Origin of the sequence: Paenibacillus sp. FSL P4-0127 (genome assembly GCF_038007325.1) — a bacterium.
Lineage (GTDB): Bacteria > Bacillota > Bacilli > Paenibacillales > Paenibacillaceae > Fontibacillus > Fontibacillus macerans.
In genome coordinates, this window is record NZ_JBBOWY010000001.1 from 1,670,420 (window position 1) to 1,728,090 (window position 57,671).

At 47.2% G+C, this 57,671-nt stretch carries 47 protein-coding genes (2 of these 47 running past the window's edge); 40 read left to right on the top strand and 7 right to left on the bottom strand.

All coding sequences use genetic code 11. The annotated features are described in order from the left end of the window. The 5 genes from NYE74_RS07295 to NYE74_RS33285 all read left to right on the top strand — a co-directional run. Window positions 1-2,736: the 3' portion of a DUF5704 domain-containing protein gene (locus NYE74_RS07295; protein ID WP_341004696.1), read on the top strand. The gene continues 75 nt to the left of window position 1, outside the view; only the last 2,736 of its 2,811 coding nucleotides appear in the window; the start codon falls outside the window, past its left edge; the stop codon is at window positions 2,734-2,736. 130 nt (window positions 2,737-2,866) lie between these two features. Further along, the gene (locus NYE74_RS07300) at window positions 2,867-3,487 is read left to right on the top strand and encodes a deoxynucleoside kinase (RefSeq protein ID WP_036619416.1); all 621 of its coding nucleotides are present in this window, start codon (window positions 2,867-2,869) and stop codon (window positions 3,485-3,487) included. Between the two features lie 3 nt (window positions 3,488-3,490). Next, the gene (locus NYE74_RS07305; RefSeq protein WP_036619417.1) at window positions 3,491-4,153 is read left to right on the top strand and encodes a deoxynucleoside kinase; all 663 of its coding nucleotides are present in this window, start codon (window positions 3,491-3,493) and stop codon (window positions 4,151-4,153) included. A gap of 599 nt (window positions 4,154-4,752) precedes the next feature. Then, window positions 4,753-7,287 carry a U32 family peptidase gene (locus NYE74_RS07310; protein WP_213509747.1) on the top strand — a complete coding sequence of 845 codons (2,535 nt, stop codon included), beginning with the start codon at window positions 4,753-4,755 and terminating at the stop codon, window positions 7,285-7,287. 261 nt (window positions 7,288-7,548) lie between these two features. Beyond that, window positions 7,549-7,632 carry a putative holin-like toxin gene (locus NYE74_RS33285; RefSeq protein ID WP_221928479.1) on the top strand — a complete coding sequence of 28 codons (84 nt, stop codon included), beginning with the start codon at window positions 7,549-7,551 and terminating at the stop codon, window positions 7,630-7,632. Window positions 7,633-7,889: 257 nt separating this feature from the next. Here NYE74_RS33285 and fucO read toward each other — a convergent pair whose 3' ends face one another. From fucO to NYE74_RS07325, 3 genes are all read right to left on the bottom strand, one after another. Next, window positions 7,890-9,041 (bottom strand): lactaldehyde reductase, encoded by a 1,152-nt coding sequence (fucO, locus tag NYE74_RS07315; RefSeq protein WP_341004697.1) that lies wholly within the window; start codon window positions 9,039-9,041, stop codon window positions 7,890-7,892. Window positions 9,042-9,604: 563 nt separating this feature from the next. Continuing rightward, on the bottom strand, window positions 9,605-9,895 hold the full coding sequence (locus NYE74_RS07320; protein WP_124333368.1) for a DUF6809 family protein: 291 nt from the start codon (window positions 9,893-9,895) through the stop codon (window positions 9,605-9,607). 347 nt (window positions 9,896-10,242) lie between these two features. Then, window positions 10,243-10,392, bottom strand: a complete 150-nt coding sequence (locus NYE74_RS07325; protein ID WP_227872948.1) for a CopG family transcriptional regulator — start codon at window positions 10,390-10,392, stop codon at window positions 10,243-10,245. 226 nt (window positions 10,393-10,618) lie between these two features. On the opposite strand from NYE74_RS07325, the gene NYE74_RS07330 reads away from it, so the two are divergent. The 10 genes from NYE74_RS07330 to galU all read left to right on the top strand — a co-directional run bounded on the left by NYE74_RS07330 (window position 10,619) and on the right by galU (window position 20,307). Then, the gene (locus NYE74_RS07330; RefSeq protein WP_036619420.1) at window positions 10,619-10,930 is read left to right on the top strand and encodes an ArsR/SmtB family transcription factor; all 312 of its coding nucleotides are present in this window, start codon (window positions 10,619-10,621) and stop codon (window positions 10,928-10,930) included. Window positions 10,931-10,943: 13 nt separating this feature from the next. After that, window positions 10,944-11,462 (top strand): SRPBCC family protein, encoded by a 519-nt coding sequence (locus NYE74_RS07335; RefSeq protein ID WP_170180046.1) that lies wholly within the window; start codon window positions 10,944-10,946, stop codon window positions 11,460-11,462. Between the two features lie 828 nt (window positions 11,463-12,290). Next, window positions 12,291-12,485, top strand: a complete 195-nt coding sequence (locus tag NYE74_RS07340) for a hypothetical protein (RefSeq protein ID WP_036619421.1) — start codon at window positions 12,291-12,293, stop codon at window positions 12,483-12,485. A gap of 338 nt (window positions 12,486-12,823) precedes the next feature. After that, window positions 12,824-13,957 (top strand): ROK family transcriptional regulator, encoded by a 1,134-nt coding sequence (locus NYE74_RS07345; RefSeq protein ID WP_036619422.1) that lies wholly within the window; start codon window positions 12,824-12,826, stop codon window positions 13,955-13,957. A 172-nt stretch (window positions 13,958-14,129) separates the two neighbouring features. Beyond that, window positions 14,130-15,413, top strand: a complete 1,284-nt coding sequence (locus NYE74_RS07350; RefSeq protein WP_341004698.1) for an extracellular solute-binding protein — start codon at window positions 14,130-14,132, stop codon at window positions 15,411-15,413. Window positions 15,414-15,480: 67 nt separating this feature from the next. Beyond that, complete coding sequence (locus tag NYE74_RS07355; protein WP_170180045.1) at window positions 15,481-16,365, top strand: carbohydrate ABC transporter permease; 885 nt, start codon at window positions 15,481-15,483, stop codon at window positions 16,363-16,365. A 3-nt stretch (window positions 16,366-16,368) separates the two neighbouring features. After that, on the top strand, window positions 16,369-17,220 hold the full coding sequence (locus NYE74_RS07360) for a carbohydrate ABC transporter permease (RefSeq protein ID WP_036619424.1): 852 nt from the start codon (window positions 16,369-16,371) through the stop codon (window positions 17,218-17,220). Window positions 17,221-17,225: 5 nt separating this feature from the next. Then, the gene (locus tag NYE74_RS07365; protein WP_341004699.1) at window positions 17,226-18,218 is read left to right on the top strand and encodes an SIS domain-containing protein; all 993 of its coding nucleotides are present in this window, start codon (window positions 17,226-17,228) and stop codon (window positions 18,216-18,218) included. Window positions 18,219-18,223: 5 nt separating this feature from the next. Further along, window positions 18,224-19,150 (top strand): carbohydrate kinase family protein, encoded by a 927-nt coding sequence (locus NYE74_RS07370; RefSeq protein ID WP_341004700.1) that lies wholly within the window; start codon window positions 18,224-18,226, stop codon window positions 19,148-19,150. Between the two features lie 266 nt (window positions 19,151-19,416). After that, on the top strand, window positions 19,417-20,307 hold the full coding sequence (galU, locus tag NYE74_RS07375; RefSeq protein ID WP_036619427.1) for a UTP--glucose-1-phosphate uridylyltransferase GalU: 891 nt from the start codon (window positions 19,417-19,419) through the stop codon (window positions 20,305-20,307). A gap of 21 nt (window positions 20,308-20,328) precedes the next feature. On the opposite strand, the gene NYE74_RS07380 is transcribed toward galU, so the two are convergent. Continuing rightward, window positions 20,329-22,785, bottom strand: coding sequence for an O-antigen ligase family protein (locus NYE74_RS07380; RefSeq protein WP_341004701.1), 2,457 nt, complete (start codon window positions 22,783-22,785; stop codon window positions 20,329-20,331). A gap of 129 nt (window positions 22,786-22,914) precedes the next feature. On the opposite strand from NYE74_RS07380, the gene rfbA reads away from it, so the two are divergent. From rfbA to rfbD, 13 genes are all read left to right on the top strand, one after another. Then, entirely contained in the window at window positions 22,915-23,781 is an 867-nt protein-coding gene (gene rfbA / locus NYE74_RS07385) for a glucose-1-phosphate thymidylyltransferase RfbA (RefSeq protein ID WP_240752114.1), read from the top strand. A gap of 70 nt (window positions 23,782-23,851) precedes the next feature. Next, complete coding sequence (locus tag NYE74_RS07390; RefSeq protein WP_240752113.1) at window positions 23,852-24,634, top strand: ABC transporter permease; 783 nt, start codon at window positions 23,852-23,854, stop codon at window positions 24,632-24,634. A gap of 10 nt (window positions 24,635-24,644) precedes the next feature. Continuing rightward, complete coding sequence (locus NYE74_RS07395) at window positions 24,645-26,294, top strand: ABC transporter ATP-binding protein (RefSeq protein ID WP_240752112.1); 1,650 nt, start codon at window positions 24,645-24,647, stop codon at window positions 26,292-26,294. Between the two features lie 31 nt (window positions 26,295-26,325). Beyond that, window positions 26,326-28,674 (top strand): class I SAM-dependent methyltransferase, encoded by a 2,349-nt coding sequence (locus NYE74_RS07400; RefSeq protein ID WP_240752111.1) that lies wholly within the window; start codon window positions 26,326-26,328, stop codon window positions 28,672-28,674. Then, window positions 28,667-29,509, top strand: a complete 843-nt coding sequence (locus NYE74_RS07405; RefSeq protein WP_240752110.1) for a glycosyltransferase — start codon at window positions 28,667-28,669, stop codon at window positions 29,507-29,509. The genes NYE74_RS07400 and NYE74_RS07405 overlap by 8 nt, the downstream gene beginning before the upstream one ends. A 13-nt stretch (window positions 29,510-29,522) precedes the next feature. Then, entirely contained in the window at window positions 29,523-30,620 is a 1,098-nt protein-coding gene (locus NYE74_RS07410) for a glycosyltransferase (protein ID WP_240752109.1), read from the top strand. Between the two features lie 34 nt (window positions 30,621-30,654). Beyond that, window positions 30,655-33,468 (top strand): DUF7657 domain-containing protein, encoded by a 2,814-nt coding sequence (locus NYE74_RS07415; protein WP_240752108.1) that lies wholly within the window; start codon window positions 30,655-30,657, stop codon window positions 33,466-33,468. 79 nt (window positions 33,469-33,547) lie between these two features. Then, on the top strand, window positions 33,548-34,258 hold the full coding sequence (locus NYE74_RS07420; protein WP_240752107.1) for a glycosyltransferase family 2 protein: 711 nt from the start codon (window positions 33,548-33,550) through the stop codon (window positions 34,256-34,258). After that, complete coding sequence (locus NYE74_RS33290) at window positions 34,255-34,638, top strand: DUF2304 domain-containing protein (protein ID WP_411831164.1); 384 nt, start codon at window positions 34,255-34,257, stop codon at window positions 34,636-34,638. The genes NYE74_RS07420 and NYE74_RS33290 overlap by 4 nt, the downstream gene beginning before the upstream one ends. 22 nt (window positions 34,639-34,660) lie before the next feature. Then, the gene (locus NYE74_RS33295) at window positions 34,661-35,092 is read left to right on the top strand and encodes a GtrA family protein (RefSeq protein WP_411831165.1); all 432 of its coding nucleotides are present in this window, start codon (window positions 34,661-34,663) and stop codon (window positions 35,090-35,092) included. Between the two features lie 92 nt (window positions 35,093-35,184). Then, window positions 35,185-35,733, top strand: coding sequence for a dTDP-4-dehydrorhamnose 3,5-epimerase (rfbC, locus tag NYE74_RS07425; RefSeq protein ID WP_240752106.1), 549 nt, complete (start codon window positions 35,185-35,187; stop codon window positions 35,731-35,733). 13 nt (window positions 35,734-35,746) lie between these two features. Further along, window positions 35,747-36,769, top strand: a complete 1,023-nt coding sequence (gene rfbB / locus NYE74_RS07430; RefSeq protein ID WP_341004704.1) for a dTDP-glucose 4,6-dehydratase — start codon at window positions 35,747-35,749, stop codon at window positions 36,767-36,769. Then, complete coding sequence (gene rfbD / locus NYE74_RS07435; RefSeq protein WP_036619440.1) at window positions 36,766-37,647, top strand: dTDP-4-dehydrorhamnose reductase; 882 nt, start codon at window positions 36,766-36,768, stop codon at window positions 37,645-37,647. The genes rfbB and rfbD overlap by 4 nt, the downstream gene beginning before the upstream one ends. Before the next feature lie 141 nt (window positions 37,648-37,788). Here rfbD and NYE74_RS07440 read toward each other — a convergent pair whose 3' ends face one another. Further along, window positions 37,789-38,913 carry an acyltransferase gene (locus tag NYE74_RS07440; RefSeq protein ID WP_326044643.1) on the bottom strand — a complete coding sequence of 375 codons (1,125 nt, stop codon included), beginning with the start codon at window positions 38,911-38,913 and terminating at the stop codon, window positions 37,789-37,791. A gap of 336 nt (window positions 38,914-39,249) precedes the next feature. Between NYE74_RS07440 and NYE74_RS07445 the strand changes: the two genes are divergently transcribed. From NYE74_RS07445 to NYE74_RS07460, 4 genes are all read left to right on the top strand, one after another. Beyond that, on the top strand, window positions 39,250-40,206 hold the full coding sequence (locus NYE74_RS07445) for a glycosyltransferase family 2 protein (RefSeq protein WP_213509776.1): 957 nt from the start codon (window positions 39,250-39,252) through the stop codon (window positions 40,204-40,206). 335 nt (window positions 40,207-40,541) lie between these two features. Beyond that, window positions 40,542-41,471: a glycosyltransferase family 2 protein gene (locus tag NYE74_RS07450; RefSeq protein WP_036619445.1), complete on the top strand. Its 930-nt coding sequence runs from the start codon at window positions 40,542-40,544 to the stop codon at window positions 41,469-41,471. A gap of 69 nt (window positions 41,472-41,540) precedes the next feature. Beyond that, window positions 41,541-43,052, top strand: coding sequence for a sugar transferase (locus NYE74_RS07455; protein WP_341004705.1), 1,512 nt, complete (start codon window positions 41,541-41,543; stop codon window positions 43,050-43,052). Window positions 43,053-43,119: 67 nt separating this feature from the next. Further along, window positions 43,120-43,998 (top strand): phosphatidylinositol-specific phospholipase C/glycerophosphodiester phosphodiesterase family protein, encoded by an 879-nt coding sequence (locus tag NYE74_RS07460; protein WP_051985237.1) that lies wholly within the window; start codon window positions 43,120-43,122, stop codon window positions 43,996-43,998. Between the two features lie 85 nt (window positions 43,999-44,083). Here NYE74_RS07460 and NYE74_RS07465 read toward each other — a convergent pair whose 3' ends face one another. Further along, window positions 44,084-44,740 (bottom strand): hypothetical protein, encoded by a 657-nt coding sequence (locus NYE74_RS07465; protein WP_213509779.1) that lies wholly within the window; start codon window positions 44,738-44,740, stop codon window positions 44,084-44,086. Window positions 44,741-44,757: 17 nt separating this feature from the next. Next, window positions 44,758-45,222: a DUF7689 domain-containing protein gene (locus NYE74_RS07470; protein WP_213509781.1), complete on the bottom strand. Its 465-nt coding sequence runs from the start codon at window positions 45,220-45,222 to the stop codon at window positions 44,758-44,760. 448 nt (window positions 45,223-45,670) lie between these two features. Here NYE74_RS07470 and NYE74_RS07475 point away from each other — a divergent pair, with 448 nt between their 5' ends. From NYE74_RS07475 to NYE74_RS07510, 8 genes are all read left to right on the top strand, one after another. Next, window positions 45,671-46,357: a heptaprenylglyceryl phosphate synthase gene (locus NYE74_RS07475; protein WP_213509801.1), complete on the top strand. Its 687-nt coding sequence runs from the start codon at window positions 45,671-45,673 to the stop codon at window positions 46,355-46,357. Between the two features lie 237 nt (window positions 46,358-46,594). Beyond that, window positions 46,595-48,976 (top strand): DNA helicase PcrA, encoded by a 2,382-nt coding sequence (pcrA, locus tag NYE74_RS07480; protein WP_270619467.1) that lies wholly within the window; start codon window positions 46,595-46,597, stop codon window positions 48,974-48,976. Between the two features lie 1,320 nt (window positions 48,977-50,296). Next, complete coding sequence (gene ligA, locus NYE74_RS07485; RefSeq protein WP_278739493.1) at window positions 50,297-52,318, top strand: NAD-dependent DNA ligase LigA; 2,022 nt, start codon at window positions 50,297-50,299, stop codon at window positions 52,316-52,318. 345 nt (window positions 52,319-52,663) lie between these two features. Then, window positions 52,664-53,317 carry an HlyD family secretion protein gene (locus NYE74_RS07490; RefSeq protein ID WP_124333383.1) on the top strand — a complete coding sequence of 218 codons (654 nt, stop codon included), beginning with the start codon at window positions 52,664-52,666 and terminating at the stop codon, window positions 53,315-53,317. 12 nt (window positions 53,318-53,329) lie between these two features. Next, window positions 53,330-54,868 carry a DHA2 family efflux MFS transporter permease subunit gene (locus NYE74_RS07495; protein ID WP_036619452.1) on the top strand — a complete coding sequence of 513 codons (1,539 nt, stop codon included), beginning with the start codon at window positions 53,330-53,332 and terminating at the stop codon, window positions 54,866-54,868. Window positions 54,869-54,896: 28 nt separating this feature from the next. Beyond that, a complete protein-coding gene (locus NYE74_RS07500; RefSeq protein ID WP_124333384.1) occupies window positions 54,897-56,402 on the top strand; it encodes an efflux RND transporter periplasmic adaptor subunit in 1,506 nt (501 codons plus the stop codon). Window positions 56,403-56,549: 147 nt separating this feature from the next. Then, entirely contained in the window at window positions 56,550-57,095 is a 546-nt protein-coding gene (locus NYE74_RS07505) for a PadR family transcriptional regulator (protein ID WP_155620333.1), read from the top strand. Window positions 57,096-57,207: 112 nt separating this feature from the next. Further along, on the top strand, window positions 57,208-57,671 hold the 5' portion of the coding sequence (locus NYE74_RS07510) for a radical SAM/SPASM domain-containing protein (protein WP_341004706.1). Its footprint extends 889 nt past the window's final position; the window shows 464 of its 1,353 coding nt (coding positions 1-464); the start codon lies at window positions 57,208-57,210; its stop codon lies beyond the right edge, outside the window.

A 57,671-nucleotide genomic window follows, 5' to 3' on the forward strand; every position in this document is an offset into this window, starting at 1 on the left:
CCGATGCTTGTCAATTACAAAGGGTACGTGGTCGAGAAAAAGAAAATGCGCGTGCTGGACAACGCCACGCTGGCGGTGGGTCAGACCAAGGAGATGAAAGCTCAGGTAGCGACACTCGAATATAATATGTCGGATTGGAACGACAATTGGTATGATGTCACAACGGCTTCCGAAACGGTATGGACGTCTGACAATAGTGCGGTGGCTACTGTAGATGCTTCAGGGAAAGTGACCGCCAAGTCCAAAGGAACGGCCACGATCACCGCCCAGTGGAAAAAAGGACCGTACTGGCTGTATGGAGCGGCCGCAATTACGGTCGGAACTGGCGGGGACCCCGAGGGTCCCGAAGACCCGGATGGGCCGCCAGGCGTAAAATGTACGAAACCATCACCTGAGCGATCTATGGCCGGCGAGGATTTTAATCCTAACGCGAGCGCAGTCATTAAAGCAGACAGCCGGGGAAGTGAACGATTCAATGTAGCGGATGGCATACCGACCTCGGAAAGTTTGTATGGTAATGTCACAGCGAAAGAATATTTGTATAACTACAAATACAATAAAATGGCAGGGACTTGCACCTTTACTGTGCCTGTAACAAGAGATTTTAATCTGCGTTGGGTAGAATACGTATTTGGTGTCGGCTATAAGCACAGGTCTGAAAATGTAACGTTGACTTATGACGTTAAGGTTACGAAGCCCTATGCTTACTGGGCAGTAGCTGAATTTCAGTTGTATGAGATAGTCAGGGCGACGCTTTTGAACTATGCCTTTGAGGGTGGTGGAATCTCGATTTTGCCAGCGGGATATGATCCGCCCGATTTTGTATTAGCGGCTTACTCTACCCATATCCAACCCCCGCCACAGATTAAAACCATTGTACTGAGGGATAAGGATATCGATGGCGGAACTAAAAGGCCGGATATTGAAAACGATACACGCGAGCGGGGGGAAATGGAAGCAGAAGGCAGTAAACGTGCGCCCAAGCTGTATGTCCGAAATGATTTACTGGAATTTGCAGGTCAAACAATTATGAATGACGGCTGGGTAGAAGGACAAACTGAAATGCCGGGTGAAATTCCGGAAGCGAGAATCATTAATGACAACGTACTATATAGCCCAGACCATATTATACCAACTAGCAAAACGAACAAGGCGGACCAAGCGAGCAGCGGGAGGATTTACTACGAAATCATGAACGGGAGTACCGATGCGGACGCCAATAAAGACTTTCCAATCTACGGGATCAATTCGGTAACGGTACATACGCCGGTTGTCATCTATCCCAGCGTTTCGGATGATCGGGCCCACAATCAAAAAACGAATCCAGCCCAGGGGCGTTCCGCGATTATTCTTGACCGGCCTTTTACCGTGGAAATGCCAAACAGCGGACAGCATGCGAATTATCTCGGTTATGGGAACCGGAACTACCTCAAATACATAGGCAGCAAGCAGGTGCGTTTCCCGTTTGACGTGTACGATGGAACGAAATCGGCTTTTTACTCGAAAAATACCTGGATCGAAGTGGACAAAAGCAAGGAGTCGTTTGCGTTTTTCTTACCGGTGTGGGTGGATGAAGGCTTTTACGATGTCGAGTTTCGCACGATCGCGCATAATGCGCCGTCCGGGGCCACGGATCAAACCAATGCCAATCTGGATCTTAAGCATCATATCGCCTATGATACCGTGCCGGTGGATGCGATCGGGCGCGTGTACGATTTTCGAGTGACGGATATTGCCGATTATAACTGGGAAAGTGTGTTCCGGACCGAAAAAGGCGGGCGAACGCCGACCGGTGCGTCTTATTGGGTAGGCTTGAACGGGATTGACGGGGCGGCGCGCGGCAACACGAGCAGGTTCACGCTGCCGATCCGCCCGGGCAGCCATCCGCTGTACAATAACGCTGTGATCAAGACGGGCTACCATTTCAAGTTTGACCTCAAAACGAAAGGGAATATGTTTGGGGCGCAGGATCAGATTGCAATTACGCCGGCGTTTTATTTTATCGATGCGAAAAAAGGCACACGGACGCCCGTTGATTTGTACTACCATACCGGCAGCAAAAGCTACGTCAAAATCGGCTCGCCTTCCGACAAGGTGCAGCGTTATGTCGTTTTGAACGAGCGGCTGCGGAATGTGCCGGCCGAGGAGTTGACCGATACGGCGCTATACAAATACGATCACGACTATACGTTTAATCAGGTGGCCGGGATCGGGCGAAGCCAGTTCGTGCAGAACTTTATTCGCAAAACGACGAAGCAGCGGACGGCCGTGGGCAGTTTCAGCCTGCTGCGGCTGCCGGAAGGCGTGCGGACGCTGATCGGACCCAAAACCGATCTGCCGCCCAGCGTCGATCCGGCCCGGGCCAATGCCGCGGTGCAAAAATGGTATGGCGAGTACAGCCTGCCGGCCGACCTGTACGCGGTGGCGGCGGGGACGAATGTGGCCGAATACGGGCGGACGCACGGCGGGCTAACGGATAAGTCGCCGATATTTTTGAAGGATGGATACATTGTCGTGAACTTCAACATCGAGACGGTGCGGGATGGGAACACGGACAAGCCCCATCTTCAGTATATCGACGCCCCGTTAATGAACCAGTGGTTCGGGCTGGAAGGGTTTAGGCGCAGCGCGGACGATCCGTACGGACGGACCTTTGCGCTGCTGGACGGGGACGTCGTGTTCTATCACGCGGACCAATCGAGCCGGGGCGATTTTCGTTCCATGGTTACGCATTAAGAAAGTTTGGGAAGACTCCTTCTCCGTTTTTTGGGGAAGGAGTTCTTTTTTGCTCACGGATTTGCTAGTTCTATGCTACAATGTTCTAGTCTATTAACGAGCAAGTGAGATGCGGGAGGACCCTAGAGTTATGAAACCAAGTCCGTTTATTGCAGTGGAAGGCGCGATTGGGGCCGGCAAAACAACGCTGGCGGCGATGCTCGCTGAGCGGTTTGATTTTCCGCTCCTGAAGGAGATTGTGGAGGAAAATCCGTTCCTGGACAAGTTTTACCAGAACAGCGGGGATTGGAGCTTTCAACTGGAGATGTTCTTTTTGTGCAACCGGTACAAGCAACTGGAGGATACGGCGCTGAAGTTTGTGTCCCGCCGCCGGCCGGTCGTGTCCGATTATCATATTTATAAAAATTTGATTTTTGCCCAGCGCACGCTGAAAGGGGGCCAGCTTGACAAATACCGGCAAATTTATCATCTGCTGACCGACGATTTGCCGAAGCCTAACCTGATCGTGTATATCCGGGCGGATCTGGCGACCCTGCAGCAAAGAATCAAAAAACGCGGCCGGAGCTTTGAGCAGGACATCGATCCCGGTTATCTGGAGCGGTTAATCGAGGATTACGATGAGGCGATGGCCCGCATTAAAGCGAATGAACCTGAAACGGTTGTCATCGCGGTGGACGGCAATGCGATGGATTTTGTCGAGCATCCGGAGCATTTTGAACAAATCGTTGCCGAGATAAAGGAGCGTATGTAAACGATGAGCCATGATTTTCATATTCCCCAAGACGCTTTGATCACGGTCGCGGGCACCGTAGGCGTAGGCAAATCCACGCTGACTTCAGCCCTGGCGGCCCGGCTCGGCTTCCGCACTTCGATGGAGAAGGTCGATCAGAACCCCTATCTGGAGAAGTTTTACCACGATTTTGAAAGATGGAGCTTTCATCTGCAAATTTATTTTTTGGCCGAACGTTTTAAGGAGCAAAAAGCGATTTTCGAAGCGGGCGGCGGATTTGTGCAGGACCGTTCGATTTACGAGGACACCGGTATTTTTGCCAAAATGCATGCCGACCAGGGCACAATGTCCAAAACCGATTACGAAACATACAGCAGCCTGTTTGAGGCGATGGTGATGACGCCGTATTTTCCGCATCCGGATGTGCTGATCTATTTGGAAGGCGAGCTGTCTTCGATTTTGAAGCGGATCCGGCTGCGGGGCCGGGAAATGGAAATCCAAACCGACGTATCCTATTGGGAGCAGATGTATAAGCGCTATGCCAAATGGATCGAGGAGTTTGACGCGTGCCCGGTGCTGCGGCTGAATATCGACGAATACGATGCCACGGATGAGGCCTCGCTGGACGAGATCATCCGCCAGGCAGCGGAGATCATTCAAGCGTCGCGGGCGCGGCGAAACAAATAGCATGGTAAAACCTCCGTAATCCCGTTATTATCGGGAGCGGGGGTTTTTTGGCTGAGGGGCGAGGCCTTTTTTCGAGGGTGGAGGATAATGGGGATTATAACTGAATATGTGATTGGCTTTACTATAACGATATTGCAAATCATACACTTAATTTTATATCAAAATGCCCTAACATTCGTTTCAATTGCATTTCATGCACTTACATTCCCGTTTCATTACCTTTCCTTAAAAAGAAAACGAGGTAATTGCAGGATTTGCACTTCATCAAGCGCTGTGGCAGCCTTTCCGGATAACTAACTGTACATTTTGCAACAACTGCCGGAATTGATTCGCGAAGCGCTGCCAAAGCCAGGAAAAAGCTTTCCGCTCTGATTAAGCGTCAGCTTCAGCAGGACGGTGAAATTAATTTCAAAACGCCTGAAGGTCCCCGAAATCAAATAAGTGCTTTTTTCCTTGTGAATGGATGGAAAAGCTAGAGTACGCCGGCAATGTCTGCTAGAATATATAGGTTGACGGATGATTAAATTTTGAACTTTTATCAGGTATGGATATAGATTTAAGACTTTGTGCCGGCTTAAGCCGGTTTTAGGAGGATATACATGAGCAAGGCAGGATTGACGAGGCAGGATGTAGAGCTGCTGGCGCCGGCGGGTGACTGGGACTGCATGCGGGCGGCGGTGGCGAACGGGGCGGACGCGATTTTTTTTGGCGTGGAGAAGTTTAATGCCCGGGCGCGGGCGAACAATTTTCGTATGGACGAACTGCCGGAGATCATGGCGTTTTTGCACAGCTATGGGGTCAAAGGGTTTCTGACGTTCAACATTCTCGTGTTCGAGGATGAGCTGAAAGAGGCGCGGGAACTGGTGGAGGCGTGCATCGAAAGCGGCGTGGACGCGGTGATCGTGCAGGACCTCGGGCTGGTGAAGCTGATCCGCGAAATATCGCCGGATTTTCCGATTCACGGATCGACGCAGATGACGATTACTTCGCCGGAGGCGGTGGAGTTCGTCAAGCCGTGGAACATGGAGCGGGTCGTTTTGGGACGGGAAAACAACCTGAAGCAGATCAAGGTGATCGGGGAGCAGGCCAAGCTGCCGATGGAGGTGTTTGTGCACGGGGCGCTGTGCGTGTCGTATTCCGGTCAGTGCCTGACGTCGGAAATGTGGGGCGGGCGTTCGGCCAACCGCGGCGAGTGCGCGCAGGCGTGCCGGCTGCCGTACGACCTCATGGTCGACGGGGAAAAGAAACCGATGGGCGATGTGGCCTATCTGCTGTCGCCGAAGGATTTGGCGGCGATCGACATCATGCCGGAGCTGATCGAGGCGGGCGTGACTTCGTTTAAAATCGAAGGGCGGCTGAAAAGTCCGGAGTACGTGGCGAACGTAGTAAGCAAATACCGCAAGGCGATCGACCGCTATTTTGACGGGGATGATACGAAGCCTTCCAAGGAGGAGATCCGCGAGCTGCAGCAGAGTTTTTCGCGCGGCTTTACGCACGGGTTCCTGGAAGGGACGAACAATAAAAAGCTGGTTGACGGGACGTTCCCGAAAAGCCGGGGCGTATACCTGGGCCGGGTCGAAAAGGTGCTGCGCGACGGCGTTGTCTGCAAGCTGGAAGCGCCGCTGAAGCGCGGCGACGGGATCGTGTTTGATGCCGGAGATCCGACGAAAAAAGAAGAAGGCGGACGCGTTTACGACCTGCGCCGCAAAGGCGTGAAGCAGGAGGGCGAGGCCGGCGAGGGCTGGATCGTGGACATTGTGCCGGGGCGTAACGACGTGGATTTGCGCCGGGTGCATGTCGGCGACCGCATTTGGAAAACGAGCGATCCGGCGCTCGACAAACGGCTGCGCCAAACGTTCGAGACGGACAAACCGTACCGCGTGTTTCCGGTGCATGTGCGGGCCGTCGGGCGCCCCGGCGGGCTGCTCACCACCTTCTGGACGGATGTGCAGAAGGGCACGATGGTGCGCGTCGACTCGGAGCTGGAGCTCGAGGTGGCGCAAAAACGGCCGATGGACGCAGCGCTGCTCGAAGAGCAGTTCGGGCGTCTCGGCGGCACGGTGTTTCAGCTCGAGCAGCTGGATGCGGAGCTGCATGGCGACGTCATCCTGCCGATTCGAGAGCTGAACGGCATCCGCCGGCGCGCGGTGGAGCTGCTCGCCGCCGAGCGGCCGAAGCCGCCCGTGTGGACGCGGGCGGCGGCGGGGGACGCCCCGCCTGCCGCGGCCGGCCTGGCCGGTGCCGGCCCGCGCCGCGCGCCGCATACGCACGGTGAAGCGCAGCTCACCGCGCTGTGCCGCAGCCTGCCGCAGGTGCAGGCTGCGCTCGAAGCCGGCGTTTCCTTTGTCTACGCCGACTTCGAGTTTATCAAGCAGTTCACGGCAGCGGTCGAAGCCGTTCATGCCGCCGGCAAGCAAATTGCGCTGGCCACGCCGCGCATCCATATGCCGGGCGAAAACGGCTACCACAACAACATCCTGCGCCTTCAGCCCGACGCGGTGCTGGTGCGCAACACCGGGGCGCTGTACTTTTACCTGCGCCACCGGATGGAGAATTCGTCGGCCGTGCACCCGCGGCTGATCGGCGATTTTTCGCTGAACATCGCCAACCACAAAACGGCCGAGCTGTTCCTGGAGGCCGGCTGCGATATCGTAACGCCGTCCTATGATTTGAACATCCAGCAGATGGTCGACCTGCTGCGGGTCAGTAGGGCGGCCGACATGGAAGTCGTCATCCATCAGCATTTGCCGATGTTCCACACAGAGCATTGCGTGTACTGCACCTTCCTAAGCGAAGGTACCGACTACACCAACTGCGGCCGTCCGTGCGAGCAGCACCGGGCATCGCTGCAGGACCGCATCGGCATGTCCCACCCGGTCCGGGTCGATGAAGGCTGCCGCAACACGGTGTACAACGCGATCGAACAGTCCGGCGCGGAGTATTTGAACCATTTCCTTGAGCTTGGCGTACCGCGCTACCGGGTTGAATTCCTAGAGGAAACCCCGGATCAGGTGCACAAGGTCATCGACCTGTACAACCGCGCCCTGCGCGGTGAAATCAGCGGTACCCAAGTCTGGAAAACGCTAAAAGCTACCAACCAGCTAGGCGTCACGCGCGGACAACTGGTGAAATAAAATATGAAAGGGAGCTTGCTGCGGTTTTACCGCCCTAGGCTCCCTTTTTTCATTAAAACCTCGCTGCAGACGAGGGGCATTTAGAAGAGATTTGCTCTTGTAACTTCCGTTTCCTTGTTATTGCACAGTTCTCACGATCGTCCGATTATTTCGATCTTCGAGGCCTGACTATTTACAAAATTATGGTATAATCCAACTAAGCAATAGAATAGGCTTGCAAGGGCGGTCGGGCTACCTCTCTATAGAAGGGAGGGATGCCAGGTGGAAGTTTATCAAGCGTTAACGCTAATGATCTCATTTGCGACTTTAATTGTCCTGATACTTTCCTTCCATAAACGCAAATAGACCGCCCCATGCCAAGGAATCGGTCTATTTGTGCCCATTCTTACAGCCTGCCGCCCTTAAAAGCGGCTATTGCCCGGGGCCGTGCCCTGCAAGCACGGCTCCTTAATAATAAAGGCTTTTAAATACTTTTAAAAGTACTTTTATTGTATCACAACTAAACTGAAATTTACACGATCACGAAGATTTTTTAGGGGGATCCTGCAGCCGTTCTATGGCTATGAGCTCCCCTTGCTTATTAACCTGTGAGATCTAGCGACCTAAAAAATCGCCCGATACAACTCCTCAATCTCGGCCACCGTTGTCTCCCGCGGATTGCCACCCGTACATACATCTTCGAACGCGGAGCGGGCGAGGGCGGGGATGTCCTCTTCCCGCACGCCGACTTCACGGAGACGGGACGGAATGCCGACGTCCTCCGACAGCTGGCGAACTGCGGCAACCGCAGCTTTGCGAGCTTCCTGGATGCTCATTTGTTCGATTCCCGGCACGCCCATCGCTTTGGCGATGTCGCGGTATTTTTCCCCGGTGTAATCGGCGTTGTATGCCATAATGGACGGCAGCAAAATAGCATTAGCCACTCCATGAGGCGTATCGTAAAAAGCTCCCAACGGATGAGCCATCCCGTGCACCAACCCCAGGCCCACATTAGAAAAGCCCATGCCGGCGATATACTGGCCCAGTGCCATCCCTTCGCGGCCTTGCGGATCATTGTTCACGGCGCCGCGCAGGGAGCGGGCGATGATTTCCACCGCTTTTAGATGCAGCGCATCGGTCAACTCCCAGGCTGCTTTGGTAATGTACCCTTCGATCGCATGGGTTAAAGCGTCCATGCCGGTGGCGGCGGTGAGTCCTTTGGGCATGGAGCTCATCATATCCGGGTCGACGATGGCGACGACGGGAATGTCATGGGGATCAACGCAGACAAATTTTCGTTTGTTTTGCGTATCCGTGATCACATAGTTAATCGTGACCTCCGCCGCTGTCCCGGCCGTTGTCGGAACGGCGATGATCGGCACCGATTTGTGGGCCGTCGCTACCGCTCCTTCCAAACTGCGAACGTCGGCGTATTCCGGGTTGTTGCTGATGATGCCGATCGCTTTGGCCGTATCCATCGGCGATCCGCCGCCGATCGCGATGATATAATCGGCCCCGGCCGCTTTAAAGGCGGCCAATCCTTGTTGCACGACTTCAATGGTAGGATTCGCTACCGTTTCATCGAAAACGGAATAAGGCAACTGGTGGAGGTCAAGCAGACCGGTTATTTTGGACACGACATTATGCTTCACAAGCTTCTTGTCGGTTACGACCAATGCCTTAACAAAACGGCGCTGCTTCACTTCATTGACGATATCGGCAATCGCCCCGGCCCCGAAATACGAGGTTTCGTTCAAAATCATACGTTGGCTCATGGCCAAACCCTCCTTTTTTGTGAAACTGTTCACTTGAATAAGTGCATAGAACTTTCAAGTCTTGCGCTATCTGACTCCATCATAAATACGATTTGTTGGAAAATCAACATAAAACAACATTAATTTGTGGTTTTTGTTTGAATTTTTCGGGCGTAAAAAAATCCGCTCCATTAAGAGCGGACTTTGATACCAGTAATACGTTCAAATTCCTCATCAGCTTCTATTCTTCGTTTATCATATGCCTCTTGGCCAATGGATTGAATTATTTTTGCCTAGCTCTCCGCATTAAAATCGAAGATTGTTCTCTTTGAGCACGAGTAGGAGGAATAATCATGACCCCATTTACAGGTGAAATTGCCCGCTTAGTCTTATGGGATTTGATTACCGAGGATTGGCTGACTCTAAGGACTTTGCGAAGCTTACCTTTGTCATAAGAGATCATCTCCTTTACTTATAAGGCCATTTTCGTAGCACTTCCGTGCCCTTAATACGAGTACCTTATAAGTAATATCATTGTCCCGCCTTCATCCTCTTTTATCTGTGCGGGAGATCACGCTTACGTTCTATATCGAACGGACAAGCTCCTCTTTTCCGGCCAGCACTTCCGCCAGGATAGCCGCTCCCAGCTTGAAGCCGTGCGTGAATGCCGCCTCATTATGCATGGCACTGGCCTCCGCATGAAGATCCAGCAAAGCTTCCAATTCGCCGAATTCCTTTTCGCCCAGTTTCTTGCGCCAGTTCTCCATCGCCGTGGAGATTTGTTGGCATAATGGACGATATTTCGGGTTCCTGGGCACGATCATTTCATCCGGCAAAATATTTCCGGCATAAAGCTCTTCCAAAATACTTGGCACGTTTATCCTCCCTTTCTATATAAGTACGTGTTCAAAAAGTCAGGTTTGGAGCATCGAGAAGGTTGGATGAAGCGTAAGTTTTGGGTACGTGAGCAACTGAAATGTTTCCGTAGGAAACATGCTTCGGAAGCATATGCTTAGGCCCGGCTGAATTCAAGATTCGACGCCGAATCCGCTTCTTGACCTGCTTCGTGATCAAAAGATGACTTTTTGAACTACCTCTATAAGTGGCCGCCTCCTTGAAAGGAAAGTTTGCACATGGTAGGATATTTATGCAACTTTCCTTTTTTGGGGGTTGCCTTGGGGGGAAGTGGCGTGATTCTTTAGCGAGTGTGCGCCGCTTCCTTTTATTTTTCTTCTTCGGACAAAAGCAGCTTCAACCCCAACCGGATCGCTTCGGTTCTGGTGATATTATGCTTGGTACAATAAGCAGTCAGGGCTTGGTTTGTATCTTCGTCGAAGCGAACTTTGATGCTAAAGGTTTTCGGGTTGTCCACTTTTGGCCGTCCTGTTCGTGGGCTCAGTCTGCTCACCTCACTTTCTGCACTCCACAAAATAATAATAAGTTTTTGCACCCCATAAAGTCAATTTAAAAGTTCCAATTTTTGACGTGAAAATACTCCTCTCAACAGAAAATTCTTCTTTTCGCCATATTCATTATATATGAACTTGCAGTTATATAACCAAAGGGTTATGATAATACTATCGAAAGGGGCGATAAGTATGCCGGATACCTTTGCCGTCATTGCCGAGCCTTCCCGCCGGCGGATTTTGGACCTGCTGCTCCAGTCGGAATCCAACGTAACGGATCTGGCCCAGGCGTTGGGGCTGTCGCAGCCCTTGGTATCCAAGCATTTGCGGACGCTGCGCCAAAGCGGTCTGGTCAAGGTCCGGATCAAGTCCCAGCAGCACATCTATTCGCTGGAAGCCGAGCCGCTGGCAGAGATCGACGAATGGCTGAAAGCCTATCGCAAGAAGTGGAATCGGCATGTTGACGCCTTGGAGAATTTTTTGGACCAGCAGAAAAAAGATTAGGAGGAAACGGAACATGAGATCGCCGATTGAGAATCCCAAGCTTATGCAAGAGCAGGAGGATTGGGTGCTAGTGCTGAAACGGGTATTGAACCATCCGCCTGAAAAAGTTTGGGACGCGCTGACCCGGGCCGATCAAGTCCCGAAGTGGGGGCCGTTTTCAGCAGACAAGGATCTGACCGAAGTGGGGGCCGTACGGCTGAAGCATATCAACACGCCTGAGGCAGAAGAGATGGAAGGATATGTTTTGGAGGTTAACGCTCCCCATCTGCTCGTGTTCCGCTGGGGTGCAGACATCCTGCGCTGGGAACTGGCCGCCCTTGGCAAAGGTAAGACGACCCTGGTGTTGCGGCATCGGTTTGCGGATCGCAAACAAGCGCCTTCCTATGCGGCAGGCTGGCACCTTTGCCTGGATGGCTTGGCCGGGACGTTGGCCGGCGAACAAATGCCCTCGATGGTCGGGGAAGAAGCGCTCAAATACGGTTGGCAGGAACTGCACGAGGCCTACGCGGAAAAGCTGGGCATCCGTACGTAATGAAGGCCACAACCCAGCTGAAAATCGGCTGATTAAAGCATAACGTCACCCGCTTAACTAACTCGATAATAAACAATGTAAAGTGGCTCAAAACCGAGATCAGTGCTTGACAAAATAAATTATGACTTTGGCTCTGAGGCGGCTGGGCTGTCTATAGCGTTTCGTGTCTTGGTATCCCTGCATGCTGCTTTGCACGATTATCCCTCTTGTTCAGGGGGGGAGGGTAGGGGCTAATCACGGGCCTTTCATTTTTCACGGTGTCGTGCCCCATTCCTTCCGTCAGGTCTGCTTCACTTCTCTAAACCTGCTTCTCACAAACCTGTCTAACGATCTGGAACTAACGATCTCGAACTAACGATCTCGAACATGTCTGCTGCTCCCAAACCTATTTTCTTCTCCTGAATTTATCTTCCTCTCTGCTTCCGGATCAAACGGGATAATCATGCAAAGCGTCCGGACAGCGGATATGGATCTGCCGATATTTCTTGCCACGATCGGTTACCGGCCTTCCCTGTCAAGCGCTGATTATTAAGTTGAGCTTGTAAAGTCATTGAATAAGTCTTGGACAAGGGCGTCCCATTAAAGGGGCGAGCGTTTTTTTACGCAAAAATTCAGAATTCTCCCCGTGCAGACAGTCGTTTTTCTAGGAAAGACAAGTTTTGGAAGTTTTGTGAACTGGGGCGCTGAAGACCCTGATAACCAATGTTTATCGGTGCTAAAAAAATCGTTGATTTGCTATAATGAAGGCGTAAATCAAAGCATCGCTCACAACGTCGGAAGGCCATGATTTTCAAAGTAAAGCTCATCAATTTAGGAGGGTGACTTAAGATGGTTGAAGGATTCCTTGAGATGCAAATCGCCGTACACCAAATTCAAGGACGGCTGGAAATCGACGGAGAGTCGGAATACCGCAAAATCGAATTCGGCACCGAACGTTTCCTGCATACTCCCGAACCCGGCCATCGGCTCTACAGCGAAGAAGAACTTCGGCAACATCCGCGGCGCAAATGGTGGTTCCACTAAGAAGTGAAGCTGCCAAAGAAGAAGTTTTGTACCTGAACTTGTTATCCCGATTCCGCTTGATCGGACGTTTGTCCGGTGAAGCGGTTTTTTGTTATCGAAGAGGGATGAAGGGATCAATCGTTATCATAATTTGATGTTAGTTTAGTTACACACAATATGTTATATTTATCTATTTTTTTGATCTTTTCCATACCATTTCGAACAACATTGTCAGTTTTCATAACATATTTTCAAAATGATATCGCTTACACTATTGACAGTAAATTTCGACATGTTATAATTACTTTAAATTTTAGTTTGTTTGTTCTCCGACGAAACTGAATGAAGGAGGGGAGAGGTTGTACAATCGAACCGGAAGTTTAGATCTGATCAAGAAGATCAACCGGAATTTGGTTCTGGAAATGATCCGCAGCGAGAAAAAAATCAGCAGAGCTTTAATAGCCAAAAAATTAGGTTTAAGCCGATCTACGGTCACCTCCATCGTCAATGAGCTGATCAAGAAAAAGTTTGTTGTGGAGACGGGGTTGGGCGACTCTACCAAGGATGGGGGCCGCAGGGGAATCGAACTGGGCTTTAACCCTAAATCGGGATACGGCATCGGCGTCGATATCGGGCGGACTCGAACCCTGATCGTATTGACCGACCTTGATGGTGAGATCGAGCATAAGGAAGAATGCAAAACAACGGCTACCGTAGAAGAGACTTTGGATCTGGTTCAATCGTTTATTCAAAAATCCGGGATTGAAAAAGATCGTATCCTCGGCATGGGGATCGGGCTTCCGGGGATTGTGGACAGCAGGGAAGGGATTCTCCTCGACGTGCCCGCTTTGAACTGGGGCAACATCAATCTGATTGAGAAGGCGAAAACCTATTTTCCGTTTCCGGTATATGTCAACAACGATGTCAATTTTGCCGCATTAGGCGAAAGATGGCTGGGCAGCGAGGGGTTAACGGACAATATGTTCTTCATAGCCATTGGAAGCGGGGTGGGCGGCGCTATTATCGCCAACGGCGAATTAATTGAAGGCCATCGTTACTCGGCGGGGGAAATCAACTGTTTTATCGATCGGGAGGACCTGGCCCAAAACAGACGGAACCGTCCCGGACAGACGGGAGCGTTCGAGCAGCAAATTTCGGCATTCGCTCTGGAGAAAAGCGGGGTATCTCCCGAAGAACTTTTTGTTCGCTACACCCGGGGAGAGCCTGAGGCGGCTCGCGTTATTAACGAATTTGTGCAATATTTGTCCATCACCATCGCGAATATCGCAAGCTTGCTGAATCCGCAGAGAGTGATTATCGGCGGGGGCGTATCCGGCTCCATGTCCGCCGTAATTGAGGATATCCGCCAGCAGGTGTCTGAACTCACGCCGATCCGCACGGAGATTAAGCTGGCCCGCCTGGGCAGGGATGCGGGCGGATTGGGAGCAGTCGCTTACGTATTCCAGCAGCTGCAGGATGCGGAGGATCTATAAGAAAAAGCTTTTATCGACGTACTTTCAAGGAAGCCAGAACACATATAGCGGTAGTTTCTATGGTCTTAAAAAAATTCAAGTTCAGTCAGCAAGAGGCTCTGAAATGAAGAGCCGCGCCGCTTTCAATTTGTTTGTACTTCGAACAAACTAACATATCAATGGGGGTTATTTCATGAAAAAGTCATTACTCGGTATCATGTCCCTTGTGCTAATTCCGTCCCTGCTCGCCGGGTGTTCCGGCGGAAAACCGGCAAGCGGCGCCAATGACGGCGGTGTTCAAACGATTCGCGTTTTGTCGAGCGATGACTTTGCGGGCTTCCGGGAGAAAGCGGTGGAGGAGTTCAATGCGAAAAACCCGGACATCAAGGTCGTTCTGGATCATGTAGCGTACGATCAGTTGCACGATAAGGAGTTGGCCTCCTTTAACGCCAGCGGCGACGCGGCTTACGACATTGTGGACGTCGATGAAATCTGGACCTCCGAGTATGCCAACGCCGGATTCATTCTTCCGGTGACCGACCGCTACACCGACGAGATGAAGCAAGGCATCCTGCCGGCGAGCCTGCAAATCGCCAGCCTGGGCGAAGAGATCTATGGCGTACCGATGTTTAACGATGTCGTGTTCTTTTACTATAACGAAGAACTGTTAAAGAAGGCCGGTTTCGATCACCCGCCGGCGACTTGGGACGAGTTCACTGCGATGTCGAAAGCTCTGCAGGAGAAAGGAATAACCCCCGGTTCGGCCAGCGCATGGGGATGGAGCGCCAATGAAGGCCTCGTTGCTTACTTTGCCGAATTCCTCGGCTCCTTCGGAGGAAAGTTTATGGATGAGGCGGGTAAGCCGGCGTTCAATGACGAGAAGGGAGTTCAGGCGCTCACGTTCATGGCCGATTCCATGAAAAACGGAGTGATCGACAAGGCGTCGATCAACTACAACGACCGTCAAGTGCTGGATGCTTTTAAAAACGGGAAAACGGCGTTTGTTGCCGGATGGTCTTTTTACTGGGGCGAATTGAACGGCAGCGATTCCAAAGTCAAAGGCAAGGTGAAGGTGGGGATGGTTCCGGCGGCCGAGGGAGCCCCGCATACGGCGGCTACCGGGTCGATGTACCTGGCGATTACTCCGCAATCGGAACATGAAGACGCCGCTTGGAAGTTTATCGAATACCTGGGCAGCAAGGAAGTCCAAAAACAGCAATCGCTCGCAGCCGGCTCTCTGCCGATTTGGAAAGAGCTCTACAGCGACGCCGATCTCAATCAGAACTTTACGGCACTGAAGGATATGGAGAAACAGCTGGAGCAGGTGATTTCCCGCCCGTCGCTGGATTCCTACAATGAATTTTCCAAAAATATGCAGATTGTTCTCCAGGCGGTATTAACCGGTCAAAAGGATGCGAAGACCGCGCTTGATGAGCTGGCGGCATCGACGGAACAGCTTGCGGCCAACGGCAATTAAACGGGTCCCGCTCCGGCGGGACTTCCCATCAAACCTGCGGAGTCTCATATGGATGTGGAGGTATCTAATGATCAAAAAACTTCGGCCTTTCGGATATTTGCTGCCCAGTTTTCTCGTTATTCTCGGCGTGACCCTGCTTCCTTTGATCTACGCGATTTTTATCAGCTTCATTAACTTGACCAAAAATGTGCACAAACTGGACAATCCGAAACTTTGGGATTACGTAGGTTTTGAGAATTTCGCCAAAGTGCTGTCCGACGCTTCCTTTTGGCAGGCCGTCGGCCGAACGATGTATTTTACGGTGACCTCGGTAGGTTTGGAGTTCATTCTCGGCATGGCGTTTGCCTTGATTCTGAATGAGAAATTTGCGGGACGAGGTTTTGTCAGAGGTTTTATGCTGATTCCTTGGGCCTTCCCCACGATTGTAAATGCGGTCCTATGGAAATGGCTTTACGACCCGGATCATGGAACGGTCACCGTGTTGCTGGCCGCCCTTGGCATTACGGATGGTTACTTTAATATTTTGGGCTCCTCTTTTTCGGCTATGAATGCCATCGTTATCGCCGATGTGTGGAAAAATACGGCTTTCGTGGCTCTGATTTTATTGGCGGCGATGCAGTCCCTCCCGGTTGAGGCCTATGAAGCAGGCAAAATCGATGGGGCCTCGGCGTTCCGGAGATTTTTCAGCATCACGCTTCCGCTTTTAAGTCCGGCCATATTGGTCGCGCTGATCATGCGGACGATGGAAGCTTTCAAAGTATTCGACATTATTTATATCATGACCGGGGGCGGCCCGGCCGGGGGAACGCAAGTGCTGTCCTTCCTGACCTATCAGTCCTCCATGATGTTCGGCAAATTCAGTTACGGCTCGTCCATAGCGTTTGTGATGTCGATCTTTATTCTGATATTCGCCTTTATCTACATCAAAATTCTATACAAAAAAGCGGAGTGACCTATGGAGAGAACAAGAGCTCAGAAGTTTTGGATATATGTCGGCGTGTCTCTTATCATGCTGTTTACGGCGCTGCCTCTGCTCCTGCTGGTGATCGCCACCTTCTCTTCCAGCGGGGATCTGAACGCGAAAACCCTTCACTTGTGGCCTGCGGAATGGACTTTTGACAATTACTCGAGAGTGTTCTCCGGTGAAGCAAGCGACGGCAGCCTGCCCCCCTTTCTAACGGCGATGAAAAATAGCGTGGTCGTCGCGCTCAGCTCCACCCTGCTGACGCTGTTCATCGGGATGTTTGCGGCGTATGCCTGCGCCAGGTTCCGTTTTCGCGGCAAGGACGCCTTGCTGGTCTCGATTCTTGGCTTCCGGATGGTGCCGGAAGTGGTGCTGCTGATCCCTCTGTACGTGATCTTCGCCCGAATGGGGATGATCAACCATAAGCCGGCGCTTATCGTGATCTATATGGCCTTTAACCTGCCGTACGTCATTTGGATGATGCAGACGTATTTCCGTTCGATTCCAAGGTCTATGGAAGAATCGGCGCAAATCGACGGCGTATCGCCGCTCGGCATTTTGTTCAAGTTTTTGCTGCCGCTATCGCTTCCGGGCTTGGTGGCCACCGGAATATTCGTGCTGCTGATCGCCTGGGACGAGTTTATGTTCGCCAGCATATTCACTTCGACTTATGACGCCAAGACCATTACGGTGGCGATCTCCGAGTTTTCGAAACGCGGCATGATCGACTTCGGCATGCAGATTACCGGCGGATTGCTGGCATCGCTGCCGCCGATTGCTTTGGCTTTGTTCTTACAAAAATACATCATCAGCGGCCTGTCGGAAGGCTCTGAGAAGGGATGAGGATTATGAGTCAATTTTTCAACGAGGTTAAACAACAACCGGAGGCGATCCGGGAGACGATTCGAAACAATATTTCCGTCAGCGCGGCCGGCGACAAGCCGCTGTTGTTGACGGGCATGGGCAGCTCCCTGGCCGCTTCCGAACTGCTTGTCTCTTATTTGAACCTGCACGGCATTCAAGCGTCGGCTATCGACAATTCCGAACTTTTATACTATTATCCCGATTCTTTCCTGGACAAGCATCAGCTTTACATCGTTTCGCAGAGCGGGGAGAGCTTCGAGGCCAAGGAACTGGCCAAGCGCTACCCCTTGGCCTCGGCCATCACCAACTCCCCGGACGGTTCTTTGGCCGGTTTGGCCCGGGAGGTTCTGCTCACGCATGCGGGAAAAGAAATAGCTATCGCTTCCTCGAAATCTTTTACGACGACGGCGGCTTTGATGCTGCTATTGGGCTCTAAAATGACGGGGAACGATCTGACGGATTCGCTTTATCGGACGGCTGACGTCATTGAAGAGCATTTGAATAGAGAAGAGGAGTACCGGAAGCGGATCGTCGATTTCATTAGCCCGGAGAAACCGCTCGTTCTGCTGGGCCGGGGGCCTTCGGTTTACACGGCGCGGCAGGGTTCCTTGACGCTGAAGGAAACGGCGCGGATTTTTGCCGAGGCCGCTTCGGCTCCGCAATTCCGGCATGGTCCATTCGAATTGATTAAAGAGAATTTGCAAGCCATCTTCTTTAATCCTAAAGGAGCAACTTACGAAACTAATAAAAAGTATGTTCTGGAAATGGCCGAATTGGGCGCGAAAGTGCTTTATGTCTCCGACGAAGAGCTTAGACATGAACGCGTCATGTCGTTCGCAATTCCATCCGTTCACGAATACGTGAGCCCTATTCCTTACTCGCTGGTCGTTCAGTTAGCCGCCATCGAGTTATCGGCGAAGCGGGGGTTGGTCGCTGGGGAAGCTGAAATCATCACGAAAGTTACAGGGAAGGAATAACCTCGATGATTAATTTGGTAGGTGTGATCACCGCAGATCTGATCCTCGCCCAAGTGAAAGAGCGGCCGGACTTTGGCGAAGAACATATGGTCGACACGATGATTTTGCGGCCCGGCGGCCTGGCCAACACGATTTTCCCGCTGGCCAAGCTCGGCGTCAAACAACGGGTCATCTCCCTTTTGGGCCAAGACGATTACGGAAGCAAAATTTACGACGAGATATCTCCACTCATAGAAAATGAGCTTGCCCGGACCGAAAAAGGGACGGTGCTGTCCGTATCCATCGTCAAAGAGGGCGGGGATCGCTACTTTGTTACTTATAAAGGGAACGCCTACGATTTAACCGCGGCTTCGGTTGAAAGGGAGCAAGATTTCGACCTTGCGCGTGCGACGCTGTTGTACGGTTATTTCCTGGCTCCGGGATTTGGTCCCGATGCGGCGCAAACCTGTTTGAAACGGGCTAAAGCCGCCGGTCAAATCACTTTCTTCGATGCCAACTCGGCCATCGATGGTTGGAGTTTAAAGAGCAGGCAGGAGATTATCTCCTTCCTGCCGTACATCGATTACTTTATGCCCAACGATGAAGAAATTTTGCATCTAACCGGGGCGAGCGAGGTGGATCAAGCCGCGAAGCACTTGATTTCTTTAGGCGCCAATACCATCATTGTCAAGCGGGGAAGCCGGGGAGCGAGCGCTTATACCCGCTCGGGAGCCGTGCATCATGCCGGATTTCCTGTAAAGGCTTACGACACGACGGGGGCCGGGGATAGCTTCAACGCCGGCTTCATTTACAGCGTGCTGGAGGAGAAACCGCTCGAAGAAGCGTTGAGATACGGGAATATGCTGGCCAGTATTGTCGTCTCCAAAAAAGAAGACCGGTACCCCACGCCCGATGAAATTGAGAGAAACATTATGGAAAAGGCGGGCAGGTAACCGGTTGAAATAACCGAATTTCACAAATAAGGGTTTATTCTAGGGTTTATTCCGCAGGACCGGAGCCGCGGAATAAACCCTTTTTCTTCAAGGGAGTAGCTAGATTTGAGAATTTTTAGCGGGGGGATTCAAAACCTAAATCAGAGACAATGGACAAAATGGGCGGATCGGGAGCATGTCTCTAGGTCCGTGTATCTATGTTTGTACAATGTATGTGGTATAATGTCAACATCTGCAATTTATTTTCCAATTAGGGAGAAATTTTAATGAAAATTCGTAAAGCAATTATTCCGGCGGCCGGATTAGGGACGCGTTTTCTGCCGGCGACCAAGGCCATGCCCAAGGAAATGCTGCCGATCGTCGACAAGCCCACGATCCAATATATCGTGGAGGAAGCGGTCGCTTCCGGGATTGAAGACATTATTATTGTAACGGGGAAGGGTAAGCGTGCGATCGAAGATCACTTTGATACATCATTTGAGCTAGAATACAATCTAAATGAAAAAGGAAAATTTCAGCTTCTTGAAGAGGTACGTAAATCTTCGGAGATGGCGGATATTCACTACATCCGGCAAAAGGAACCAAAAGGCCTGGGACATGCGATCTGGTGCGCACGGAAATTTATCGGCAACGAACCGTTTGCCGTGCTGCTTGGCGACGATATCGTCGAGTCGGAGGTACCTTGCCTAAAACAAATGATCAACGTGTTTGAGGAGCATAAAGCTTCGGTAGTTGGTGTGCAGCCGGTAGACTGGAATGAGGTGTCCCGTTACGGGATTGTGAATCCTACGGTGATTCAGGAGCGGGTTTACTTGGCCAATGAACTGGTGGAGAAACCAGAAACCGGTAAGGCCCCCTCTAATTTGGCGATCATGGGGCGTTACATTTTGACCCCGGCGATTTTTGGCATTCTTGAAGAACAACAAGTAGGCGTAAACGGAGAGATCCAGTTGACCGATGCGATCTCGCGCCTCGGTGAGACGGAACGAATTTTGGCCTATAACTTCGAAGGAACCCGGCATGATGTGGGCGAGAAGATGGGCTTCATTCAAACCACCATCCATTATGCGCTGGAAAATCCGGAATTGCGGGATGAATTACTTCGTTTTATGACGGAAATCGTTAGTGCAAATCAAAAAACGGCCTCTCCTGAGTGAGAGACCGTTTTTCTTTACGCTTTAAAAGTTTTGCTGAGTTATTTTGTCAATTTCCCCTTTTTCGTTCGGATCCATTTGCAGCAAGCGATCATATACCGCCTGGTCGGTGGTTCCGTTCTTCTGCAAGGCTGCCAAATACCAGCGGGCGATCTCACGGTTCGTACCATCATTCAAGTCATCCTTGATGCCAACTTTAAAAATCTCCGCAGCTTTTGCCGGATCGTTCAGCATATATTGCATTTTACCGGCGTTTAGCACCATCGGTTGCGTGATTTCAAACGGATTTCCTTGCAATTGACCTTTCGGCAGAGTTTTCAAATGTTCAACCCCGGCAACCACATGCTGATATGCGGCAAGTCCTGTTTTGAAGTAGTCGTCCTTCTTGGCAGTATCCTGTTGACCAAGCGCTTGGTAACCTAGCTCATAAGACTGCACAATCAACTGTTCGTACCAATTCATATCATAGGCGTAACGATCGGCATTATCGCGAAGAACGGCATATGCCTTATCGTTTTCGCTATTGGATTGATACAGCGTCATGAGCTGCTTGTACATATTTTTGTCGAACGGCTCTTTTTTCAGCGTATTTGTTAGTAAATTAAGCTCTTCGTTGTAAAAAGACTCATCTTTCGTCTGACTGTACACGGCTTGAAGAAGGCTGGACATATACAATACCGCATCGGGGTGATCTCCACGTTTGCTGAGAGCCTTATCCAGCGGTGTTTTAATTTCCTGGAAGTCATTACTTGTGGTGAACAAGTTTTTAGCTTTAACAACGTCTTGGCTCGCCCCAATATAACGGATCGACACAAAGATCAGCACGATCGAGGCAAGCACCATAACCGTGCTATACAAGCCTCGCATTGTGCCTGGCTTCAACTTGAGTTTGGCTACCGGGCGGTTGTCCATCACAGCCGCCATGCCGCCCAGACCCAGGAAAACAAGCATGCTGATAAAAACAAAACTCATATTGAAATCCATCAAGCTGTGAATCAGAATCGAAAAAACAAGAATGAAATAAGCAAAATAAGAGTCACGTTCCTGTTCACCGGCTTTGATGTAGCCGCGAATATATTTATAGAAAATAAAGATCAGAAATGCCACAAAAATAATGAATCCTAAAAGGCCGGTCTCGACCAGATACTGCATCACAAAGCTGTGCGCTTGACGGCTGGAGTACGGGTTGTTTTGATACTTCTCAAAAATCGACGCCCATGCACCGCCGCCTGCACCAATGATTGGATAATCTTTAAGAACTTTTACGGCGTCTTTATAGAATGTCATCCGTTCAAGGAAACTGTGCTGCTGCAGGTTAAGGTTTTCCAAACGATCCCCGATGTTGCCCGGCAAAATATGCTTGAGGTTCGTGCCCAGGAACAGCCAAGCCAGGATACCGACCACAACGACGGAAACGACCGGCAGCCACAGGGTGGACAGCTTTTTCTCGGCCCATTTGCTAAGACCGCTTTCCAAACGAGGAGCTGCATAACGCTGGATCAGCCATGCGATCACGGCCAACGCCAGCGAGGCGCCAAGTACATAAAACCAGCCTTTGGCCGGATCATTGATTTGCCCCAGGTGGAATTGCTGGCCGAGGTTTGTTACCGGTTTAGCGATCACCAGCGTGGCAACACCGGCCAGCACGCAATAAACAATCCACAGGATTTGTTTGGCCGGCTTCAGGAATAACAACAATACGACGAAGACGACAGGCAAGAATACCAAGCCGCCGCGCGATAACGTCAGCAAAATCGAAAGGACCATCGGTACCAGCATAAATGCGTGAACCGCTTGGCCGTACCACTTTTTAGAGCGGGTGATGCCGAACACGGCGATGAAGAAGAAGGCCATCAGGAACGCAGCATAAGTATTAGGATATTGGAAAACAGATGCGAGTCGCGGACCGTTTGCGTCAACCCAAACTGCCTGCGTGTATTGTCCATTAACGACAATTCCCGAGAACCAGCCGACAATGGCCGACACGGTTCTTCCCTGACCGAGCCAGTTGAATAAGCCGAACAGCACAATCACGTAAGCAACCGTAATCAAGGTCGTCTCAATCATCCGGTTGGCCTTGTGATTTTGCAGCAAATAAAGTCCCATAATGAACATAAACGCATAAAGCGATTGAATCAGCACCATATTGGATGCAAAGTACTGGCTTGCCGCTGAAATAAGTGCGATAATGTAAGTTATGGGAATTAAGAGAACAAATAGGGCTGTCCAGTCCCGTTGGTCTTCCAGCTTGATATTTTTGAAGAAAGCCGCAACCCACACCAGCAGCAAGATGCTGCCGACAAGAACCGACCAATAGATCGGCTGCTCAAAATTTAGCACAAGACCGTTAAACACACCGGCCTGGAATGGGGCCCAGACCAAAAACATAATTAAGCCAATTAACAACAACCATAACGCCGCAGGTAACTTTTCCCGAATTCTCGACTCTACGGCCATTTTCCCGTATACTGGATTCGACACGTATTTATCTCCTTTGCTAGTAGATACGTTAGTATTTTAGCATAGTGCGAAGTTTGGAGCTAGATTTCGATTTTGCGAAGGTTGCTATTCAACATATATTAATATTACGAAAAGTTAGGGTGAGCTATTTTGAAAGGTATAGTTTTAGCTGGCGGATCAGGAACCAGGTTATATCCATTAACAAAAGCTGTTTCTAAACAGATATTACCAATTTACGATAAGCCCATGATTTATTATCCGCTATCTGTGCTAATGCTTGCTGGAATTAGAGAGATTCTTATTATTTCTACTCCGCGTGATTTGCCACTATTTATGGATCTGCTAGGAGATGGAAGCCAATTGGGGATGAGATTTTCCTATCAAGCTCAACAGGAACCAAAGGGATTGGCTGAGGCATTTATTTTGGGAGAGGATTTTATCGGTTCGGACAACGTCTCATTAGTACTGGGGGATAATATATTTTATGGACAAAGATTTAGCGAAATACTAAAGAAAGGCTCATCTATACAGAATGGTGCTTTGATATTCGGTTATTATGTTAAAAATCCGGTTGATTACGGAGTAGTTGAATTCGATACGTTTAATAACGTTGTTTCTATTGAAGAAAAACCTAAAATGCCCAAGTCGAATTACGCTATCCCTGGACTTTATTTCTATGACAATAATGTGGTTGAAATTGCAAAAAATGTAACTCCATCTGCCAGAGGGGAACTTGAGATAACATCAATCAACCAGATGTATCTTGAAATGAAGCGTTTAAAAGTAGAGCTTTTTGGCAGAGGAATGGCATGGCTTGATACAGGAACGCACCAGGGATTATTAGAAGCGAGTAATTTTGTTGAAGCGATTCAAAAGAGACAGGGTCTATATATAGCTTGTATTGAGGAGATAGCGTTTAGGATGGGCTATATTACCGAGTCCGAATTAGAAAAACTCGCAGAGCCATTACTGAAAACTGAATATGGTGCTTATTTAATAGATGTAGTAAGAAGTTAGTTTATACCTTTTTTCAAAACGATTGAAGTTAAATTTAAAAGAAGGATTCCAATGATTGTGGGGTTAATTCATGTTCGTAAAAAGAGCTGTAAATTTGTATGGTAAATACGGTTTCCTGCTTTCTCAACTGGTTGAGAGGGATTTTAAAACAAAGTACAGAAGATCGGTTTTGGGTATTTTGTGGAGCCTGCTAAATCCATTACTGATAATGGTTGTACAATATATGGTTTTTTCTACAGTATTTCGATTTGATATACCCAACTATGCGGTTTATTTGTTAAGCGGTATTGTTATGTTTAACTATATGTCTGATGCAACAACGCAATCAATGACCTGCATTATTCAGAACGCATCACTTATTAATAAGGTTTATATTCCCAAATATATCTATCCATTTTCTCGTGTTGTTTCTTCTGGCGTTAATTTTTTGTTTTCTTTATTAGCCCTTTATGTCGTAATCATAGCTAGTGGAATGAAAATTACGTGGACACACTTCGCGATCCTGTACGGAATTTTATGTCTATTCATATTTATTTGCGGAGTGTCTTTTTTGCTTGCGTCGGTGATGGTGTTCTTCAGAGATACCCAGTTTTTATATAGTATTGTGCTGACGATTTGGACTTACTTAACCCCAATATTTTATCCTGAAAGCATACTTCCATCTTCAATGGCGACCGTGCTGAAATTAAACCCTATGTATCACTTTATAAGATTCATTAGATTTATAATTTTAGAAGGTGGTTTACCGGTTGCGAAAGCATGGATAAATTGTGGGCTTATAGCTGTATGTTCTTTGGTTATCGGAATAATAGTGTTTAAACGGACTCAAAATAAATTTATTCTTAATTTGTGAGGAGATCAATTTGATTTCAGTAGATAATGTTTCTATGAAGTTCCGGATGGCAAATGATCGTATTATGAGTCTTAAAGAATATGTTATTAAAAAGGTATCGGGTAAGATTGAATACAAAGAATTCGTCGCATTAAATGATGTTTCGTTTTCTATTAAAAAAGGAGAAGTCGTAGGGATTATTGGCAATAATGGTGCAGGGAAAAGCACCTTGCTTAAGATTATTTCGGGAATACTGGCCCCTACTGAGGGAAACGTAAAAGTCATGGGTAACATTGCACCAATGTTAGAACTTGGGGCCGGATTTGATATTGATCTAACTGCTAAAGAGAACGTTTTTCTTAATGGAGCCGTACTCGGCTATTCTAAAAAGTACTTAACAGAGAAATATGATGAGATTGTTGAATTTTCAGAATTACATGAGTTTATGAATGTTCCTGTCCGCAATTTTTCCTCTGGTATGACAATGCGGTTGGCATTTTCGATTGCAACACTAGTTGATCCAGATATTTTGATTGTAGATGAGATACTATCAGTCGGTGATGCTAGCTTTCAGAAGAAGAGTGCACGGAGGATGCGTGAGTTAATGAGCGGAGGCACAACCGTTATTATGGTTTCTCATAGCATAGAACAAATTAGACAAATGTGCTCTCGAGTTATATGGCTTGATCGTGGTGAGATCAAAATGATTGGTAACGCCAATGAAGTTTGCAAAGCATATCTGAGTTACACAAGGGAAGTTGTTGCTTCCCAATCAGGGATTACAAGTGATTTTAATAATTATAAATCTAAACTTTACTCACCGACGTTCATAACTAAAATTGACGAACGTTATTTTATTGTAGATTGCTGGCACCATCGTGTAGTTCACAATGATAATTTATTAGATGAAATCGAATATTGGGATAATTTACCTATAGATTTAAATAATCCTCATTCGATTGCATCAGATGGTTCGGTGATTTTAATTGAAGATACGGGGAATGATGCGGTAAAGGTATTAAAGATATTTGGATCTAGCAACTTTGTAGAAACGCAGACAATCTCAGGAATTGGTCGACAACCCAATAAAATTGTTTATGACAACAATACAAATCGATTTTACGGAATTTCCGCGTCATCCCAGCAGATATTCGTATTAAAGAATATTAATGATGTTGTTGAAGTTGAGAAAGTAGTTAAGTTGGATTTTCTAAAATCGGCTTATGTTAGATCTATTAGCTTAATAAATGATAGTCTTTATATTGTTTCGGGTCCGGGTAAGATAATGGTGGTTAATCATCAGGATTTATCATTTGATTTAGTTAATGAATACACTGTTCCTTTTAATTTTCAAGGAATGAATGAAATTATAAAAATTGGTTCGTATTTTTATATTAGTATTTATCAAAATGGTGCCGGCGATATTACGCCAGGATTAATCAGAGTCAAAGATCTATCCAATATAGAAGAATCATATGAGGATATAATGGGAGTATTGGACGTAAGGGGGGTCCCTTATGGTTTGGTTAGTGTAGATGATAGGATATTTTTAACAGAAATTGACTCGTATTCAATAATTAAATCTTTTAGAGTAATAGACGATGAAATTAACGATATTCAGGTGCATTTTGATATAGGTGGACCTGATATGTACTCATTAAATAGGCGAGATCTTAAGTGAAATTTTGAAAATGTGAGTTGGAGGGCATAGAATGGCAAAGTTAAATCTTGATTACTATAAATCGAGTAATGACGACCTCTACTCTGATGGGGATATTGAACAAGAATTATTTAAAATTTCTCAATCAATGGACGAATACGATTGGTATCAGGATGGGAGATGGCCGATTGTTTATCATTTTTCTCATCTCCGACACAACATATTGAATTGGTTTCCATTTAAGCAAAATTGCAGCATTTTGGAAATTGGAGCGGGCTGCGGGGCAATAACAGGGTTATTTTGTGAACGGGCTGAGAAGGTTGTTGCAGTCGAGTTAACAAAACGACGTGCCGAGATAAATTATCAACGCCACAAACACTATGAGAATTTAGAAATTGTAGTGGGTGACATTCAAAGTATTCCTTCAGATTGGAAGTTCGATTACGTTATCGTAAATGGTGTCTTAGAATATGCTGCTTATATGATTGATAGTGAGAATCCATATAAAAAATTTCTGGAAATATCCAGTTCTCATTTAAATGAAAAAGGCAGAATACTAGTTTCTATTGAGAACAGATTAGGACTTAAATATTTTTCAGGTGCTAAGGAAGATCATACTGGCGAGTATTTTTCTGGGATTAACGGTTACATGCATGGTGAGAAAGTAAGAACTTTTTCTAAGGTAGAACTTTGTGAATTAGTTGAACAGGCAAGTCTTCATGTTTTGAAGTACTATTACCCTTATCCTGATTATAAGTTCCCTGCGGAAATTTTTACGGATAAAACAATAAATACGATAGTGCCTTCGGTTCCGAATTATCCTATGGATATGTCCAGAGCAGCATTGTTTGAAGAACAAAAAATCTACCAATCCTTTATGAAGCAAAAGATTATGGATAACTTTGCTAATTCTTTTCTTGTTGAGATAGCTTCAGTGCCAAATGAAAAAGCAGCAAATATTTCTTATGCAAAATTAAGTGCAAATAGAAAAGAACAATTTCGCATTTGCACAATTTTCGATGATGCTATGAATTGTGTATATAAGAAGGCTTTAAATTCAAAAGCATTAATGCACTTAAGTAATATGGAACGTTACAGTGGATTTCAATATTCCTATGATGGATCTATGGAGAATATTGCTTGTAAAAAAGAAACCACAGGGCTTTCATATTCATTTCTGTCACAGGTAAGTTTAGAGGAACTTTTGATTGAAGCTTTAAGGAATGATCAAAATCTTTTCTACAAAGAAATTTCTCGTTTTAGAGATACTTTGTTTAATAATGTCCCTAAAGAACATCAACCGCATTCTTCGGAATTTAAAGAGATTTTTGGGGACTTGCGTTGTCAACAGGAACTTCATTGGGCTTCAGATCGAAACCTCGACATGATATCTGGTAATGTATTTGTAAATGAAAATAGTTATAGGGTAATTGATTACGAGTGGCATTTTCGCTGTGAACTACCGCTTGAATTTGTGATCTGGAGAATGCTTAGACAATTTATGACAGATCATTCTTTAGATTCGCTCCTTACCCCATCTATAATAAATGACTTAATTCATATTGATCAGCAAACTGAGGAGTGTTTTATTAGCTGGGAAACTCACTTTGCAAGAGAATATGTTGGAATAAAAGAGCTTTATAGTCTTTCAAAGGATATTATTCCACTTAATATCGAAAGAGCAGTAACTCAGTACTTGAAGGAAAATAGATTGAAAACCACATTATTTTTCGACGTTGGTAAAGGTTATACCGATGTTAATATTGAAAGTAAATACGCAGTGCCTGTTTCTGGTTATTTCAGAGTAACTTTTCAAAAAGATACATTAAAAAAGGCAAAATTATTAAGATGGGATCCTCTAGAGGGGGAGGCTAGTTGGGTAAAAATAAAGAGTATTGAGACAGATGGAATAGTTTCAGATATTAACCCAATTAATGCTGAAGAGAACTCTGAGGATAAGGGGGCTAAGTTCTTTACCTTCGATCCGCAGTTTGAGATTTTTGGAGACTTTACAAATGCTACTTATTTAACAATCGATTTTTTCTGTAGTATTATCGATTGGACAGAGGGGTACCTAGAACGGGAAATAGAAATTAATCAATTAAGAGAGCTTGTTGCTGATATACAAAATAAAATTATTACAATTCAACAGAACTATGAGAAAACGGAAAATCAATTAGTCTTTACAACAAATGAACTCAAATCTACTCAGGCTCATCTTGATGAAGCATTATCAGCTCAAAAAAGTACTCAAGCCAAACTGGAAATTGTTGAACACGAGTTAGAAAATACGCAAAAATATCTTAGTCATATAACTAAATTTGCAAGAGAGCATAAGTTTAAAGCTGTTAAAAATGTTTTGTTTCATGGTGAGATAACTAGGGGGACGCTTGATGAGTAAAGTAAGTATTATTATGCCTTGCTACAATGATGGTGCCTATATTGAGGAGGCTATTGCTTCTGTCAAAGCACAGACATATAAGGATATAGAATTAATTGTTGTTGACGATGGCTCTAATGATGATCATACTCTAAAAGTGTTAAATGACAAAGTAACTGATTCGGATATTAAACTTATACGTACCAATCGCCTTAGGCCGGCAGGGGCAAGAAATGCCGGAATTGCAGAAGCCACGGGAAAATACATATTACCCTTGGATTCAGATGATACTATTGAGCCGGACTATGTGGAGAAGGCGGTTAACATATTAAATAAAAATAATCATATTGGTGTAGTTTATTGTTACGCGGATTTATTCGGGGAAAGGAGCGGTAGATGGGACCTCCCGAATTATTCACTAGAAAAAATGCTTCTAGATAACATTGTTTTTGTTACCGCAATGTTTTATAAAGAAGACTGGGAGAAGGTTGGCGGATTCAATACTAATATGGAGCATGGAATGGAAGATTATGATTTCTGGTTATCTCTGCTAGAATTAGGCCGGGAAATATATCAAATTCCCGAAGTTTTATTTCATTACAGAATTAAACCTAGTTCACGTACAACCGAATTCTTAACAGATATCAATATTGTTAAAAAAACCTATAGTGATATTTTTTCTCAACATCCGGCCCTTTATGAAAAATATAAACATTTATATCCACTAGTCATAAGAGATGCTCTAATAGAACAGATTTTTTTGAACAGGGCGCTACAAGACAGTATTACAATTTTAGAGAAAATCAAAAGAATTCCTATACTTAAATCCATCATAAAAAAATATATTATTAAATAATAGAGGTATATTTATGATCATTTTTACATCTATTTGTGCAAATTATCTGCACAAGGCTAGAACTCTTGCGAAATCGGTAAAGGATAATATTCCTGATGCAACTTTTATAATTTGTTTAACAGAAAAAGAATTATTGCCTCAGTATGAATCTCCTTATTTTGATCGAATTGTTTTATCCAAGGATGCTTGGGAGGGGAATTTTGATCGTTTTATCTTTAAACATACTATAGTGGAAGCCTCGACTGCTGTTAAAGGCCAATTTTTTCGATACTTATACACGGAATATCCAAAAGAAAATAAATTTATTTATCTTGATCCAGATGTGTATGTTTACTCGGATTTTACAGAATTACGCTCTATTTTAGATACACGTCCGATCGTATTATGTCCTCATCTGCTTGATCCTGGGAATATTGATATGGAGCTCTCTAGTACAGCTCATGGAGTGTATAATCTTGGCTTTTTAGGAGTCAGTCGCAGTGAGGAAGCCCGAAAATTTATAGATTGGTGGGCTGAAAGACTCTACCTTTTTTGTTACGACGATATTGTTAACGGAATTTTTACTGATCAGAAGTGGATTGATTTAGCCCCCTGTTTCTTTGATGTCGAAATATTTAGACATAGAGGTTATGATTTCGCTCCCTGGTCACTGTTGGACTGTGGCATGACAGAACAAAATGGGAACTATTTTATAAAAGGGGATCCTCTACGGTTCATACATTTTTCCGGTTATGGAGATTCCGCTGAAAAATGTATGAGAGAGTGGCTGCCGGAGGGGCCTCATCCATTTAGGAATCTATACGCCGAATATTCAAAAATCCATGATAGTAACGATTCAGATAATATATCCAAGACACCCTGGTCATACGGTAAATACAATTCAAACGAAAAGATTGATGATTCGATTAGAATTTCATATCGAAAAGATTACGACGTTATGTTTAGTCTAGAGAACCCTTTTGAAATGAGTAATGAATATTTTAGAAAGAGACTGAGTTCACAACTGATAATTAAGAAAACTTCGGGATTATTTAATAAATGTTTTCAAATCATTAAAAATCAAGGATTTAAAGTCTTTTTGAAAAAAGTATTTAGAAGAATATTCAAATAATGCTCTATCATGCATTTTATTAGGAGTAAGTATAATGACAAATACAATATTAAAAAAAAGAAAAGTTTTTATATTCGTTATTCTCTTTCTTTTATTTAATGGCATTTTGTTTAGCCTGTTCCAACCTTCTGTGAAAATTACTTTGCGTGGTCAGGAAGACACATTGCTTCATTTCTTTTATGATAATCTAAGTGAAGACTATCCATTTGATGATTCACATATGGCTACATTTGATTATAATTCAAAAAACGGAATCGAAGCTATCGTAGTTAAAGTTCCATTGAAAAATTTAAATAAACTTCGAATTGATTTTGGTACAGTTCCAACATCGTTTGAAATTTATTCTTTTTCAATTTTAAAATCGCCAATTTATGAAATTGCTTTCTCAAATGAAGAGTTTAAAAAACGATTTTCAAATCTAAATGATATTGATAATTTAAAAATAGTAGATCAATATATAGATGTTGTTACTACCGGAGAGGATGGACACATTTATAGTGAGAATCTATTATTTGGAACTGCACCTTCATTTAGAATTGACTTTCTTGTAAAAGAATTTTTTCTTATTATATGTACATTACTATTAGTCAATTTGGCTATAATTATTAATTTACTGAAACCATTGTTGTTTTCTATCAAAAAAATTAACAAGAAACTTATATGTCATCCTTTAAGTAAAAAAGACAGAATATTAGGATTGTTACTAGTTCTGACTTATTCTTTTATACTTGCTTTTTTTACGGATGTGGTAGTTTTTCGCCTTATTGCAAAAACTGCTAATTTATTCGGTTTCGATACATTATATCGATATTTTTCTAAGTCTCTGTTTTTTTCCTTAGATCGGGTTTATTTTATATTTATTTTTGTCTTTGCTATAGGAATAGTTATATATCTAGGGATACGTAAAGCTGTTCGCTATCGGTACGGAATTGCCTTTTTATTTTTATTACTTATGGTTATTGGTAAATTCACTGGTTCTTCTTTAGGTTTTTATGATGGTATGCTTCAAGGGAACACTGCGAATTACCATGAAAGTACCCTGTTAGGAATTCCACAAGGCATTCGTGGAGATGAATGGGCTACAGAAAAACCGTATTATTTTGCCCAAATTATGGGCGATAATGAGCTACCTTATTTTAATAAAAACTTGAGTTTCGATGGTAATGATATGGTTGTATCGGCTTTTGCCCCGGTTAAAGATATAACCATTTTAGCACGTCCTGATTTGTGGGGATTTCTTTTCTTACCAGGTGAGTATGCATTTTCATTTTATTGGTGCTTCCGTTTAATATTATTGTTTATGGCTTCTTTTGAAATGGGATATTTACTAACAAAGCGCTACAGATATGCTATATTAGCTGCGTTTATAATTTGTTTTGCTCCACCAGTTCAATGGTGGCTATCACAAACATTAATGTTAATGTTAATGAGTGGACAATTTGCAGTAGTACTTTTTGACAAGTACTTGAGGGCGGAAAAAAAACATATTAAGATCTCTTGTTTATTGGGTATAGGTTTCTTTGCGTTAGTATATACGCTAACTATGTATCCTGCTACACAGGTTCCTCTAGCATATATATTTTTAGCTATCATTATTTATCTATCTATAAAAAATAAGGAATATAGACCATTTTCTTTGAAAAGAATATTTCACTATTCGTTAGCTCTCATACCTTTTTTTGCGATTATTGTTCGCTTTTTTGTCAAATCTAGTGATGCACTTCATACAATTATGAATACAACCTATCCTGGTTCGACTAGACCCTGGATTAAACTACCATGGGATTATGAACTGTATCAGTTTGTCAACCCGTTTACAGCTATTATACGACATCCTGATTTTCTTAATGCTAGTGAAATAAGCCAATTTTATTCTCTTACACCTTTTGTAATAATTATAACTATATTAATAGTTAAAAATAAGAAGTTGTTGCTTCCGATATTGTTACTGTTTACATCGGTTGGGCTCTGGCTTATGGCGTGGATGCCCTACAACTCATTATTAAATAAAATAACTTTAATGAGTTTTACTTATCCAATTAGAATTACGTATGCATATGGATTTGGTTTTACACTATTAATTATTTCATTGTTACCATTACTTGAAAAGAAAGCTAAGGGAGTACTATCTACTAAGGCTGCTTCTATCATCACTGGAACCATTTTCTTCTTTACTCTTTGTGTTCTTACAAATAGTAACAATGTCTTTGAGTACTATAAGTCGTTTAAATTTGGCACAGTTTTAATGATACTATTAGTTGCTTTGCTATCTTATATTGGTTTTTTATTGCTGACAGGTGGAAGGAATCGAACACGTAGATTAGCCATTTTACTAGTTTTGATTTCAATAGGGTCTACATTGATGGTTAACCCAATTACTCAGGGGACAGACTCTATGTTCGAAAAAACAACTATGGCCAAAATTAGAGAAATTGATGGAAAAGATAAAGGACGATGGATGGTAAGTGGCAGCCCAACGATATCAAACTTAGTTACTGCCCAAGGGGTTGCTAGAACAACTGGAACTTATTATTATCCCGATTGGGCAATGATGGAAACTATTGATAAAGACCATAAATACGTAAATTTATGGAATCAATTTGCTCATATAGATATGAGGCTAACTGACGGTCCATTAGAAGTTTTACTACTTGATCGGGAGAGATCTCAAAAAGTAGATGGAACAAATCGAATTATTTATATTCCAATTGAAACTGCAAAGGAATTAAATGTTAAATATATTTTTACAATCATTCCCATTCCGCAATCGATTATAGATAAAGGAGAAGTTACTTTACTCTATAAAGATAAGATAGATCCTTGGTCAATATATCAAATTAATTATTAATAAATAGTAAATGTTGAAGATGCTCAATAGTATAAAATTAATTATAATTGGGATATGAGTAAATGAAGGGGTGTAAGAGTTGAAGATATTAGCAATCGTTCCTGCTTATAACGAGGAAGGGAATTTGAATTCTCTTCTTGAAAAATTGCGACAATATAATATTGATATTTTAGTAGTGAATGATTGTTCTACTGATAATACATTGGACATTTGTGAAAGACACCTTGTATCGTATGTAGATCTTCCTAATAACCTTGGGATTGGTGGAGCAGTTCAAACGGGATATAAATTTGCAGCAAGGTATGATTATGATATTGCTATTCAAATTGATGGTGATGGTCAACATAACCCTGAATATATTTCTGATTTAATCACTCCTATTATTAATAACGAAGCTGATATGGTAATCGGTTCTAGATATATAGCTAAAGAGGGGTTTCAATCAAGTATTTTCCGCCGAATGGGTATTAAACATTTTAGTAACTTGATAAAACTGTTATTACAAACAAAAATTACTGATCCAACGTCTGGATTCAGGGCATGCACTAAATCAGTTATTCGACTTTTTGCTCAAAGTTATCCTGCAGATTATCCTGAACCAGAAACGATAGTTACTTTGCTGAGACAACGTTATAAAGTGGTAGAAGTTCCCGTTATTATGAATAGTAGGGAAAAGGGAGCTTCATCTATCAATAAAGTAAAGGCAGTTTATTATATGTTTAAAGTTTCTTTAGCGATTGTTATTGATTTTCTAAGAGTTGAAAAAAAGGAGATTAGCATAGAAAAATGATATCATTTCATTTGCAGATAGTACTTATTATTTTGAATATATGCCTTCTTCTTTTTCTTTTAAATAATATTCGTAAGTATAAATTAGAGCTAAAGTATACTTTATTATGGATATTATTGAATTTTATTTCCTTAATACTAGCTATTTTTCCGTATATTCTATTCTTTATAGCAAACAACATTTATATTGAAACTCCAGTGAACGCACTTTACCTAATATCTTTTATTTTAGTTTTTATTATATTATATAGTTATACAGTAATTATTTCTAAACTCTCGAACCAAAATAAGAGATTGACACAAGAAATCGGACTGATCAAGAATGAATTAAAACAGATTCAACAAAATTTTTTATCTCATAAAAATTCAGATCAGTCTTGAAACGAGGAAAATACCAAAAACCATGAAATATAACATAATAAGAAATATCAGGAAGAATCCAACGCTAATCAGTTTTATACAATATGGAATTATTGGTATTATAGGAACTATAGTTCATACTATAGTTTTGACTGCTTGTGTTGAATTATTCGGGGTTATTCCTGTAGTTTCCACAATTTTAGGCTTTCTATGTTCATTAATAATATCCTATATATTAAACTCTATGTGGACTTTTAAGCGAAGCAAAAAAAATAAAAGCAGTTTTATTAAGTACTCTATAACCTGTTCTTTAGGTCTCTTGATTAACGTATTGATAATGTTTGTTATTGTGAATGTCTTTGAGCAATCCTACTTGATTGCTCAACTTCTTTCAATAGCAGTAGTACCAATTTTTAATTTCTCAGTTTCAAAATTTTGGGTGTTCAATTTAGTAGAAACGAATAAGCAAAAATAATTAACTCGTGGTTCTTCAGTTTGGTCGTAAAAAAATATAATGTTTCAAATGAGTTCATTTTATTTATTATTTATGTAAGGAGGAAACTAATTATGAAATCAACCCCGCTAAAACTAAAAGGCGCGGCGTTGCTTGAACCGGTGGTACATGGAGATCACCGGGGTTTTTTTATGGAAAGTTACAATGAGTCCGTGATTCGTGGGCTCGGTATCAATTATGAGTTTATTCAGGACAATCAGTCGTTATCTGCGGAGCCAGGCGTACTGCGGGGACTGCATTACCAGTTGAATCCCAAGGCGCAAACTAAACTGATTCGGGTGCTGACCGGGGCTATTTATGATGTAATTTTAGATATTCGCAAGAGCTCGCCCACTTTTGGTCAATGGGTCGGAGTTATTCTTAGTGAATACAATAAACGCCAACTGTTGGTTCCTAAAGGCTTTGCACATGGTTTTTGCACTCTCGTGCCAAACACACAAGTTCTATATAAAGTGGACGAATATTATTCTCCGGAGCATGACCGCGGCATATTATGGAATGATCCGGCTTTAAATATCGATTGGCCGGTCAGTGAGCCGTTGCTTTCGGACAAAGACCGGAGGCATCCGACATTCGCGGAAGCGGAAATGAATTTCGACTAGGAGGATTTTTTCCATGAAACTGCTTGTAACAGGCGGTGCCGGATTTATCGGCAGCAATTTTGTATTATATATGTTAAATCAGCATCCGGATTACCAAATTGTGAATGTGGATGCGCTGACCTATGCGGGAAATCTAGAAAACCTGAAATCGGTGGAAGGCCATCCGAATCATACTTTTGTGAAGGCGGACATTACGGATGCCAGAACGATGGATGAACTGATCGGCCAAGGCGTTGACGTGGTAGTCAACTTTGCGGCGGAGTCGCATGTGGACCGGAGTATTTTGGAGCCGGATGTTTTTGTGAAGACGAATGTGCTGGGGACCCAGGTGCTGCTTGACGCGGCTAAAAAGCATGGCGTTAAGAAATACGTACAGGTTTCTACGGATGAAGTTTACGGGACATTGGGAGAAACGGGGTTGTTTACTGAGGAAACGCCGCTCGCGCCTAACAGTCCCTATTCGGCAAGTAAGGCCGGAGGGGATCTGCTTGTACGTGCGTATCACGAAACCTTTGGGCTGCCGGTGAACATAACACGCTGCTCGAACAACTACGGACCTTATCAATTCCCGGAAAAGTTGATCCCTCTCATGATTTCCAAGGCATTGGCTGACGAGGCGCTCCCAGTGTATGGGGATGGGTTGAATGTACGCGATTGGTTATACGTAGAAGATCACTGCAGTGCGATAGATCTGGTGATTCACAATGGCCGAAATGGCGAAGTTTATAACATCGGGGGAAATAACGAGCGGACGAATTTGCATATTGTGCGGACGATACTGGAGCAGCTTGGTAAACCGGAATCCTTGATCAAACATGTGCAGGACCGTCCCGGACATGACCGCCGCTATGGCATTGATCCTACCAAGACCATGCAAGAGCTCGGTTGGAAGCCGAAGCATTCTTTTGAAACCGGAATTAAAGAAACGATTCGTTGGTACTTGGATAATAAGGAATGGTGGACCCGCATTCAATCCGGTGCATACCAGGAGTATTACGTCAAGCAGTACGGCGACCGTCTGGGTGAGCGCCCATGAGAGTGCTTGTCACCGGGGCCGGAGGACAGTTAGGAAAAGATGTCGTAGGGCTTTTTGAGCAAGCCGGACACGAGGTTCTGCCGTGTGATCGAGCTTCGCTGGACATAACCGATTACGAGGTGTGCCTAAAACGCGTGCAGGATTTCAAACCGGATGCGATCATTCACTGTGCGGCTTATACCGCCGTCGATCAAGCGGAAACCGATATTGATGGTGCCTATGCAGTAAACGCAGTAGGAACTAGAAATATGGTCGTTGCAGCCGAACAGGTGCAGGCTAAATTTTGTTACATCAGTACGGACTATGTCTTCGATGGAAATGCAACTTCGGCTTATCATGAATTCGATAATACTGATCCTCAAAGCATTTACGGCAAATCGAAGCGGGCGGGAGAAGTGCTCGTGCAAAGCTTGTCTTCCGCGTTTTTTATCGTTCGCACTTCTTGGGTGTACGGGCTGCATGGCCATAATTTTGTGAAAACGATGTTGAAACTAGGCCAAGAAAAACCGCTGCTTAAGGTCGTGGATGACCAAAAAGGATCCCCTACTTATACGGTCGATTTGGCAGCCTTCCTTCTGGAACTGGTACAAACGGAAAAGTACGGGATTTACCACGCTTCAAATACAGGAGAATGCACTTGGTTTGAGTTTGCCCAAGCGATTTTTGCGGAAGCTGAAAATGTTTGGGGGGAAGAATATCCGGTTCGGGTAGAGCCTTGCACGACGGAGGAATTTCCGCGTCCTGCTCCACGTCCGCGGAATTCGGTGATGGATCACTTGTCGATCCGCACGAATGGATTAGCAGACTTACCGCCTTGGAAGGAAGGACTGAGGGCGTTTTTGCGAGAGCTTTATGAGAGCAATGGGGAGATCAAATAAACATAAAAAATGCCGGTGCTCTAAAGCATCGGCGATTATTTTATGAAGAAGATTCTTTATTTCCTTGAATTTGCAGTATCTCCTACTTCGGCTCATTGTATCAAAAGATTTCTCCATTGCTATATGTTTTCTGAGACGGTATCAAACCTTCCCCACCCACATCTCCCCCACCGAAATCTTCATCCGGCTGAGCCAAACGGTAAGGAACAAACTGATGGAGGCGCACAGAACAAAGGAAATCACTGTTTGCGAGTATACGTCCAGCATATACAAATAATCGATCGCCAAACGGCTGGTGAAGCTCAAGACGAAAGCGTGCATGAGATAGGTGCCGAAGGAATATTTGCCAAACAACCCGAGAAGCTGGGTAAACTTCGTTGGTTTGCCGGCCAGCTTCATCGCGGCTCCGAAGACGAGCACGATCAAAGCGATGATGGTGATCATCATCAACGGTTTTAGCGGCGCCGTTACGTTGGCGCTGTAGAGGTACAGATCGCCGGTGGAACTGCCGGCAATTCGAACGATATCGTCAATAATAAAGTAAAAGCAAACCGCCAGAGCCGCGATGGCTATATACTTGGCTTTGGCGACAAATTTCTTCCACGTTTCGTAATACAGCCCCGCCAAACCGCCCAGTACAAAATAAAACATCCAGAACAGGAAGTTCCGGTCCAGATAGTCAAAAATAAAAGCAAGCTGCGGATTGTCCGAGGCGATCATGCCTTTGGACAAAGCGTAAACCAAAATGAGATTCACCACAAAGAAAATGGCCGCGACGAGTAGATTGAGCCATGTTTTTCTTTTTTTGGACATCAGCAATCGAAAGCATGGGAACAAAATGTAAAACGGTATGATCATCACCATAAACCATAGATGATATGAGGCTTTCCCCGTAAGAGCGGCTTCTAACAGATTAAGCAGCTCATTCCAGGTCGTTGATGCCGGAACGCCGCTTAAGAAGCTGACCCAAACAAAGTAAAAAACGGTCCAGGTCAAATAGGGCAGGATGATTTGCCGGAATCTTTTCCGCAAAAAGCTCAGATAGTTCAGTTTACCGTCATAATTATAAAATAACACCACGCCCGTGATAAAAACGAACAGCGGAACCGCGAAGCGGATGAATCCGAGGAACGTCGTCCCGGCGATGATGGATGGGGCGCTCACATCCGGTTGGTAAAAGACGCCGGCGATGACATGCTGCAGGACGACCGCCAAAAACGCAATCCCACGCAAGATTTCTATCTCTTCCAATTTTGCTTTTCTCAAAGAAATTCCTCCAGAAGCTTTTGTCATAAAATTACCATAATGAAAAAGTGCCGCCCCGTCAACCGAAGTGTACGTAGGAAGTCACGTTTGGTATAATGAACTCGCCACATAAATACGGCAGGAATTATTATAATTTCGAGTTCAAAAAGTCAGGTTTTCAGCACCGAGAAGGTTGGATGAAGCTAGGGACGTAAGGAGCGGAGCGTACGTTTTGGGTACGTGAGCACCGGAAGGCCCGGCTGAATTCAAGATTCGATGTCGATTAAGCTACTTGACCTGCTTCGTGATCAAAAGATGACTTTCTGAACTACCTCTATAAGAAAAGGAAACTTTAACATGTTATTATCCCCGACGGTTACCGTACACATTGTAACTTATAACAGCGCTGAAGATATCGAAGTTTGTCTGAATGCCGTTTTGCGGCAGACGTACGAACTTCAGAAAGTTATCGTTATCGACAATGCCTCGGTGGACGGTACAGCGGAACGCGTACGTAACTATATCGAACGAACGGAAAGCCGTATCATTCAACTCATTTCCAATCCCTCGAATACCGGCTTTGCCCCTGCGCATAATCAGGCGATTCGCATGACGGAAAGCGATTACGTACTTGTTCTTAATCCTGATGTAGAGCTTGGGAACGGATATGTGGAGCGGCTTGTCAGGGAGATGGAGCGGCAACCGGAGATCGGAAGCGCTACAGGACTGCTCCTTTTCAAGGATTCTCCCGGAACGGTGGACAGCACCGGTCTCGCCATGAACGGAATCTGGCGTGCTTTTGACCGGGGAGCCGGGGAGCCGGCGACAGCCTGGAAGGAATCAGGCGAAGCGTTTGGCGTGTCGGGCGCAGCGGCGCTCTACCGGAGGGAGATGATCCGGGAGATTTCGCATCAAGGCGAATTTTTCGATGAGAGCTTTTTTGCCTATAAAGAAGATGTCGACGTCGCCTGGCGGGCGGGGTTGCTCGGTTGGAAAGCGTACTATTGCGCGGATGCGAAGGCAACCCACGCCCGTGGCTGGAAAAAGGGCGGCCGCAGCTCGAAGCCGCTGTTTGTACGCAGATACTCCTATATTAACCGCTATAAGATGATCTATAAAAATCTTACCGGCTATCGCTGGCTAACGTATTTGCCGAAGCTCTTGGCCTATGAGCTGGCTAGTCACGGTTACATTTTGCTAAGGGAACCGAAAGTGCTCGGAGCGTGGGGCGGATTTTTTAAGCAGCTCCCGCAATTAAAGGAGAAACGAAGGGCGATTCTGGAGAAAAGACATCTATCAAAGGCGGATCTATAAGCGGAGGATCTATAAATCGTTACTCTCGAAATCGTTACTCTCGAAAATGTCAGCGGATCCCTATTGTTGTCCGCGTTCAAGAAAACCATCTAATCATAAGACGCGGGACATACAGTAAAATATCTAATGTCAAGGTCATGATGTCAGCAAATCGCTCGCTTTTGGTTCTGCTCCATTTCATGGTTTGGCACCTCGCATTGGAAGAGATTTACTTTAAGTATAACAGCAACGAAGCACATAAAAAAAGTAAATTGAAAAATTCTTACACAACTATTTAAGGCGGTACCTATGATATAATGTCGATAGATTACTATATTTGTCAGGAGCGTTGCCCGGTGGATTTAAGCATTGTCATCGTAAATTACAACACATGCCGCTTAACGGTCGATTGTCTGCGGTCGGTTTACGCGTCGGAAACGGACTACACCTATGAAGTGATCGTCGTCGACAATTATTCGCATGACGATTCGGTAGAGACGATCCGCCGCGAATTTCCCCAGGCAACGTTGATTGAAAACAGGCAAAACACGGGTTTTTCGTACGCCAACAACCAGGCGATCAAAATATCAACCGGCCGTTACGTCCTGCTGCTGAACTCGGATACGGTTATTCAAAAGGATACGCTCGACATCATGCTTTCCTTTATGGACAGCCGTCCTGAGGTGGGAGCTTCCGGGTGCAAGGTGATTCTGCCGGACGGATCGCTGGATAAAGCGTGCAAGCGCGGGTTTCCGACGCCTTCGGCTTCATTTTATTATGCTTTTGGGTTCTCCAAACGGTTCCCGAACAATCCCAAGTTCAATCAATACCAGCTCGGCTACCTGGATCCGGATGAGGAATATCCGATCGACTGCCTGGTCGGGGCGTTTATGATGGTCCGCCGGGAAACGATCGAGCAGGTCGGCTTGTTGGACGAGGATTACTTTATGTATGCGGAGGACACGGACTGGTGTTACCGGATCAAGCAGGCGGGATGGGTCAACTACTATTATCCGCGCACGACGATCGTACATTACAAAGGGGGCAGCGCGCCTCGCCGTCCGCTAAAAATCATTTATGAGTTTCATCGGTCTATGATTCTTTTCTATCGCAAGCATTATCGGAAAAATTACAACATATTCGTGAGTGCGGCCATTTACGCCGGGATCGCCGTACAATTTACCCTGGCTTTGGTGAAATCGGCATTGGCCAAACCCGCAAAGCGGCCGGCGCCGGCGGCTGCGCAGAGTCAAGGGTCCGGCCGGGACGTCGGCATGAACGGGTAGGCTGCCGCTCCAAGAACACGGTTAGTGACAGGCGTCCAAGGGCTTGAAGTTTATTTAGGGAGTGTAGAAATGAATTCGTCCGTTTCGATGAACAATCGCAAAATCAAAACGACCAATCTGCTGATCGCGGAGAATATCACGGCGTACAAAAAAAGGACGGTACGTCTGGAGTGGATTCTCAATTTTTTCCTGATCGGCTTCGAATATATCCTGTATGTGCTCAGCTTTTTGGCGTTGTTTTCACTCCGCGTGCTGCCTGCTTACAACATGAGAAGCTGGTCAACGCTGTTTCATAACTTGGAGCATCTGCCCATCGCGTGGGACTACGGAGTCCTCCTGGCGGTCATTTTCGCCATTTATGCGCTGTACAGCACGCACAACGGCCTGTATAAATGGGACCGGGACATCAAACTCATCGACGACACGTTCACTGTCTGCAAAGCCGTGTTTTTTTCCTTTTTGATCGCGTTGGGACTTATCTTTTTTCTCCAAACAGGGGTAGTGTATTCCCGGCTCGTCATCTTGTCGTTCGCGGTCATGATCGTTGTGTGCGCTTTTGTGTCCCGGCTGCTGCGGATGGGTGTCATGCTCCTCCTCAAACGGACCGATATATACAGCAAAAACGTGCTGATCATCGGGGCGGGGCGCGTAGGGGAGGAAATTCGGGACAATCTGTTTGCCAGCAAAACGAACGGCTATCGTTTCGTCGGTTTTTTGGACGATTACAAAGCGGGGAACAACCACGTCATCGGCAGCATCGATCAGGTTGAAAAACTGCTGCAGCACTACCAGATTCACGAAATTTACATTACGATCCCGTCCGAGCGGAATATCATTAACGAGCTGATCACGAAAATCCGCAAATACGACGTCCGCATTAAAATCATCCCGGAAATGTTCGAAATGGTCACCTCCGGCGTTGTGTTTGACCAGGCTTACGATTATCCGTGCATCGAGATCGTTAAAACCCCGTTGCGCGGTTTAAATCTGATTTTGAAACGAGCCGTCGATATCGTGCTTGCGAGCCTGGGGCTGATCGTCATCTCGCCGCTGCTGGCGGTGGTGGCGGTCTGCATCAAGCTGGACTCCAAGGGCCCGGTTATGATCAAGCAGCGGCGCATCGGCAAAAACGGTGCTCCTTTTGGCATGTACAAATTCAGATCGATGGTGGAAAACGCCGAATCGCTAATCCATCAGCTGGCCGCTCATAACGAAGCGGATGGACCTGTTTTTAAAATGAAAAACGATCCCCGGATTACCCGGGTGGGGCGGTTTATCCGCAAGTATTCGATTGACGAGCTGCCGCAGCTGATCAATGTCGTTTTAGGCCAGATGAGCCTGGTCGGCCCCCGGCCCCCGCTGCCCCAGGAAGTGGAGCGGTATACCGATTACGAATGGCGCCGCCTGGACATCCGCCCCGGGATTACGGGGCTTTGGCAAATTAACGGGCGCAGCGATCTGCCGTTTGACGAGTGGGTCAAGCTTGACCTCTATTATATTGAGCATTGGAGCCTGGGGCTGGAGCTGAAAATTATTTTCAAAACAATCCCGATCGTGCTCAAAGGCACCGGGGCTTATTGAGGCGCAGGAAGATAAGATAGGACATCGTAAAAATACGATAGACAACCAAGATAGGAAGTTTCTTGTCATGAAAAACAAACTGAGGTATAACGCAGCAATCATCATCGCTTGTCTTGTTCTTTTGCTGGCGAGCCTGTCCGGCCGGCAGCAGCCGCAGGGGCAAGGATTTACCGCCCACCGGATGGTCGCGCACGCCCTCGGCGGAATTAATGGAATGACGTATACGAACACCTATGAAGCTTTCATTGCAAACTATGAAAAAGGTTTCCGCATTTTCGAAGCGGATTTGCTGCTGAGCAGCGACGATCAGCTCATCGCCCGCCATGAGTGGGGCGAAAGCTTCACCAAAATGATGGGCCAGCAGGACGAACTCGAGCCGGACCGTCATAGTGCGATCTTTTCACACGAGGAATTTAAGGCGGCCAAAATCATGGGCCAATACGAGCCGCTGGATTGGGACGACATTTTGGGGCTGATGGAGCTCTATCCGGACGTGTATTTCGTGACGGATACGAAGCAGAGCAAACCGGAGGAGATCCAGCGCATTTTTACCCAGATCGTCGCCAAAGCGAAGGCGAAGGACCCGGCGCTGCTGGATCGGATCGTGCCGCAAATTTACAATCGTCCCATGTTGGAGCCGCTGAAGGAAATTTATCCGTTCCCGTCGGTGATTTTCACGTTGTACCAGACGACCGACACGGATGAGGAAGTGGTGCAGTTTGCCAAGGAAGCGGGCATTACCGCCATTACGATGTCCGAGCAGCGGGCGAATTCCCGGCTGATCTCGGCGCTGAACCGGATCGGCGTAGTTTCTTACGTACATACCATAAACGATCCGAAAAAGATGACGGCGTTCAAAATGATGGGGGCTTACGGCTTTTACACCGACTTTTTGACCGAAGACGATGTGGCCAAGCCGGGATGGATTTTGGCTTTGGGGCGGTAAACCGGCTCTGAATATAAACACAACTCCAGTACCGACCAGGCGCTGGAGTTGTATTTATATATTTGGATTTATGGTAGCGCGTAGACTATTTTTGTTTATCGATAACAAAAGATCTGATTTTTTCAACGGTATCACTATTTTTATCGTACCATGACTTATAGTTGTTGCCGGCTTCTCCTCCTGTTAAGTAATCCAGTGACGGGACGAGATTGGAATGACCTGCGTCGATGCTTTTGAGAATAAAAGGAATGGCTGGAGTACCTAATTTGTTGAGGCGCTGTATTTTTTCGGCGTTACTATCATCAGAATTGACGATTTGACTCACCTTTTCCGGAATTTGGGATAGATGAACATTCCATTTTTTTGCAAATTGTTTCGCAGTGGACCATCCCGTTTCGGCTTTAAGATCTGTCTTTGAAATTTGCTCTAGTGCGATCGCATAAATGTACTCTGTTAATCCGTTCTCGGGTGAATCGTTAAGAAGTTCTGTTAACGCGGGGATGGCTGCATTCCCTAGAGCGACGATATTCTGATATTCTTTATTATCCTTGACATAGTCATACGGATTGGAACTTGCGGCCAATTTCGGATTCATTTCCGGCAAGGCTATAATGTTCTTTTGCAGAGCATTCATATGACTTATGATCTGATCTTTTACCTCGGCACGGGCATGGTTGGCTTGAAGAGCAGTGAACACAATAAGAAATGATGCAGCCAATATCAATATATAAAGTTTCTTCACGGGGCACTCCTCCTGCATTAATTATAATATCTTAGAGCCGGACCGTAACCTCCATTTGGTTTATACGGATCCCATGTTGTTTGCATCAATTCAAGAGATCCCCATTTAGATTTTGCCACATAAGCCTGAGTGGCTTTAGCAAAATGATTGATGTTATTAGTACTTGGACCATAAGCAATAATTCCTGGTGTTGCGTAAACATATCCAAATGTATTTCCCTTGTACCCATATAACTTCAAGAATGAATCGACTTGTGATGTGGTAGCCGTCTCACCCCATGGCCAAAGCCATCGATCTGTATAACCAAGCGCGTAAGAAAGGCAATTGTATGTTGTAGAGACTGGACCGATCTCAGTGTAATTATAAGCTATTGCATCGTAAAATTCTTTACTGTAGTACAACGCATATGCTGAGGTTCCTCCAGCTAGAGCAGACGTAATAAACATCGAGATGACCAACATTTTCTGAATTATTTTTTTCACAAAAAGTTGTCCTCCTTCATATCAATTTTCTGGATAGGTTGCTACCCTCCTTTATATAAAATTTGCAATAAAATGGTAAAAAATATTATGAATTTACATTAGTTCCGCCATGCTTGTTTTGTCAATCGGCAAATTGGTTAAAGTGTATTTTGTGGTTACATAAAGAAGATTCGCAGTTAATTTTCCGTTCCCCTGTTATGCGAACATTGACACGTTATTCACGGTAACATAGACTAGAAAAAGAATAAGAAACCGGAGAGAAAAAGAGTCTCTCAGACGGTTTGACGAACAACGATGATTACGTTGAGCGGACGAGAACGGGGCGGAGCGGGATAGGCCCCGTTTTTCGCGGGCGCGGGACGGGTTGGGAGCCCCGGCTCCTTCGTCCCCGATCCCCGCTGGTGAATCCTGTAGGCATCGATTTATTGGAGGAATTCGCTTGAATCAAATGATACCATCCTGGCGGCACGTATTTAAGCTGGATCCGGACCGCCCGCTGGACGACCGGGCCTTGGAGGCCGTGTGCCTGTCCGGGACCGACGCGATTATGGTCGGCGGGTCGAGCGGCGTAACGTATGACAATACCGTCGATTTGCTCTCGCGCGTGCGCCGATATGAAGTGTCCTGCGTGCTGGAAGTGTCCGACCTGGAAGCCGTCGTGCCGGGCTTCGATCTGTACATGATCCCGATCGTGCTGAATGCCGGTCATCCGGACTGGCTTATCGGCCAGCATGTCCGCGCGATCGAGAAGTACAGCTGTATGATCCCATGGGAGCAGTTGATCCCGGAAGGATACATCGTGCTGAACCCGGAGGCGACCGTAGCCAAGGTTACCGCAGCGAACGCCAGGCTCGACGCCGCCCAGGCCGGTGCTTACGCCCAGTTCGCCGACAAGTTGCTTGGGCTGCCAATCGTGTATGCGGAGTACAGCGGCCAACTGGGCGATCTGGAGCTGGTGTCGGCGATGCGCCGGACGCTGGAGCGCTCCCGCCTGTTCTACGGCGGCGGCATCACCGATGCCGAGTCGGCCCGACGGGCGGCGGCGGTATGCGACACCGTCGTTGTCGGCAACGCGGTATACGGCGACCTGGTGCAGGCGCTGGAAACCGTGGCGGCCGTCAAGGGAACGCGATAATTTTTTTAAGTACGTGTTCAAAAAGCCGGTTCGACGCTGAATCCGCTGCTTGGCCTGCTTCGTGATAAGACAAACATCTATCGACGCACATTACAGGAAGACAGACTGCGTTTAGCGGAAGTTTTTCTTATGATATAAGGAAGCCACGCCCAAGAAGCCCTGGAAACATATTTTTTCTTATATCTTCAAATATATGACTTTTTGAACTACCTCTTTAAGAAAGGAAGGTGCATGAACATGCAACCTGTTAACATACAAGAGGCGGTCAACCGCCTGAACCCGCAGCAAAAGCAAGCGGTGGAGGCGACGGAAGGGCCGCTGCTCATCATGGCCGGTGCGGGCAGCGGCAAGACGCGCGTGCTGACGCACCGCATCGCCTATCTCATCGCCACGCGCAAAGCGCCGCCTTGGGCGATTTTGGCGATTACGTTTACGAACAAAGCCGCCCGCGAAATGCAGGACCGGGTATCCCTGCTTGTCGGCGGCGCGGAAGGGCGGGACATTTGGGTGTCCACGTTCCACTCCATGTGCGTGCGCATTTTGCGGCGGGACATCGAGCGGATCGGCTTCAACTCCAACTTCAGCATTCTCGATTCGACGGACCAGCTGTCGGTGATCCGCAACTGCATGAAAGAGCTGAACATCGACACGAAAAAATTCGAGCCCAAGGCGGTTCAGGCGATGATCAGCACGGCTAAAAACGAACTGATCACGCCGCAGCAGTACGAACAGAAAGTCGGGGATTATTTTGAAGGCATCGTCGCCAAAGTGTACGTCATGTACCAAAAACGGCTGCGCAGCAACAACTCGCTCGATTTCGACGACCTGATCATGAAAACGATCGAACTGTTTAAGGAAACGCCGGAAGTGCTTGATTTTTACCAGAAAAAATTCCAATATATCCACGTTGACGAATATCAGGACACCAACCGCGCTCAGTACATGCTGTGCCGGCTGCTGGCCGACAAACACCATCGTATCTGCGTGGTCGGCGACAGCGACCAGTCGATCTACCGCTGGCGCGGAGCGGACATCAGCAATATCCTAAACTTCGAAAAAGACTATCCCGAAGCCAAAACGATTATGCTCGAGCAAAACTACCGCTCCACTTCGACGATCCTGAACGCCGCCAACGCGGTGATCGGCCAAAACACGGGGCGCAAGCCGAAAAACCTCTGGACCGATAAAGGCGAAGGCGACAAGATCAAGGTGTACCGCGCCGATTCGGAGCATGACGAAGGGTATTTTGTTACCTCGGAAATTCATAATAGTGTGAAAAATGGCCGCAGCTACCGCGATCACGCGATTTTGTACCGGACCAACGCGCAGTCGCGGGTGATCGAGGAAATTTTGATCAAATCGGACATCCCTTATCAAATTGTCGGCGGCATCAAGTTCTACGACCGCAAAGAAATCAAGGACCTGCTCGCTTATTTGCGGCTGTTGTCCAACCCGGACGACGACATCAGTCTGACGCGGGTGATCAATGTGCCGAAGCGGGGCATCGGCGACACGACGGTGGCCAAGCTGGCGGACGCCGCCGCAGAGCGCGGAACATCGATCTACAGGGTGCTGGAAACGGTGGACGACCTCGGGCTGGCGGGACGCACGCGCAACGCGTTGGTGGAGTTTTACGACATGATTGCCGCCTTGCACCAGATGGTTGATTACCTGTCGGTTACCGAACTCACGGAAAAATTGCTGGAAATGACCCATTACCGGCTTGAACTGCAAAACGAAAACACGATCGAATCGCGGTCCCGCCTTGAAAATATCGATGAGTTCCTGTCGGTGACGATGGAATTCGAGAACAACAACGAGGACAAGTCGCTCGTCGCGTTCCTGACCGATTTGGCGCTGATCGCCGATATCGACAGCATGAACGATAACAGCGACGCCGACAAGCCGGCCGACGACGCCGTCGTGCTGATGACGATGCACAGCGCCAAAGGCCTGGAATTCCCGGTCGTGTTCATCATCGGCATGGAAGAAGGCGTGTTCCCGCACAGCCGCGCGTTCCTCGACAACGAGGAACTGGAGGAGGAGCGCCGCCTGGCGTACGTGGGCATCACGCGCGCCGAGGAGCGGCTGTTCCTCTCGTGCGCGCAGATGCGCACGCTGTTCGGGCGCACGACGGCCAACCCGCCGTCCCGGTTCCTCGATGAAATCCCCGAGGAACTGAAGGAGGACGACGGGGGCGCACCGCGCGACCGCTATCGCCGCGGCCCGGGCGTCGGCGGCGCCTACAGCGGCCGCGGCTTCGGCAGCGCCGGCGGCGGGAACTTCGGCCGCCCTGCCGACGGCGGCGGCCTGGGCTCGCGGTCCGCGGCTGCGCCGGGCGGACCGGCCGGGCGCGGTAACGTTATCCCTCTGCGAGGGCGGGATAACGTTACCGTGACCACCGGCGCGCCGGGAGCCGCGGCGGCCAAGGCGGCGAACCCCGGCGATTTCAGCGCCGGGGACAAGGTCTCCCATGCCAAGTGGGGCGTTGGCACGGTCGTCTCGATCAAAGGCTCCGGCAACGATACGGAGCTGCAGATCGCTTTTCCGGCGCCGGTCGGTGTGAAACGCCTGCTCGCCGGATTCGCCCCGATCACCAAGGTCATCGACGGCGAGTGAGGGGGGCGGCCGTGCTGCTTTGGCTCGTACACGCCTGGATCGAACCCTGCCTGGGCCGTACCGTGTCTGGGCCGTACCGTGTCTGGTTCGTACCGTGTCTGGGTCGAACCCTGCCTGGGCCGTACCATGCCTGGGTCGAACCGTGCCTAGCTCTTACCATGCCTAGTACGTGGCATGCCTAGCATGTACCATGCCTAGCACGTGGCAAGATAAAGAAACGGAGAACTTTACCATTCCCGTAGTCTCCAAAGTATATCTCCCCCGATCTGGGGAACTGATGATAGTAGATGGCAACAGGGACCGGTAGCAAGGGTCTGGCCATCTGCCGTGCAGCACGGGGGCGAAGCGCCGGGAGAAGTGCCGGAAGAAGCGCTTGCGTTAGATTATGCGTGTGCGGCGCTGTTGGCGGAGGGCCGCTGCAAAGCTCAGGCCGATTCACTTAAGAAAATGCATGCCGGCGGTCAGGCCGGCCGAAATGGCCGAAAACACCGGTTTGTCCGGCGGTTTTCTCTGCCGGCTGTGTCGGCTGCCCGAAATAGCGGCATTTTTTGTCGCTATCTGTCCGAACTTTGTCTTCTGAAATAAATAGCGGCAAAAAATGTCCTTATCCGGCCAGATTGACCCGAATTGCAGCCATTTCGCGGTGTTAGCCTAAAAATAGCGGCATAAAATTCCCTTAATCCGGCGAAAACGCTCCAACCAAGACAAATAACGCCCTAAAAGGCCGCTAATATCACAAATGTCACTAATGTCACTAATGTCACTAATGTCACTAATGTCACTAATGTCGCTAATGTCGCTAATGCCACTAATGACGCTAATGCCACTAATGACGCTAATGTCACTATTGTCGCTAAATTCGCTAAATTCGCTATTATCACTAATTTCACTAATGCGCTAATGTCGCTTTAACTCTTGCAAAGACAACTTGTCGCCCTGATACTTTTCGGATTTCCCGCAAAAGCTCAGGTTTTTGAGTGACACTATCGCCTGCCGGAACTCTAACGGTTGCAGCAGCCGCTATTTCCCGAAAAAGATCCTTTTCTAAATTGTAACGGCTGTGAGCGCCGTTATTTGCCTGAATCTAAGCAAAATGAGTCGGGTTTCAGTGAAATAAGCGCTATGGCAACCGTTACAATTTGAAATCAACGTTATTGGAACAAATAGCGGCTGTGGCAACCGTTAGAATCTCTCGATCATCAATGTCGGCATTTGGCCATAAGCCGGTCCGCCGCACCAATGTTAATTTTGAAGCGGAGCCATTCCCGGGCCGATCCCGGAATGTTCCGTTTCTATATATATAAGGAGGGTTGTCCCTGCATGGATGTTATGCAAAAAATGAAGCAGCTCGTAGAGCAATTGAACAAGTACAACTATCATTACTACACCCTGGATGAGCCGTTGATCAGCGACAAGGAGTACGATCAACAGTACGACGAATTGACCGCTTTGGAGGCGGAGACGGGCGTGACCTTGCCGGACTCGCCGACGATGCGGGTGGGCGGCGAGCTGCTGCAGGGATTCAAGCCTCACCGGCATCTGGCGCCTTTATGGAGCCTGGATAAGGCCCAAAACGAGGAGCAACTGCAAAACTGGAACAACCGGGCAATCAAGCTGATCGCGGATTATAACACCAAAAATCCCGAAAATCCACTCCCAGAGCCGACGTATGTCGTCGAGCTGAAGTTCGATGGACTGACGCTGAACTTGACTTATACGGACGGCAACCTGGTGCAGGCGGCGACCCGGGGGAACGGCGTTGTGGGCGAAGGTATTTTGGCCCAGGTGAAAACGATCAAGTCCGTGCCGCTGACCATCCCGTACCGTGAGGGCACGATCGAAGTGCAGGGCGAAGGCATCATGAATTTGTCCGTACTGGCCAAATACAACGAAACGGCCGCCGAACCGCTCAAAAACGCCCGCAACGCCGCGGCCGGCGCCCTGCGCAACCTGAATCCGCGCGTCACGGCGGAGCGGAAGCTGAGCGCTTTTTTCTACAACGTGGGGTATTCCGATCAAGTCCGGTTCCGGGACCATCGCGAGATGATGGAGTTTCTCAAAGAGAACCGTTTTAAAGTCAATCCGTTCGTGACCTACCACAGCAGCTTCGATGAGGTGGTGCGCGAGCTGGAGCGGATCGTGGAGCGCCGCGCTTCGCTCGATTACTTGATCGACGGAGCCGTCGTCAAAATTACCGATATGCGCACCCGCGAGGTTCTCGGCTACACGGATAAATTCCCGCGTTGGGCGGTGGCGTTCAAATTTGAGGCGGAAGAAACGACCACGGTGTTGGAGTCCGTGTCCTGGAACGTCGGGCGTACCGGCAAAATCACGCCCCTGGCCAAGGTCGAGCCGGTGGAGTTGGCCGGTGTCACCGTGCAGAACTGCACGCTCAACAACGTTGGCGACATCGAGCGGAAAAACCTGAAGTTTGCGCTTGGCACCCGCGTCTTCATCCGCCGTTCCAACGACGTCATCCCGGAAATTCTCGGCAAAGTGACGGAAGAGCAGGACGGCGGGGAGATCGTCTTTCCGACCGTGTGCCCGGCATGCGGCACGCCGCTGGAGCAGCGCGGCGCCCATCTGTTCTGCAACAACCGGCTGGGCTGCAAACCGCAGATCGTCGCCCGCATTACGCATTTCGCGTCGCGCGACGCGATGGACATCGAGACGTTCAGCGAAAAAACCGCCGAGCAGCTGCATGACGAGCTGAACGTTCATGAACCGGCCGACCTGTACACGCTGAAATTCGACGATTTGATCAAGCTCGACCGCTTCGGCGAAAAGAAAGCCAACAACCTGCTGGAGGCGATTAAGCAGAGCAAAGGCCGCGACCTTGCTTCCTTCCTGTTTGCGCTGGGCATTCCGAACACCGGTAAATCGACCACTAAAGTGCTCGCCGACCATTACGGCAGTTTGTCCGCGGTGATGTCGGCAACGGTGGAGGACTTAATCACCCTGCCGGACATCGGCGGCATCGTGGCCGAAAGCATCGTCTCGTTTTTCGCCGATCCGTTCCAGCAGGCGGGCATTCAGAAGATGCTGGATCAGGGCGTGGCACCGAAGGCGCCGGACAAACCGGCGGCCCCGGTGACGGATTCTTTCTTCTCCGGCAAAACCGTCGTCCTGACCGGCACGCTGCACCAGCTCGGCCGCGATGAGGCGACCGCCCGGCTGGAGGCGCTTGGCGCCAAAGTGACCGGCAGCGTGTCGAAGAAAACCGACCTCGTCATCGCCGGGGAGAAAGCCGGCAGCAAGCTGGCCAAAGCCCAGGAGCTCGGCATTCCGGTGATCGAAGACGAGGATGAATTTATCCGGCTGTTAAACGAAAGCAACGGATAGCCCACAAGCCCCGGAATAGCCCATAACCTGGGATAGCCCCCCCTGAAAACGGCACAATCGCCGGTTTCGGGGGTTTTTATTTTTCTGCCGGTGTTGATGATTAATATTGACAATCAGCCGGGAGTTAGCTATTATTCTTTTCGGCATTACTCTGTACAGAGTAATATGTTTGTATTAAAAATACACAAAAAGGAGCGTGTTTCCAAAGATCTGTTGAGATCTACCAAGGTCTACCAAGGCCTACCAAGGTCTACTAAGGTCTGCAGCTAAAAGGTAAATGCAATCATAATCGGATTGAGTATTGAAGATGTTTGCCAAAAAATTCAGCCTACTGGGGTGGAGTGCGTGAGTAAGAAAAAAATTTATTTAATTCTAGTTGCCTTGGTTGTAGTAAGCGGCGGGGCGTTAGGCTGCTACTACTGGTACCAAGGCGCTCATTATGTGAAAAGCGATGATGCGCGTATAGCTGCCGATCAGTATCGAGTGATGCCGCAAATCACCGCCAAGCTGGATCAGATTTATGTTGAAGAAGGCGATACGCTCAAGAAGGATGAGATGATTGCCGTCCAGGATGTATCCGGCCTGGACTCCAGTTCCATCAGCAAAGCTGTGCTGCGTGCCCCCATTGACGGTACGGTGATTAAACTTTACTCCCATGAACAAGAGATCGCGTCGCCCAGCACCGCGGTAGCGGTAATGGTGGATATGAGCAGCCTGTATGTTTCAACCAACATCGAAGAGACCGACATTGGCCGGATCAAGCCGGGGGAAGTCGTCGATGTCACTCTGGACGCTGCGGGGGGCCAGGTCATTCAGGGGAAGGTGAGCAATGTCGGGCAGGCTACCAACTCCGTATTTTCAGCAATTCCAGCAACGAATACGAGCGGCAACTTCAATAAGGTTACGCAGCGCATTCCGGTGAAAATTGCCTTGAATATTCCGGAGGGAATGGAGCTGATCCCAGGAACAAACGTTGAAGTCAGAATTCATACTCCATAGAGGGGGATTGGCATGGATTCAAATCCGATAACCGCTGCTCCTCCCGCTGATTCATCATCCAAAGAACGTTGGCTGGCTTTCTTTGCCATTGTCGTGGGAGCTTTTGTAGCCGTTTTGAACAACAGTTTGATTAACGTGGCGATTCCGCAATTGACTACGGATTTAGGGTCGACCGCCTCGCGGATTCAGTGGGTAATTACCGGCTATACACTGGCTCAAGGAATTATCGTTCCGATCACGGGGTTTATGGAGCAGCGGGTTGGCTATAAGAAGTTTTTGCTCGGCGCTCTCTCCGTATTTACGATAGGTACGGCCTTGTGCATATTTGCCTGGAATGACCTGTCGTTGATTGCCGCCCGCATTATTGCCGGCCTTGGCGGCGGAGTTATCATGCCGCTGAGCATGACGATTGTGTATAAAATTATACCGCGCGAACAAATTGGAATGGCGATCGGGATCTGGGGAATTTCCTCCATGGCCGCGCCTGCCATCGGTCCGACACTAAGCGGTTATTTGATTGAATGGTTCAACTGGAGATTTCTGTTTATTGCTTGCGTTCCGTTTGCCTTATTCGCCATTCTGATGGTTGTCCTATTGATCAAGGAACCGCCAAAAGGTGCGCCCATCAAGTTTGACGTTCCAGGGTTTTTATTAGCCGCGACCTGTGCGGGCACATTGCTTTACGCGCTTTCCAGCGGGCCGTCCGACGGCTGGGGATCCTTTAAAATTGTTTCGCTGCTTTTTATCGCTTTCTGGTCGCTGGTGTTTCTCATTTTTGTCGAGAAGGGCAAGGATAATGCAGTTATCGATATTTCACTGTTTAAAAATCATAAGTTTACCGTTAGTGTAATTACCTCCAGTTTTGTCATGATGGGGATGTATGGAGGCACCTTTTTGACGCCGTTATTTTTGCAAAATATTCAGTCGGTATCTCCTGTCGAAACAGGAATTATTTTACTCCCGCAGGCTATAGGCATGGCTCTCATGATGCCGATCGCGGGCAAGCTGTTAGACAAGATAGGCATCTTGCCGATCGGACTCGCGGGGCTGACTTTAACCAGTCTGATGACCTACCACCTTCACTTGTTGACGCCACAGACATCGCACTTGTGGTTTGAGGGTGTGACCGCACTGCGCGGAATAGGAATCGGACTATGCATGATGCCTTTGTCCACAGTCGGGATGAACGCCGTGGAGAACAATAAGGTGGGCAAAGCCTCGGCCGCGTCCAACCTGATAAGAACGCTCGCCGGCTCCATGGCCATTGCAGTTTTCACCTTCCTCATGCAGAACCGTACGGCTCTGCATACGCAGCATATTGCCGAATCCGTAACCGCGGAAGGCGCGCAAATCTTACAATCGACGCTTGGGAGCTCGTGGGCTTCTACGGTATCCGGATTAATTTCGCTGGACGCCTATTCCCGGGGGATTGCGGATACATTTCTGTTATCATCCATACCATTATTTTGTTCGATACCGCTGATTTTCCTGTTTGCCACCGGAAGAAAACGAAAAGCAGCCAAAGACGCGGCTGCGGAAATTCAAGCATAAGCACGGAGAGAAAGGGGACGGAGCATAGATGAAAGAGTGGAAAGCGACTACTGCTGTATTGCTGCTTGGAATCGGTATTTTATCCGGTTGTTCGCAAGCCAGCCAGGCCGCTCAGGAGATAAGCATAAATGTAAAGGTCAGCCAGGCGCAAAAAGGAGTAATTGGAGAAGGGGAGATATACACGGGGAAAATCACCTCATCTGAAACGGTGAATATTACTCCTAAAATTTCCGGCAAGGTGGCTGCCGTAAACGTCGACGTCGGGAGCAAGGTGAAAAAGGGACAGGTGTTGTTCAAACTTGAAGACGATGATCTTCTGAACAAATTAAAAATCGCCAAGTCCGATGTGGCGGCAGCGCAGGCAGCCATTGCCTCCGCGGAGGATTCGCATGAATCCGGTATGGTGTCTGCGAACTCAGGCGTAGTTAGCTCGCGGAACAGCATCATCTCCGCCAAAAGCGCAATTACGCAGGCACAGGGTGGGATCAATCAGGCACAGGCGGCCGTTGACCAGGCTCAAACCGGATTGAAGCAGGCCCGGACAGCCGTCTCTACTGCCAAGAATACGGTAAAGCAGACGCAGGAGGCGCTGGAGAATGCTAAAAAGAACCTGTCCCGCACTGAGTCTCTTTACGCCAGCTCGCTGGCGTCACAAATGCAATTGGAAGAAGCACAGGCTGCTCAAGTTAGCGCTCAAGCGGCCTATGATAATGCGGTAAATGCGAAATCCAACGCTGAAGAACAGCTGGCTGCCGCTGAAAGATCATTAGCCACTGCCCAAAAAGCGTTGACCACGGCCAAGGATGCCTACGAAAATGCTAAAAACAGCTATGAAAATGCCAATAACGGCTACAAAAATGCCCAGCGTCAGTTGGAAGTGGCACAGAGCACAGCAGGGGTTGATGCTAGCAGGCAAAAGCTGGAGCAAGCACGGCTTAACGTTGAAATCGCCCAAAATTCGTTGGATAATGCGGTCATCACTTCGCCTATAGCCGGGATTGTCAGAAGCAAAAATATTGAAGTCGGTGAGATAGCTTCCGCCGCATCTCCGGCACTTGTGATCCATAATCTAGATAGCGTTAATCTGGAGATTTACGTGCCTGCCGAACGGATTAATGATATTAATGCGGGTGATCCTGTGCAGGTTCGCGTAGCCGCTTCAGGCATATTGACAACAGGCAAGGTCAAAAGCATAGGAACGGATGATGCCAATGGCAACGGCTTTCCGGTGAAGATAGCCGTTGCCAATCCGGACGGCAAACTGAAATCCGGGATGCTGGCCGATGTAAGTTTTGTGGATGCAAATGCTAAAGAAGGAATCATTATTCCGGCGAAGGCGATTGAGAAAGACGGCGACCAGTCTTATGTATACATCGCTGTTGATGGCCATGCTTTACGCAAGGATATTACCGTAGGAGAAGAATCGGGTACGCAAGCCTTGGTTGCCAACGGCCTGGAAAATGGGGAGCAAATTATAGTAAACAACCATGCGCTTCTTTCTGATCATGCGGCTATTACCGTTTCGCAGCCTTAAGTGCATTAAAGCAGATAGAGAAGGGGGAACCAGCCGCCTTATATGGGCGAAAGCTGGCTCCCCCTATTTTGTTTCGAGCGTGCGATTCGGCATCTCCTAACGTTATAGTGTAAAATAATTAATATCAAGTTAAAGGGGGGAGTAACCTTGTCACTGCAAATATTTATCCTTGGTCTGTTGCATAAAGGAGACTATCATCCCTATGATGTCAAGAAAAGAATTTTACAGGGCACGAATAATGCGGTCAATGTTACAGATGGTAATTTATATTACAATTTTGAGGCGCTGCTTAAAAAGGAGTTCATTCAAAAATCCCAAATTATCCAAGCGGAGAACCGTCCTGACAAAATAACCTACAGCATTACCCCAAAGGGCCGGGAAGCCTTTAAAGAAGAGATTTACAAAAGCTTTAAAAACGCCAAGTCCATCAGAACATTACTTCCAGTATTGCCGTTTTTAGAGTATGTTGACGCTAAAAAGCTGTTTTTTTACGTGGAGGACGTCCTGGAACGACTTAACAAAAGAGCGAAGGAATTTGAAGAAAAAGGGCTGGCAACGGAGATTGATCCGGTTAATCCGGACTATAAAATGCTCATCGGTGAAGTGGTCACGGAAAGCATAAAGCTGGAAATCCAGATGTTTAATAAGCTTTTGCTTGTTTTAAAAACTCGCCTTTCTTCCCCCACGTTGTAATTTACCGAAAAAGGTGACGCAAATCACGGCAAGCGGATGCTCCTTTTTTTCATCATAGGACTTAAGGGTTTTTGCCCGATGTTTCCTATTTCAAAATAAAGGATGGATCAAAATGAATTTTGACGCGTCACAGTGGAAGGCTTCGCGCTTTAATGCGCAAAGCGAGACGGATGACGGCGGCCTGATGCTGTACAACAGCTATACCGGGGCGATCGCTTCCTTCTCGTCGGCGGAACGGAATGATGTTTTGGAGTGGCTGGCACCGGCCGCCCCTGTTCCCGAGCCGGCGCCTCCGCTGGTTGACGGGTTGATAGAGCAAGGATTCCTCGTCCGTTCGGACGTGGATGAAATGCGGCGCGCCATGTTTTTGCACCACTCCATGCATGCTCAAGACGCTATGCATTTGGTGCTGCTTGTGACGGAAGCCTGCAACTTTCGCTGCACTTATTGTTATGAATCGTTTCCGCGCGCTTCGATGCGCGAGGAGGTGATCCGCGGTCTGGAAGCTTATATGGCCGAGCGGGCCAAGACGTTGAAGCAGCTTACCGTAAGCTGGCATGGCGGCGAGCCTTTGCT

Bases quoted from the DNA above. Each gene is read 5' to 3' on its own strand.
- NYE74_RS07300 (WP_036619416.1), top strand. From the start codon at position 2,867: ATGAAACCAAGTCCGTTTATTGCAGTGGAAGGCGCGATTGGGGCCGGC.
- NYE74_RS07305 (WP_036619417.1), top strand. From the start codon at position 3,491: ATGAGCCATGATTTTCATATTCCCCAAGACGCTTTGATCACGGTCGCG.
- NYE74_RS07310 (WP_213509747.1), top strand. From the start codon at position 4,753: ATGAGCAAGGCAGGATTGACGAGGCAGGATGTAGAGCTGCTGGCGCCG.
- fucO (WP_341004697.1), bottom strand. From the start codon at position 9,041: ATGAGCCAACGTATGATTTTGAACGAAACCTCGTATTTCGGGGCCGGG.
- NYE74_RS07330 (WP_036619420.1), top strand. From the start codon at position 10,619: ATGCCGGATACCTTTGCCGTCATTGCCGAGCCTTCCCGCCGGCGGATT.
- NYE74_RS07335 (WP_170180046.1), top strand. From the start codon at position 10,944: ATGAGATCGCCGATTGAGAATCCCAAGCTTATGCAAGAGCAGGAGGAT.
- NYE74_RS07340 (WP_036619421.1), top strand. From the start codon at position 12,291: ATGGTTGAAGGATTCCTTGAGATGCAAATCGCCGTACACCAAATTCAA.
- NYE74_RS07350 (WP_341004698.1), top strand. From the start codon at position 14,130: ATGAAAAAGTCATTACTCGGTATCATGTCCCTTGTGCTAATTCCGTCC.
- NYE74_RS07355 (WP_170180045.1), top strand. From the start codon at position 15,481: ATGATCAAAAAACTTCGGCCTTTCGGATATTTGCTGCCCAGTTTTCTC.
- NYE74_RS07360 (WP_036619424.1), top strand. From the start codon at position 16,369: ATGGAGAGAACAAGAGCTCAGAAGTTTTGGATATATGTCGGCGTGTCT.
- NYE74_RS07365 (WP_341004699.1), top strand. From the start codon at position 17,226: ATGAGTCAATTTTTCAACGAGGTTAAACAACAACCGGAGGCGATCCGG.
- NYE74_RS07370 (WP_341004700.1), top strand. From the start codon at position 18,224: ATGATTAATTTGGTAGGTGTGATCACCGCAGATCTGATCCTCGCCCAA.
- galU (WP_036619427.1), top strand. From the start codon at position 19,417: ATGAAAATTCGTAAAGCAATTATTCCGGCGGCCGGATTAGGGACGCGT.
- NYE74_RS07390 (WP_240752113.1), top strand. From the start codon at position 23,852: ATGTTCGTAAAAAGAGCTGTAAATTTGTATGGTAAATACGGTTTCCTG.
- NYE74_RS07400 (WP_240752111.1), top strand. From the start codon at position 26,326: ATGGCAAAGTTAAATCTTGATTACTATAAATCGAGTAATGACGACCTC.
- NYE74_RS07405 (WP_240752110.1), top strand. From the start codon at position 28,667: ATGAGTAAAGTAAGTATTATTATGCCTTGCTACAATGATGGTGCCTAT.
- NYE74_RS07410 (WP_240752109.1), top strand. From the start codon at position 29,523: ATGATCATTTTTACATCTATTTGTGCAAATTATCTGCACAAGGCTAGA.
- NYE74_RS07415 (WP_240752108.1), top strand. From the start codon at position 30,655: ATGACAAATACAATATTAAAAAAAAGAAAAGTTTTTATATTCGTTATT.
- NYE74_RS33290 (WP_411831164.1), top strand. From the start codon at position 34,255: ATGATATCATTTCATTTGCAGATAGTACTTATTATTTTGAATATATGC.
- NYE74_RS33295 (WP_411831165.1), top strand. From the start codon at position 34,661: ATGAAATATAACATAATAAGAAATATCAGGAAGAATCCAACGCTAATC.
- rfbC (WP_240752106.1), top strand. From the start codon at position 35,185: ATGAAATCAACCCCGCTAAAACTAAAAGGCGCGGCGTTGCTTGAACCG.
- rfbB (WP_341004704.1), top strand. From the start codon at position 35,747: ATGAAACTGCTTGTAACAGGCGGTGCCGGATTTATCGGCAGCAATTTT.
- rfbD (WP_036619440.1), top strand. From the start codon at position 36,766: ATGAGAGTGCTTGTCACCGGGGCCGGAGGACAGTTAGGAAAAGATGTC.
- NYE74_RS07445 (WP_213509776.1), top strand. From the start codon at position 39,250: ATGTTATTATCCCCGACGGTTACCGTACACATTGTAACTTATAACAGC.
- NYE74_RS07455 (WP_341004705.1), top strand. From the start codon at position 41,541: ATGAATTCGTCCGTTTCGATGAACAATCGCAAAATCAAAACGACCAAT.
- NYE74_RS07460 (WP_051985237.1), top strand. From the start codon at position 43,120: ATGAAAAACAAACTGAGGTATAACGCAGCAATCATCATCGCTTGTCTT.
- NYE74_RS07475 (WP_213509801.1), top strand. From the start codon at position 45,671: ATGATACCATCCTGGCGGCACGTATTTAAGCTGGATCCGGACCGCCCG.
- pcrA (WP_270619467.1), top strand. From the start codon at position 46,595: ATGCAACCTGTTAACATACAAGAGGCGGTCAACCGCCTGAACCCGCAG.
- ligA (WP_278739493.1), top strand. From the start codon at position 50,297: ATGGATGTTATGCAAAAAATGAAGCAGCTCGTAGAGCAATTGAACAAG.
- NYE74_RS07495 (WP_036619452.1), top strand. From the start codon at position 53,330: ATGGATTCAAATCCGATAACCGCTGCTCCTCCCGCTGATTCATCATCC.
- NYE74_RS07500 (WP_124333384.1), top strand. From the start codon at position 54,897: ATGAAAGAGTGGAAAGCGACTACTGCTGTATTGCTGCTTGGAATCGGT.